The sequence below is a fragment of the Eubacterium sp. An11 genome (assembly GCF_002161065.1).
Taxonomy (GTDB): domain Bacteria; phylum Bacillota; class Clostridia; order Lachnospirales; family Lachnospiraceae; genus Anaerobutyricum; species Anaerobutyricum faecale.
Map to the genome: position 1 here is coordinate 173015 of NZ_NFLV01000003.1, position 54114 is coordinate 227128.

The 54114-nt window shown below is 46.1% G+C and carries 58 protein-coding genes (1 of these 58 running past the window's edge); 4 read left to right on the plus strand and 54 right to left on the minus strand.

What is annotated here, in order from left to right; all coding sequences use genetic code 11:
- Together B5E53_RS04135 and B5E53_RS04140 are read right to left on the minus strand one after the other, a co-directional pair.
- Positions 1-676 carry the 5' portion of an ATP-binding protein gene (locus B5E53_RS04135; RefSeq protein WP_087312782.1) on the minus strand. It extends 515 nt beyond the left edge of the window, so 676 of the gene's 1191 nt are visible here — the first part of the coding sequence; the start codon lies at positions 674-676; the stop codon falls past the left edge of the window.
- Positions 677-860: 184 nt separating this feature from the next.
- The gene (locus B5E53_RS04140) at positions 861-2393 is read right to left on the minus strand and encodes a 4Fe-4S dicluster domain-containing protein (protein ID WP_087312836.1); all 1533 of its coding nucleotides are present in this window, start codon (positions 2391-2393) and stop codon (positions 861-863) included.
- 378 nt (positions 2394-2771) lie between these two features.
- Between B5E53_RS04140 and B5E53_RS04145 the strand changes: the two genes are divergently transcribed.
- The gene (locus B5E53_RS04145) at positions 2772-3272 is read left to right on the plus strand and encodes a phosphatase PAP2 family protein (protein ID WP_087312783.1); all 501 of its coding nucleotides are present in this window, start codon (positions 2772-2774) and stop codon (positions 3270-3272) included.
- Between the two features lie 37 nt (positions 3273-3309).
- Here B5E53_RS04145 and B5E53_RS04150 read toward each other — a convergent pair whose 3' ends face one another.
- The 27 genes from B5E53_RS04150 to B5E53_RS04280 form a co-directional block, all read right to left on the minus strand.
- Positions 3310-5508, minus strand: coding sequence for an EAL domain-containing protein (locus tag B5E53_RS04150; RefSeq protein WP_162611781.1), 2199 nt, complete (start codon positions 5506-5508; stop codon positions 3310-3312).
- 95 nt (positions 5509-5603) lie between these two features.
- Positions 5604-7496: a bifunctional 4-hydroxy-3-methylbut-2-enyl diphosphate reductase/30S ribosomal protein S1 gene (locus B5E53_RS04155; RefSeq protein WP_087312785.1), complete on the minus strand. Its 1893-nt coding sequence runs from the start codon at positions 7494-7496 to the stop codon at positions 5604-5606.
- Positions 7497-7499: 3 nt separating this feature from the next.
- The gene (gene cmk, locus B5E53_RS04160; RefSeq protein WP_087312786.1) at positions 7500-8177 is read right to left on the minus strand and encodes a (d)CMP kinase; all 678 of its coding nucleotides are present in this window, start codon (positions 8175-8177) and stop codon (positions 7500-7502) included.
- A 184-nt stretch (positions 8178-8361) separates the two neighbouring features.
- Positions 8362-9624: an NAD(P)/FAD-dependent oxidoreductase gene (locus tag B5E53_RS04165; protein ID WP_087312787.1), complete on the minus strand. Its 1263-nt coding sequence runs from the start codon at positions 9622-9624 to the stop codon at positions 8362-8364.
- Positions 9625-9626: 2 nt separating this feature from the next.
- Entirely contained in the window at positions 9627-10496 is an 870-nt protein-coding gene (locus B5E53_RS04170; protein WP_242963506.1) for a MurR/RpiR family transcriptional regulator, read from the minus strand.
- 127 nt (positions 10497-10623) lie between these two features.
- On the minus strand, positions 10624-11148 hold the full coding sequence (locus B5E53_RS04175; RefSeq protein ID WP_087312837.1) for an adenine phosphoribosyltransferase: 525 nt from the start codon (positions 11146-11148) through the stop codon (positions 10624-10626).
- Between the two features lie 147 nt (positions 11149-11295).
- Positions 11296-12165, minus strand: coding sequence for a Cof-type HAD-IIB family hydrolase (locus B5E53_RS04180; RefSeq protein WP_087312789.1), 870 nt, complete (start codon positions 12163-12165; stop codon positions 11296-11298).
- Between the two features lie 41 nt (positions 12166-12206).
- A complete protein-coding gene (gene recJ / locus B5E53_RS04185) occupies positions 12207-14243 on the minus strand; it encodes a single-stranded-DNA-specific exonuclease RecJ (protein ID WP_343215584.1) in 2037 nt (678 codons plus the stop codon).
- Between the two features lie 2 nt (positions 14244-14245).
- Positions 14246-16483, minus strand: a complete 2238-nt coding sequence (gene secD / locus B5E53_RS04190) for a protein translocase subunit SecD (protein ID WP_087312790.1) — start codon at positions 16481-16483, stop codon at positions 14246-14248.
- A 4-nt stretch (positions 16484-16487) separates the two neighbouring features.
- A complete protein-coding gene (gene scfB / locus B5E53_RS04195) occupies positions 16488-17843 on the minus strand; it encodes a thioether cross-link-forming SCIFF peptide maturase (RefSeq protein WP_087312791.1) in 1356 nt (451 codons plus the stop codon).
- Between the two features lie 188 nt (positions 17844-18031).
- A complete protein-coding gene (gene scfA, locus B5E53_RS04200; RefSeq protein WP_087279556.1) occupies positions 18032-18178 on the minus strand; it encodes a six-cysteine ranthipeptide SCIFF in 147 nt (48 codons plus the stop codon).
- Between the two features lie 137 nt (positions 18179-18315).
- The gene (locus B5E53_RS04205; RefSeq protein ID WP_087312792.1) at positions 18316-18702 is read right to left on the minus strand and encodes a TIGR04086 family membrane protein; all 387 of its coding nucleotides are present in this window, start codon (positions 18700-18702) and stop codon (positions 18316-18318) included.
- 120 nt (positions 18703-18822) lie between these two features.
- Positions 18823-19137: a preprotein translocase subunit YajC gene (gene yajC / locus B5E53_RS04210; RefSeq protein WP_087312793.1), complete on the minus strand. Its 315-nt coding sequence runs from the start codon at positions 19135-19137 to the stop codon at positions 18823-18825.
- A 58-nt stretch (positions 19138-19195) separates the two neighbouring features.
- Positions 19196-20332, minus strand: a complete 1137-nt coding sequence (gene tgt, locus B5E53_RS04215) for a tRNA guanosine(34) transglycosylase Tgt (RefSeq protein ID WP_087312794.1) — start codon at positions 20330-20332, stop codon at positions 19196-19198.
- A 210-nt stretch (positions 20333-20542) separates the two neighbouring features.
- Entirely contained in the window at positions 20543-21964 is a 1422-nt protein-coding gene (locus B5E53_RS04220) for a 6-phospho-beta-glucosidase (protein ID WP_087312795.1), read from the minus strand.
- A 103-nt stretch (positions 21965-22067) separates the two neighbouring features.
- Positions 22068-24065 (minus strand): beta-glucoside-specific PTS transporter subunit IIABC, encoded by a 1998-nt coding sequence (locus B5E53_RS04225; RefSeq protein WP_087312796.1) that lies wholly within the window; start codon positions 24063-24065, stop codon positions 22068-22070.
- On the minus strand, positions 24029-24358 hold the full coding sequence (locus tag B5E53_RS04230; protein WP_087312797.1) for a hypothetical protein: 330 nt from the start codon (positions 24356-24358) through the stop codon (positions 24029-24031). Before B5E53_RS04230 ends, B5E53_RS04225 begins: the two co-directional genes overlap by 37 nt.
- A complete protein-coding gene (locus B5E53_RS04235; RefSeq protein WP_087312839.1) occupies positions 24321-25298 on the minus strand; it encodes a MurR/RpiR family transcriptional regulator in 978 nt (325 codons plus the stop codon). Before B5E53_RS04235 ends, B5E53_RS04230 begins: the two co-directional genes overlap by 38 nt.
- A 144-nt stretch (positions 25299-25442) precedes the next feature.
- Complete coding sequence (locus tag B5E53_RS04240; RefSeq protein ID WP_087312798.1) at positions 25443-26684, minus strand: hypothetical protein; 1242 nt, start codon at positions 26682-26684, stop codon at positions 25443-25445.
- Positions 26681-27565 (minus strand): ABC transporter ATP-binding protein, encoded by an 885-nt coding sequence (locus tag B5E53_RS04245; protein ID WP_087312799.1) that lies wholly within the window; start codon positions 27563-27565, stop codon positions 26681-26683. Before B5E53_RS04245 ends, B5E53_RS04240 begins: the two co-directional genes overlap by 4 nt.
- 196 nt (positions 27566-27761) lie before the next feature.
- Positions 27762-29045, minus strand: a complete 1284-nt coding sequence (locus B5E53_RS04250) for an MFS transporter (protein ID WP_087312800.1) — start codon at positions 29043-29045, stop codon at positions 27762-27764.
- A 168-nt stretch (positions 29046-29213) separates the two neighbouring features.
- A complete protein-coding gene (locus B5E53_RS04255) occupies positions 29214-29999 on the minus strand; it encodes a hypothetical protein (protein ID WP_087312801.1) in 786 nt (261 codons plus the stop codon).
- Positions 29999-30661, minus strand: coding sequence for an RNA polymerase sigma factor (locus tag B5E53_RS04260; protein WP_087312802.1), 663 nt, complete (start codon positions 30659-30661; stop codon positions 29999-30001). The genes B5E53_RS04255 and B5E53_RS04260 overlap by 1 nt, the downstream gene beginning before the upstream one ends.
- 177 nt (positions 30662-30838) lie before the next feature.
- The gene (locus B5E53_RS04265) at positions 30839-31270 is read right to left on the minus strand and encodes a hypothetical protein (protein ID WP_087312803.1); all 432 of its coding nucleotides are present in this window, start codon (positions 31268-31270) and stop codon (positions 30839-30841) included.
- Positions 31271-31292: 22 nt separating this feature from the next.
- Positions 31293-31670 carry a DUF2007 domain-containing protein gene (locus tag B5E53_RS04270; protein ID WP_087312804.1) on the minus strand — a complete coding sequence of 126 codons (378 nt, stop codon included), beginning with the start codon at positions 31668-31670 and terminating at the stop codon, positions 31293-31295.
- Between the two features lie 34 nt (positions 31671-31704).
- Positions 31705-32079 carry a hypothetical protein gene (locus B5E53_RS04275; RefSeq protein WP_087312805.1) on the minus strand — a complete coding sequence of 125 codons (375 nt, stop codon included), beginning with the start codon at positions 32077-32079 and terminating at the stop codon, positions 31705-31707.
- A 21-nt stretch (positions 32080-32100) separates the two neighbouring features.
- The gene (locus B5E53_RS04280; RefSeq protein WP_087312806.1) at positions 32101-32457 is read right to left on the minus strand and encodes a hypothetical protein; all 357 of its coding nucleotides are present in this window, start codon (positions 32455-32457) and stop codon (positions 32101-32103) included.
- Positions 32458-32820: 363 nt separating this feature from the next.
- On the opposite strand from B5E53_RS04280, the gene B5E53_RS04285 reads away from it, so the two are divergent.
- A complete protein-coding gene (locus B5E53_RS04285) occupies positions 32821-34218 on the plus strand; it encodes a sodium:alanine symporter family protein (RefSeq protein WP_087312807.1) in 1398 nt (465 codons plus the stop codon).
- Between the two features lie 143 nt (positions 34219-34361).
- Here B5E53_RS04285 and B5E53_RS04290 read toward each other — a convergent pair whose 3' ends face one another.
- The 12 genes from B5E53_RS04290 to B5E53_RS04345 form a co-directional block, all read right to left on the minus strand.
- Complete coding sequence (locus B5E53_RS04290) at positions 34362-35204, minus strand: flavodoxin (RefSeq protein ID WP_242963507.1); 843 nt, start codon at positions 35202-35204, stop codon at positions 34362-34364.
- A gap of 397 nt (positions 35205-35601) precedes the next feature.
- On the minus strand, positions 35602-36696 hold the full coding sequence (locus tag B5E53_RS04295; protein ID WP_087312808.1) for an aldo/keto reductase: 1095 nt from the start codon (positions 36694-36696) through the stop codon (positions 35602-35604).
- Positions 36697-36889: 193 nt separating this feature from the next.
- Positions 36890-37462, minus strand: coding sequence for an HDIG domain-containing metalloprotein (locus B5E53_RS04300; RefSeq protein ID WP_087312809.1), 573 nt, complete (start codon positions 37460-37462; stop codon positions 36890-36892).
- Positions 37463-37573: 111 nt separating this feature from the next.
- Entirely contained in the window at positions 37574-38395 is an 822-nt protein-coding gene (locus B5E53_RS04305) for an MBL fold metallo-hydrolase (protein ID WP_087312810.1), read from the minus strand.
- 85 nt (positions 38396-38480) lie between these two features.
- Positions 38481-39581 carry a chorismate synthase gene (aroC, locus tag B5E53_RS04310; RefSeq protein WP_087312811.1) on the minus strand — a complete coding sequence of 367 codons (1101 nt, stop codon included), beginning with the start codon at positions 39579-39581 and terminating at the stop codon, positions 38481-38483.
- 25 nt (positions 39582-39606) lie between these two features.
- Positions 39607-40395 (minus strand): nitroreductase family protein, encoded by a 789-nt coding sequence (locus B5E53_RS04315; RefSeq protein ID WP_087312812.1) that lies wholly within the window; start codon positions 40393-40395, stop codon positions 39607-39609.
- A gap of 118 nt (positions 40396-40513) precedes the next feature.
- Positions 40514-40807 (minus strand): nucleotidyltransferase domain-containing protein, encoded by a 294-nt coding sequence (locus B5E53_RS04320; RefSeq protein ID WP_087312813.1) that lies wholly within the window; start codon positions 40805-40807, stop codon positions 40514-40516.
- A 32-nt stretch (positions 40808-40839) separates the two neighbouring features.
- Positions 40840-41586, minus strand: coding sequence for a 16S rRNA (uracil(1498)-N(3))-methyltransferase (locus B5E53_RS04325; RefSeq protein ID WP_087312814.1), 747 nt, complete (start codon positions 41584-41586; stop codon positions 40840-40842).
- A gap of 158 nt (positions 41587-41744) precedes the next feature.
- Entirely contained in the window at positions 41745-42149 is a 405-nt protein-coding gene (locus tag B5E53_RS04330) for a type II toxin-antitoxin system VapC family toxin (RefSeq protein WP_087312815.1), read from the minus strand.
- Positions 42146-42376, minus strand: coding sequence for a type II toxin-antitoxin system VapB family antitoxin (gene vapB, locus B5E53_RS04335; protein WP_087312816.1), 231 nt, complete (start codon positions 42374-42376; stop codon positions 42146-42148). Before vapB ends, B5E53_RS04330 begins: the two co-directional genes overlap by 4 nt.
- A gap of 331 nt (positions 42377-42707) precedes the next feature.
- Entirely contained in the window at positions 42708-44597 is a 1890-nt protein-coding gene (locus B5E53_RS04340) for a hypothetical protein (protein WP_087312817.1), read from the minus strand.
- A gap of 230 nt (positions 44598-44827) precedes the next feature.
- On the minus strand, positions 44828-45232 hold the full coding sequence (locus B5E53_RS04345) for a type II toxin-antitoxin system HicB family antitoxin (RefSeq protein WP_087312818.1): 405 nt from the start codon (positions 45230-45232) through the stop codon (positions 44828-44830).
- A gap of 172 nt (positions 45233-45404) precedes the next feature.
- Between B5E53_RS04345 and B5E53_RS04350 the strand changes: the two genes are divergently transcribed.
- Positions 45405-45602, plus strand: coding sequence for a type II toxin-antitoxin system HicA family toxin (locus tag B5E53_RS04350; RefSeq protein ID WP_087312819.1), 198 nt, complete (start codon positions 45405-45407; stop codon positions 45600-45602).
- A 112-nt stretch (positions 45603-45714) separates the two neighbouring features.
- Here B5E53_RS04350 and B5E53_RS04355 read toward each other — a convergent pair whose 3' ends face one another.
- The 9 genes from B5E53_RS04355 to B5E53_RS04375 all read right to left on the minus strand — a co-directional run bounded on the left by B5E53_RS04355 (position 45715) and on the right by B5E53_RS04375 (position 48737).
- Positions 45715-45933, minus strand: coding sequence for a hypothetical protein (locus tag B5E53_RS04355; protein WP_087312820.1), 219 nt, complete (start codon positions 45931-45933; stop codon positions 45715-45717).
- A gap of 368 nt (positions 45934-46301) precedes the next feature.
- Positions 46302-46742: a hypothetical protein gene (locus tag B5E53_RS20055; protein WP_343215585.1), complete on the minus strand. Its 441-nt coding sequence runs from the start codon at positions 46740-46742 to the stop codon at positions 46302-46304.
- Positions 46743-46745: 3 nt separating this feature from the next.
- Positions 46746-46880, minus strand: coding sequence for a hypothetical protein (locus tag B5E53_RS20060; RefSeq protein ID WP_343215586.1), 135 nt, complete (start codon positions 46878-46880; stop codon positions 46746-46748).
- A gap of 102 nt (positions 46881-46982) precedes the next feature.
- The gene (locus tag B5E53_RS20065) at positions 46983-47087 is read right to left on the minus strand and encodes a hypothetical protein (protein ID WP_343215587.1); all 105 of its coding nucleotides are present in this window, start codon (positions 47085-47087) and stop codon (positions 46983-46985) included.
- Between the two features lie 40 nt (positions 47088-47127).
- On the minus strand, positions 47128-47406 hold the full coding sequence (locus tag B5E53_RS20070) for a nucleoside recognition domain-containing protein (protein ID WP_343215588.1): 279 nt from the start codon (positions 47404-47406) through the stop codon (positions 47128-47130).
- Entirely contained in the window at positions 47407-48093 is a 687-nt protein-coding gene (locus tag B5E53_RS20075) for a hypothetical protein (RefSeq protein ID WP_343215589.1), read from the minus strand. It lies immediately after the preceding gene.
- Positions 48090-48221 carry a FeoB small GTPase domain-containing protein gene (locus B5E53_RS20080; protein ID WP_343215590.1) on the minus strand — a complete coding sequence of 44 codons (132 nt, stop codon included), beginning with the start codon at positions 48219-48221 and terminating at the stop codon, positions 48090-48092. Before B5E53_RS20080 ends, B5E53_RS20075 begins: the two co-directional genes overlap by 4 nt.
- Entirely contained in the window at positions 48211-48456 is a 246-nt protein-coding gene (locus tag B5E53_RS19085) for a hypothetical protein (RefSeq protein WP_162611782.1), read from the minus strand. The genes B5E53_RS20080 and B5E53_RS19085 overlap by 11 nt, the downstream gene beginning before the upstream one ends.
- Positions 48453-48737 (minus strand): sigma factor, encoded by a 285-nt coding sequence (locus B5E53_RS04375; protein ID WP_162611783.1) that lies wholly within the window; start codon positions 48735-48737, stop codon positions 48453-48455. The genes B5E53_RS19085 and B5E53_RS04375 overlap by 4 nt, the downstream gene beginning before the upstream one ends.
- A 239-nt stretch (positions 48738-48976) precedes the next feature.
- Between B5E53_RS04375 and B5E53_RS04380 the strand changes: the two genes are divergently transcribed.
- Positions 48977-49558 carry a carbonic anhydrase gene (locus B5E53_RS04380; RefSeq protein WP_087312824.1) on the plus strand — a complete coding sequence of 194 codons (582 nt, stop codon included), beginning with the start codon at positions 48977-48979 and terminating at the stop codon, positions 49556-49558.
- A 526-nt stretch (positions 49559-50084) separates the two neighbouring features.
- Here B5E53_RS04380 and B5E53_RS04385 read toward each other — a convergent pair.
- The 4 genes from B5E53_RS04385 to B5E53_RS04400 form a co-directional block, all read right to left on the minus strand.
- The gene (locus B5E53_RS04385; protein ID WP_087312825.1) at positions 50085-50837 is read right to left on the minus strand and encodes a methyltransferase domain-containing protein; all 753 of its coding nucleotides are present in this window, start codon (positions 50835-50837) and stop codon (positions 50085-50087) included.
- A gap of 29 nt (positions 50838-50866) precedes the next feature.
- On the minus strand, positions 50867-51130 hold the full coding sequence (locus B5E53_RS04390; protein WP_087312826.1) for a helix-turn-helix domain-containing protein: 264 nt from the start codon (positions 51128-51130) through the stop codon (positions 50867-50869).
- A gap of 13 nt (positions 51131-51143) precedes the next feature.
- Positions 51144-51812: a GPP34 family phosphoprotein gene (locus B5E53_RS04395; RefSeq protein ID WP_087312827.1), complete on the minus strand. Its 669-nt coding sequence runs from the start codon at positions 51810-51812 to the stop codon at positions 51144-51146.
- Positions 51813-52119: 307 nt separating this feature from the next.
- Positions 52120-53832: a proline--tRNA ligase gene (locus tag B5E53_RS04400; protein WP_087312828.1), complete on the minus strand. Its 1713-nt coding sequence runs from the start codon at positions 53830-53832 to the stop codon at positions 52120-52122.
- Positions 53833-54114: the final 282 nt, after the last annotated feature.

Consider the following 54114-nt stretch of genomic DNA (forward strand, 5'->3'; position numbering starts at 1 on the left):
TGAACAATCTTTCGGAATATGATTTCTCGTCGGATAACATTTTATATATTTTTGGCAGTCCTGCACCAATAATCATAATCGGATATCCTAACTGGTTTGTACGATGCAATGCGGCAATCAAAGAACCTAGTTCTTTTTGTTTCATATACTGCATTTCATCGATAAAAAAGCACAATGGCGTTTTTGCTTTGTATGCTGTCTCGCCAATCGCTGTAAACACTTCTGTCATACTCTGCGTAAGATTATTTGTCTGATACAATTCTCTCTCCTGAACTGATAAAGAAAATGTATTTTCATTCGGATCAAAAGATACAACCAATGACTTCAATGCATCCAGCGGTTTTTGAATAAGATTTTTAAACTTTTCTTTGGCGCTTACTTTTCTTAAAAATAATTGAGAACACGCAGCAATTTTTGAAATAAAATCATTGGAATCTTCTATTTCTATATATTGACAAAACACACCTTTGTCTTCCGCAATACGCTGCAGCTTATTTAATAAAACTGTTTTTCCCACACCGCGCAATCCACTAAACACGATAGATTGTGTCGGAATATTCATATTTAATGCGTCAAAAATCTGACTTACATTCTCAATTTCTTCGTCTCTTCCTGCTAAATATATTGGAGCCAGCCCTGCTCCAGGCCTGTAAGGATTGACTTTAAATTTAAACAATGATATCACCACCTTTGTACCTACTATCCCATGTTTTCACGCATATGTCAACTAATTTAAGCTTATTCACGCATTTTTCCGTAAAAAAATCCCTATAACTTTTTATAAAAAGATAAAGGCAGAAGAAAATTATTTCCTCTGCCTTCAAAATCAAATACATATCCGTTTTTTACCAGGAAATTTCCTACTCCTCTTCTCCCACCAGATGCTTCAGCTCTTTCACGCTCTCGGTCTGGTCGGCGGTCTGGTGGCTGGCTTTGCCGGCATAGTTTTTCACAAAGGCCTGAGCTTTGTTTACCGGCTGTCTGGTACCGGCGCCGGCGACACAGCCGCCCGGGCAGGCCATGCCTTCCAGAAGGTAACCCTGGTAGCGGCCGGCTTTGGCAAGGGCCATGAGTTTTTTACATTCTTTTAAACCTTCGGCGCTGGCCACCTGCATTTTGTGTTCCGGATATTTCTCGGCGATGACATCGGCAACAGCGCGGGCCACACCGCCGGATACGGCAAAACCACGTCCGTCAGCGGAGGAGTCGTTGACGCCTCCCGGGAGGTCTTCAATAGTGTTAAGGTCGATACCGCGGGCAGCGAAGATTCCGGTCATCTCCTCGAAGGTCAGGACAAAGTCCACTTCACTGCGGACAGCAGGGTCCATGGCTTCCAGCTTCTTGGCAGAACATGGTCCGATGAAGACCACCTTGGAACCCGGACGGGTATGTTTGATCAGACGGGCAGTCAGAGTCATCGGGGTGAGGGCCATGGACACGCAGTCGGCGTAGTCCGGGAATTCTTTTTTCGCCATGGCAGACCAGGCCGGACAGCAGGAAGTTGCCATGAACGGCAGACGCTCCGGCACATTTTCCATGAAGTCATCGGCTTCCTGCACGGCGCAGAGGTCGGCGCCGATGGCTACCTCGAAGACATCAGTGAAGCCCAGCTGTTTGATGGCGGCACGGAGTTTTCCGGAGGTGACTTTCGGTCCGAACTGTCCCACGAAGGCCGGGGCGATGGCTGCGTAAATGTGCTCGCCGGCCTGGATACCACGGATGACCTGGAATATCTGGGATTTGTCTGAGATGGCTCCAAACGGGCAGTTCACCAGACACATACCGCAGGAAACGCATTTATCATAGTCGATTTCCGCCTTGCCCTGTGAGTCGGAATGGATGGCGTCCATGCCGCAGGCCGCCGCGCACGGGCGTTCCTGAGTGATGATGGCGTTATAGCTGCAGGCCGTCGCACAGCGGCCGCATTTGATACATTTATCCTGGTCGATGCTGGCTCTGCCGATGGTGCGGTCCAGATGCACCGCGTCTTTCGGGCAGACTTCCATACACGGATGAGCGAGACAGCCCATGCAGCCCTCGGTGACGATGAGACGCTTCTCCGGGCAGGCGTTGCAGGCAAACTTGATAATATTGATCAGCGGAGGTGTGTAGTAAGTCTCCGGGCGGTCCGCTGCTTCCACGTCCTCGGATATCGGCGCCTGATTGCCGGCGTCGCGGCACGGCAGACCCATGGCAAGGCGCACTCTCTCTCCTACGATGGCTCTCTCCAGGAATACATCGTTTCGGAAATTCGCAACGTCTCCCGGGATGATCTCGTAAGGGATTTTCTCAATATGCTTTTCCACAGACGCCTCTTCCTGATAGGCCATTTTGGCTACCTCTGTAAAAACCATATGACGGATATCCTGAATTCTTGTTTCTATTCCTCTCATATTATTCTGTCCTCCTTTTCTTATCAGGCGTTCCTTTTCTTCATTCACATTTCGTTCCTTTGCAGAGAATGTTACCATGATCCGGCGCGCCTTATTTTTCAGCTGCTATAATAATACCCTGTTTCATGCATTTTTGAAAGCTTTTTATTGTTTATTTTTTCACATTTTTCTTCCGCAGCAGGCTTTTTTAATGCCATACCGTTATGACTGAGAAACTATTTTCTCAGAATATATTTTATAAGAAGAAATATAATAATCTCCCGGGGGTCGGATTTTGTGCATTCTGCTAATTGATGATTAATTTTCAGAAGTATATAATAGACAAGACTTTATTATATACGATAAAAACATATCTTACAATGATTATGGAGAACTCACATGCATTCTGAATTTTACGAAAAAATAATGCGCCCCTTCCGGACGCACCCACAATATGTTTCTGTTTTAAATCTTTTCAACCGCTTCCTCACCCTGGCGGGTTTTCTTTTATATCCGGTTCTGCTGGGCTGGACTGCAGTTCTGGAGGATAAACGCTTTTTCGCGTTTTTGTTCGTCCCGGCCTTTTTCTTTCTGGCCATGAGCCGGATCCGGAAAATCCTCAACAGTCCCCGGCCATATGAAGTATATGACATGGAACCGCTGATTGCCAGAGACGGCGGCGGACAGTCTTTTCCCAGCCGCCATGTATTTTCTATCTTTCTGATCGGCACCCTCTGGTGCGGCGTACTTCTGCCTGTCGGTATACTCCTTCTTCTGTGCGGCGTACTGCTGGCCCTGATCCGCGTCGTGGCGGGTGTACATTTTCCAAAAGATGTTCTCTGGGGAGCAGCCCTCGGACTTCTCTGCGGAGCAGCTGCTCTGTTTATCAGCACGCTCTGACCTCTGCCCTTATGGAAACCTTCGCAGAGATTGACGTTCACATTTTTTTCTTTTTATTTTCATACATGCGGGAGTCTGCCCGGCTTATCATGGTATTGAGAAAACTTTTGGTTTTTTCAAAATCTTCAGTATAGGATATTCCAAAATCTGCCGTGATATGTCTGGATCCCTTCTCTCCATAGACAATCTGCGCCAGCAGTGTGCAGATTTCTTCCATCCGGCTGTAGACACGCTTTTCCGGACAGTTCAGGAATATCACCAGAAATTCATCGCCGCCATAGCGGATAACGGAATCACTGTCCCTCACCGAAGTCTTCAGCACAGAGGCCACCTTTACCAGCACTTCGTCCCCTTCCAGATGGCCATAGGTGTCATTGATTTCTTTAAAACTACGGATATCCATGAGAATCATCGCCACACTCCGCAGCTCTTCCCCCGGACGCATCCGGTCCAGGAACATCCATTCATTGAGAAACCGTCGATTATACAGCCCTGTCAGCTCATCGGCATATATTTTTTCATAAATATCCTGCGACATATACACGGCGTTTTGCTGCTGCAATGTCAGATCCTCAATATCCGGATTCTTCTCAATGAGCGGTATGATTTTTTCTTCGTATTCTGAAACAGGCATCGGACGCGAAAAATAATAGCCCTGCACATAATCGCACTGGATTCTCTTTAAAAAATCAAACTGTTCTTCTGTCTCCACGCCCTCGGCGATCACTTTAAGGCGAAGCCATTTTGCCATGGAAACTACTGAAGACAGGATCCTCTTGCTCTTAAAATCATCCGAGTGAGAAAACAGGAACTTCATATCCAGTTTCAGGTAATCCACCTGAATGTCCTTTAAAGTATTCAAGGAAGAAAAACCGCTGCCAAAATCATCCATCATAATCCGGAACCCCCTTTTCCGAAGTTCACAGATCATGTTGTTGACAAAATCCGGATTATCCATATAGGCACTCTCTGTCAGTTCCAGCTGCAGCAGTCCCGGAGAAATATCGTATTTTCTTACCAGACGGGTAAGTTTATCCGGAAGACCGGCATTGGAACAGTCCACTCTGGACATATTCACTGAAATCGGCGCCGGAGTCAATCCCTGATCTTTCCATTTTTTTATGTACTGGCAAACCTTCTCCCAGACATAATAGTCAAGCTTCTCGATAAAACCGTTTTTTTCGAGAACCGGGATAAACTGTGCGGGAGCAATGAGCCCCTTTTTCGGGTGATTCCACCGAATCAGCGCTTCCGCTCCATAGGGAAGCTGCGTGTATCCGTCATATTTTGGCTGAAAGTAGATGACGAACTCTTCCTTCTCCAGAGCCGGCCGCATGTCATTAAACACTTCCTGTTCCTGCATGATCTGCTGTCCCAGCTTTTCATCATAAATGCCAACATAATCCTGATAACGGTTTTTTATCTTGCGGTTGGCCATGGTGGCTAAAATAAACATATTCTCCACCGGCGTACTGTTATCCTCAATGCGGTAAATACCAAAAGACGGCTCCAGAGCGAAGCTGGTACTGTAGCTTAAAATCTTCTGAATCAGAAAATAAACCATGTTTTCACAGTTTCTTCTTTCATATGGAATGCAGATACCGAAAATATCCGACTCAATTCTTCCAAAGGCACAATACGGATACCAGCCGGAAATTTTCCGGAGAAGATCTGCCATGAAACACAGAATGCGATTGCCGCCTTCTTCTCCCCAGTAAGAATTGATCAGACGGAACCGTTTGATATCCATACGGATAAATACAAAAGGCTCTGTTGGATATTTCCTGAGCATTTCTTCCGTCTTTTTAAAAAACTGCACACGGTTATAAAGTCCTGTCACCGAATCATGCTCTGCCATATGTTTCATTTGCTTCAAATATCCCATACGGCTTCTGGCAATGGCATTTTTCAGGCGGGTCATGAGAATCCGCTCTTTATACGGCTTGATAATAAAATCCCATGCTCCCAGTTCCAGGGTGCGCTCTTCCGTGGAGATATCATTATCTCCGGTCATGGCTATAATGGGAATACTATCCCAGGAAGACCCCTTGATTTTTCTCAGAAACTCATAACCATCCATAACAGGCATAACGATATCCAGAAGTATGGCGATAATCTCCTCGTTCTTTTGTTCAAGAATCTTCCATGCCTCCGCACCATTTTCCGCCTCCAGCACGTCATAATCTTTTTGAATCATATAGCGCAGAATGGTTCTGTTGATTTTCTGATCCTCCACTATCAATATAGTATTCCTATCTTCCTTCATTCCCACACCCCATTATAAAAAAAAGGTGCTGTAGTCATACAACACCTTTCTTAATTACAGATTGATTAGTCTTCTTTTGGAGTATCCAGAGCTTTGATACTCAGGCTGATTTTTCTCTCATCTTTCTTGAAATCTACAACCTTAGCAGTGATTTCCTCACCAACCTTTAATACATCGGAAGGCTTCTCGATATGCTCTTTTGCAATCTGAGAAACGTGAAGAAGAGCGTCAACGCCCGGCTCCAGCTCAATAAACGCACCGAAATCTGTCATACGGGCAACCTTGCCGGTTACGACATTGCCGACAGCGTATTTTTCATCTGCAGTAAGCCAAGGATTTGTCTCCGGGAACTTCAGAGATAACGCAATCTTCTCACCCTGGATGTCTTTGATAAGAACCTTAACCTGCTCGCCTACAGTGAAGACCTTCTTTGGATTCTCCACACGACCCCAGCTCATCTCAGAGATGTGCAGAAGTCCGTCAGCGCCGCCCAGATCAATGAACGCACCGAAATCTGTGACATTCTTTACAGTTCCTTCCACTGTCATGCCCGGCTCGATTCTTGCAAATAATGCTTCCTGTTTTGCTTTTTTCTCAGCAACCAGAAGCTGTTTGCGGTCACCGATGATTCTTCTCTTGCGAGGATTGAACTCAGTGATCACAAATTCGATCTCCTGACCGTCATATTTCTTTAAGTTCTTCTCATAAGTATCAGATACGAGGCTTGCCGGGATGAATACTCTTGTATCTTCCACAACAACACTTAAACCACCGTCTAATACTTTGGCAACTTTTGCCTTTAACACTTCTTTGTTATTGAAGGCTTCCTCTAATCTCTTGTTGCCTTTCTCGGCTTTCAGTCTCTTGTAAGTTAAGAGAACCTGTCCCTCGCCGTCATTCACTTTCAGAACCTTAGCCTCCATCTCATCGCCAACCTTGGCAACTGTGGTCAGGTCTAAGTTCTGGTCGTTGGAATATTCGTTTCTTGTAATGATACCGTCAGATTTATATCCAATATTTAAGATGATCTCATCCTCTTTTACATCGATAATAGTACCCTGAACAACCTCTCCATTTCTGATTGTCTTAAAACTTTCTTCCAGCATCTGGTCAAAACTCATTTCCGCCATGCTTTCATGAACCTCCTTGATAATATTGTTTGGGGTCGATGCCCCTGCAGTAATACCGAGTATCCCGATATTATGAAAATCCTCCATATTCAAATCATTTTTTGTTTGTATATAAAAAGTATTACTACATTCTTTTTTACTTATCTCAAAAAGTTTTTGAGTGTTCGAACTGTGTCTGCCGCCGATGACGATCATCGCGTCGGAACGCATAGCCAGTTCTCTGGTCTCCTTCTGCCGCTCCTCCGTGGCATTACAAATCGTATTAAAAACATTTATATCATAACCCTTTTCTGAGATAATTTCAACTAGATATTGAAACTTATTGTAGTTAAATGTCGTCTGTGATACAATAGATAGTTTTGTATCCGCATCAACTGCAATCGCTTCTGCCTGCTCCCGATTCTCAATGACAATCGGCCTGATATGGCACCAGCCCATGATCCCTTCCACTTCCGGATGATGGTTGTTGCCCACAATAATAACTACTCTGCCTTCCCTGCTCTCTCTCTCCACAATCCGGTGAATCTTCCGGACAAAAGGACAGGTTGCATCGACCAGATCGAGACCTGCTTCTGCAATCTCATCGTAAATCGCCTTAGGTACTCCATGGGAACGGATGATGATGGTTCCTTCTCCTAAGGAACGAAACTCCCTGCTGTCGTAGATAACTCCGACTCCCTGCCTCTCAAGGTCAGCCACAACTTCATCGTTGTGAATGATGGGGCCATAAGTATAAACATTCTTCTTTCCAGATTCTTTATAAACTGTATCGACAGCTCTTCGAACCCCAAAACAAAAGCCAGCAGACTTTGCTATATTGATTTCCATTCTTTACTCCGGCAAAATTATTTTATTATATTCGGCAATCACCGTGTCGACCACCTCGTCGATGGACATGTCTGAGGAATCCACCAGCACGGCGTCGTCCGCCTTCTTAAGCGGGGCAATCTCCCGGTTCATATCCTGCTTGTCCCTCTCTATGATATCTTTCTCTATCTGAGACAGATCACAATCTGTCCCCTTCGCCCGCAGCTCATCGTAGCGTCTCTTCGCCCGGACAGCCGGCGAGGCGGTGAGATAAATCTTGAGGGATGCATCCGGAAGCACGTTGGTCCCGATATCTCTGCCATCCATCAAAATGCTGGATGTGAGGGCCATATTCCTCTGCAGATCAAGCAGAGCAGCTCTCACGGCAGGAATCGCCGCTGTAAGGGATGCCATCTTGCCAACCTCTTCTGTGCGGATAAACGGTGTCACATTCTCACCATTCAGAAAAACCTGCTGCTTCCCTTCCTCGTCATACCCGAGACTCACCTGTATCTTCGGACACTCCGCGGAAATCTTCTCCGTGTCATGACCGTCAATCCCTTTTCGAAGAAAATAAAGGGCAATCGCCCGGTACATGGCGCCGGTATCCACATATATAAAATGAATCTTCTTCGCAATCTCTTTCGCAATGGTACTCTTCCCGGCACCTGCCGGACCATCAATCGCAATACTGTAATACATGGATACTGCCTCCTGTCTCTGGTATTCATCTGTTCTATGTCTACTGACACAGCATTGCCTACACTAAACCATTCTAACACAAACGAAACAAAAAAGGAACCCCTTTTTTACGCAAAAAATTCCCTAAAATATTCTGGCTGTCAATCAGTCTCCGGAAAACTGTTCGTCTTTTTCCCGTAAAACATCAGGCGGAGTACCCTGCCGTATACCCGGTAGACCAGGCAATCTGCAGATTGAAGCCGCCCGTCACCGCGTCCACATCCAGAATTTCCCCGGCAAAGAAAACATGGTCCACCAGTTTGGATTCCATGGTCGTCGGTGAGACTTCCTTCACATTGACACCGCCTCTGGTAACAATGGCTTCCTCAAATCCACGCACGCCGGTGATGTGCATTTCCATGCCCTTCATGAGCTCTTCCATACGGCGACGCTCTTTTTTGGTGATATCCCGCACCTTTTTGTCTTCCGGCACGCCGGCTTCCCGAAGGAAAACCGGAACCATCTTCCTCGGAAGCATTCTCTCGATCACATTGGAAATGTTTTTGTTGCGATAAGTGTCAAACTCCCGCAGGTAACGTTTTTCCAGCTGTTCCATGGTAAGAGACGGCTTTAAGTCAAGCAGCAGCGTAAGCTGCCCGGCTTCCAGTGCCTTCTGATACTTTCCAAGGCAGGTGCTGGCTGTCAGCACCAGAGGACCGCTGACACCAAAATGAGTAAACAAAAACTCCCCGAACCCCTCGTAGATGACTTTTTTTCCGTTTTTAACCCGGATGGAGATATTTTTGAGCGTAAGTCCCATGAGATCTCTGCACCACGTTTCTTTCATAATAAAAGGAACCAGGGACGGGTACACCGGCCGGATACTGTGTCCCAGCTCCCTGGCCAGACGGTATCCGTCCCCGTCAGAGCCTGTGGAAGTATAGGAACATCCGCCGGTGGCAATGATGAGGGAATCTCCCTGAATCACCCTGCCGTCCGAAAGCTGTACACCGGAAAAGGAACGGTTCTTCTCACCGGACACCCCTTCATGATCATGCAGCAGAATTTTCTCCACCTTTGCATGATAAAGAATCTCCACGTGATTCCGGTCACAGAGCCTTTTTAACGTTCCGATCACATCCGAAGAATGGTCGGACTGCGGAAATACCCTCTGTCCCCTCTCCACTTTAGTCTTAAGCCCCGCATCATTCAAGAGTCTGACCACATCGTGGTTATTAAAACGGGAAAAGGAGCTGTAAAGAAACCGGGAATTGGTGGCCACATGGTTTAAAAACTCATCGGGATCACAGGCGCTGGTAATATTACAGCGTCCTTTGCCGGTGATAAACAGTTTTTTTCCCAGTTTTTCATTTTTTTCTAAAAGAAGGACTTTTTTTCCTTCTTTTGAGGCAGAAATAGCAGCCATCATACCGGCTGCCCCTCCGCCGATGATAATCACTTTTCTCATATTCAGTCGGCGCTCCTGTTATATACATCGTATTCATTCCATATCTCTTCCAGAGCCATGAGACGCTTCTCCACATCATCTTTCCGCAGAAGAGCGATGGCAGTCACCAGCGCATTGACCACACTCAGCGCACAGACCAGAGAATCCACGATGGTCATCACATCACTCTTGGCAAACAGGCTGCAGTCAGCGAATTCCACGATCGGCGACTGCGCGTTATCCGTGAGAGCGATGGTCTTTGCCCCGTGGTCTTTGGCAAACTGTAAAGCTACCATAGTTCTCTTGGAATACCTTGGAAACGTGATACCGATCATCACATCGTTCGGCTGCATATTATAAATCTGCTCCAGGGTTTCCGAAGTGCTGTTGGCATCCACCACGATCACGTTGTCAAAAAGCATCTTAAAATAGTAGCCCATGAGACCAGCCAGGTGGGCCGCACTTCTTGTTCCCAATATATATAATCTTCGGCCCTCGTTGATAAACTTGACAGCCTTGTTGAATTCTTCTTCATCAATTCCGTTCTGCATGGTATCCCGCAGACGTTCACAGTCCGTAGACAAAATGCTTTTCAGCACGCCCTTTTCCTGATACCGTTTGGAAGAGAGGGACATCCTCTGTATGGAATTGGAGTTGGTTTTTACGATTACCTGGATCGCTTTCTGAAGTTCCGGATAACCGTCATAATCCAGCTGATAGGCAAAGCGGACCACCGTGGATTCGCTGACGCCCGCCTCTTTTCCCAGCTTGGAAGCGGTCAGATATGCCGCTGTATCAAAATTATCGGTAATATACTGTGCCAGACGCTTCTGTCCCTTACTGAAGCTTGCTGACTTATTTTCAATTCGCTGTAATAAATTCAAATGTTCCAAATCTAACAATCCACCTATTCTGTATACTTTATCTCTGTATCACAAAGAAATCCCCGTGCGGAAGTACCGCACAGGGAAACGCCGTTCCCGCCGGCGGTCGTCCGCCGGCAGAAACAGCACGCTTTTATTATTTACCCGGATACACTATGACAGAATCCACATCGTAGCCTTCCAGCTCTTTTCTTCCTTCCAGGCCGGCCAGTTCCATCAAAAACAGCACCTTGACAACCTTTCCTCCCAGCCGCTCGATCATCTTGATGGCAGCAGCGGCCGTTCCTCCTGTTGCCAGCAGATCGTCCACCAGAACTACTCTCTGGCCCGGGAAGATGGCATCCTTGTGCATCTCGATGGTTTCCGTACCGTACTCCAGGTCATATTCTTCACTGATGGTCTCCCGCGGAAGCTTTCCTTTCTTCCGGATCGGAACAAATCCCTTGCTCTTATTATAGGCAAGAGGCATGCCGAACAAAAATCCTCTGGCTTCTGCTCCGGCAACCACATCAAACTCCGTCCCTTCGAGACGTTTCATCAATTCATGGATACTCAGTTTCAATCCTTCCGGATCCTGCAGGACCGAAGTCACATCCCGGAAAATAATTCCCGGTTTCGGAAAATCCGGAATACTTTTGACATAATCTTCAAGCTTTCTCACTCTGCCCACCCTTTCTCTCTAACATAATGTATTTCTCCTTCAGGGACACAGCCCTGCTGCAGGAGTTCTTATGTTAAACTGCGTTTTTATTATAACAGAAATGCCATCGAAAAAACAGAAAAAACGGCAAATCCTTATAGAAATCTTTTATTTAACCGGTTCTTTTAACTTAAGATCACAGAACAATTCAATAGCCCGGGCCACACCTTCCTCATCGTTGGTGGCGGTAATATAATCGGCGGCTTCTTTTACACTCTCTTCTCCATTCTCCATGGCAATGCCCACACCGGCCTCCCGGACCATTTCCAGATCATTATTGCCATCACCGCAGGCCATGATCTCATTCATAGGAATACCCAAAATCCTTCCGAGATTCAAAAGAGCATCTCCCTTATTACAGGTGCAGTGATTAATCTCCAGGTTATTGCTCAGGGAACAGGTGACCGCCAAATCCGGAAGCTGTGAGAGTTCCCGGAACGCTTTCTGTCTGTTTTCCTCATCCTTAAAAAACATGTTGATCTTCTCCACCGGAACTTTATGTTCTCTCACCCAGCCGCGCAGGTCATCAATTCTTGTCCTTGATTTTTTTACCATAGGCTGCAGATAATGCTCAATACCGAAGGCATCCAGATCATCATAGAACCGTCCCTCGCACCAGCCGTTGCCCATGGCATAGGCATCATAAAAGGTGTCGTATTCCTCCAGCAGATCAAAAATCTCCAGCGCTCTCTCCCAGCCTATACCGTTGGTGTAGACTGCCTTTCCTGTGGCCAGTTCCACCACAGCTGCACCGTTTGATGAGATTACATAGCGGACTCCCTCAATATCCGTCAGTTCTTTCGGAATTCCCGACCAGACTCTTCCCGTCGCCGGAAGCACCTCGATTCCCTGACGGATACATGCCTCCAGCACCTCTTTTGTGTGGGGCGTCAGTCTCTTATCTGTCGTCAGAGTAGTCCCGTCCAGATCAAGCCCGATCAGACGGATCTTCTTTTTCTCTATTTTCTTTACTGTCATTGACCATCCCTCATTTACTTTCTTCTTTGTCTTTTATGATTTTATCTTCTATGTTCGGCATACGTACCCGTATTTTTTGTCTGTTTCTGACTGCTTCCGCAGTTGAAACGATAATTCTTCACCACAATCTGCATGGTCTTTTGTCCTCTCCATTCATTGATTTCCGGATAGTACGTGCAGTCCATGCGGATAACGGAAGGCAGACCTTTTTTGAGGCGCTCCGTTTCCTCTTTGCCGCAGCATTCTTCCATATCCTGAAAAAAATGGGCGGTATCGCCAAAATAAATGGCATCCATGCTGTATCCTTCCTCGTCCCGCAGAAACATTTTCAAACACCGTCCCGTATTTCCGAGAATCCGGGTTCCCGTAATGTAAAATCCTTTCTGGGCAAACAGCGGTTTCTGATTCCCATTTCCAAAAGGCTCCAGCAGATCAAGCTCCGATAAAAACTCTTCTGACAGCCACGAAACCGGAAGGGCAATATCAATATGTACCTTTTTGACAAAATCCTCTTCCGTAAGCTTTGCGTTGGCATTGAGCCTCTCTCTGAGTTCCGGAAGCCTGTCCTCTTCCATGGAAAGCCCCGCCGCCATAGGATGACCGCCAAACTTGGTAAAGCAGTCCTTCACTTTCACCATCTCGTTATACATGTGATAGGTCTCTATGGAACGGCCGGATCCTTTCAGTCCTTCCTTCGTCCGGGTAATGACGAAGACCGGTTTATTATAGCACTCTCTGATTCTTCCTGCAATAATTCCTGCAATACTTTCATGACAATCCGGCAAAAAAGCCACCAGAACCTTATCATGGATATACCCGGTGGACTCCAGATACGCATGGGCATCCTCCTCCCCTTTCCGGGTCATCTCTTTTCTTTCGGCATTGAGTTCCAGCAGCTCCTCCGCCATATCTCTGCAGCGGGATATATCGGTGCAAAGCAGTAAATCCAGGGCTTTTTTCGCTGTTGTAAGTCTGCCTGAAGCATTGATGCAGGGTCCCAGAACAAAGCCCAGGTGATAAGCCGTCAGTTTTTTCTCCTCCAGATGATTGGCGGCAATGAGTGCCCGAAGTCCGGGAATCCTTGTATGATTCATCCGTCGCAGGCCCTCTTTTACAAGAATCCTATTCTCATCCTGCAAAATCATCACATCACAGACCGTTGCCATGGCTGTGATCTCCAGGAATTCTTCTGTCTCCCGCCGGTCAACTCCAAAGGCATCATACAAAAGCTGTATAAATTTATAGACGACCACCGCCCCGCAGATATTTTTAAAAGGGTACGGGCAGTCCGCCTGCTTTGGATTGATCACCGCAGATGCCTCCGGAAGAATCTCCCGGCGGACGCCATCCTCTTCTGTAAACGGAACGTCATGGTGATCCGTCACCACAAAGGTCATTCCCAGGCTGTTGCCGTAAGCAATCTGCGGCGCAGCGGCAATCCCGTTATCACAGGTGATCACCGTATCGACACCATCTTCATACGCCTGATCAATGAGATGTTCATTGATGCCGTAACCATCGGCAATCCGGTCAGGAATCCGGTAATCCACCTGAGCGCCGCATCTGGAAAGTCCTTTATACAAAATATAGTTGGAAGATACGCCGTCCACATCGTAGTCAGAGATAATGCGGATTCTTTTCCCCTCTGTAATTTTTTTCTTTATGATCGCAACGCCTTTTTCGGCATCCTTAAGCAGCGAAGGATCATACAGATCCTCCAGAGAACCATAAAGATACCGCTGCATCTCTTCCTCTGTGGTCAGATCCCGGTTCCGCATGAGTCTCGCCAGCACCGGACTGATGTGAAACCTTCTGGCGATTCCGTTAAAATCCGCCCTCTTGGCGGAAATAAACCACTGCTCCACCTGATTCCTCCCTTCTGTCATCCTTTGAAAAACTGTATCAGAAGACGATCTCCGCTGTAAGTCCTCTGTTGTAAAAACTTCGTCGAAATCTCTTCCAACACAAAAAGAAGGAGGCGCCAAACCCACGGCGTTCTTTCCTCCCGGCTGCAGGTTCTCCATTTCCTGCCGCCCGGAAGAAGCCCGCCGCCCCCGGCAGCCCCCTGAATGATACATTTCTATTTTTTCTTCTTTTTGGATGTCTTTTTCGGTTCATCCTTCTTTATCTCGTCCTGCTGTGCCGCCTTCTTCTTGCCAGCCTTTCTTCTGTCAGAAAACATCTTCATGCGGTACCACAGCGGTCCCGTAATACATACGGAAGAATATGCTCCGAAAACAACACCGCACATCAATGTCAGTGAGAACTCTTTAATAGCCGCAACACCTACAATATACAAAATGGTGATGGTGATAAAGGTTGTCAGCGATGTATTGATGGAACGGGTCAGTGTCTGGCTGATACTGGTGTTGACCACCACATCCAGACCCTGTTTGGTCAGCTGAGTATCTTTCAGATTCTCACGGATACGGTCAAAAATAACGATCGTCGCATTGATCGAGTATCCGAGAATGGTCAGCATACATGCGATAAATGTACTGCCCACCGACAGTCTGGCAACGGAATATACCGTAAAGACACAGAGCACATCATGAAGCAGAGCAAGCACCGCACTGACGCCAAACTTAACATCTTTAAACCGGAACGCCACATAAATGAGCATGCAGATCGACGCGATTGCCACCGCAATGACGGCATCCTGACGCATTTCACTGGAAACACTTCCTGTAATCTGCTGTACCTGATAATCCGAAATCGAATAGCTGTCTTTCAGAGCAGTTTCCAGAGCCTCTCTCTTATCCAGAGAAAGCTCGCCGGTCTTCACCACCAGCTCATTGGCTCCCTGCACTTTCTGACTCTGTACCGTTCCTCCTCCGACAGTCTCTCTCACCGTATCACAGATCTGCTGGTCAAGAGTATCGGTAATCTCATCATCCAGAGTCATGGTGATGGCGGTACCTCCCGAGAAATCCAGGTCGAAATTAAGCACTTCACCGATGGACTTCTTATTGATCGGCAGGAACACAAAGCCCAAAATGATCACAATGGCAGACGCCACCATACAGAACTTGCTGAACTTAATATAGTTAAATACTTTGAATACCTTTGCACGTCCGTAGAACTTCTCATCTTTAAGCCCCAGGTTATAAACGCTGAGCATCAGCCGTTTTGTCACAAACAGAGCGGTAAACATAGATAAAATGATACCGATGGCCAGAGTCTGCGCAAAACCTTTGACCGTACCGGAGCCTCTGAACCAGAGCACCGCCGCCGCGATCAGAGTGGTAATGTTACCGTCCAGAATGGCAGACAGCGCCTTGTGATAACCGGCTTCAATGGCGTTGATCACCGACTTGCCGGCATTGATTTCCTCCTTGATACGGGTGAAGATAATAACGTTGGCGTCCACCGCCATACCAATGGCCAGTATGACACCGGCGATACCGGGCAGGGTCAATGTGGCGTTAAATCCGTTGATCGCCAGCAGATTCAGGATCACATAGATCAGTAACGCGAAACCGGACATCAGACCAGGAATCCGGTAAAGAATGGTCATAAACAAGAAGATAACCACAATACCGATGGCGCCGGCCAGAAGGCTCGTGTCAATGGCATCCTGCCCCAGTCTTGCTCCCACCACATTGGACTGTACTTCCGTAAGAGTCAGCGGCAGGGCGCCGATTCGGATGGTGGACGCCAGATCTTCTGCCTCCTCATAGCTTTCCATATTCTCGATGACACATTCTCCATCGGTGATGGAAGACTGCACCGTCGGAGCGCTGACTACCTGTCCGTCATAATAAATGTAAATCGGTTTGCCGATATTCGCTGCCGTGGCATCGGCAAAAGCCTTTGCCCCCTCATCATCCATGGACAGGGAAACCACATAATTGGCAATACCGTTCTCATCATAGGTGCCGGCTTCCGCACTCTTGATGTTGGAGCCGGTGAGCACTACCGTTCCGTCCTCTGTCTGGAAGGAAAGGTCACCAGGTTTTCCCAGTTCCTCCAAAATCTCATTGGCATCTGTTGCTCCCGGAATCTCCACAGTGATCCGGTTGGAGCCTTCCTGATATACCTCTGACTCTGTGCTGTAATTCTGCACACGAAGCTGCAGCTTATATCTGGTATCATCCATATCCGTCTGGGAAGGATTCTTTTCATTTACTTCGTAGGTGACACTGACGCCGCCGGCTAAGTCAAGACCCAGCTCGATATTTTTGGCGGAACCAAGGTGATTCTTTCCAAGGCCGACCAAAACTGTGTAAAGACACACAGCAGCGACAACGATCGTCACCAGAATGGTCAGAACCGCATTCCGCTTTGGATTGCTGTTCTTTTTACGTTTACTAGCCATCTCATTACTCCCTTTCCTGTGCCAGCGCGGCCTGAATCATAATGGCACATTCTACACGTTTTCTTTCCATCTCACAGCTAAGCTCGTAAGCGTCGTCGATGACACCGTGGAACTTGTAGGAATTCGCAGCACAGCCGCCGCTGCAGTAAAATCTCGCGAAACATTCCCGGCACTTGTCCTTCGTGTAAACATTGCACTGCCGGAATTCATCGCAGATATCTGTTCTCTTGATACCGTCAAAGACATTGCCCAGCAGGAACTTCTCCTCACCCACGAACTGATGGCACGGATAGAGGTCTCCCCACGGCGTCACCGCCAGATATTCTGTTCCGCTGCCGCAGCCGGAAAGCCGCTTGGCCACACATGGACCGCCGGTCAGATCGATCATAAAATGGAAGAAATTAAAGCCTCTTCCTTCCTGATTTCTCCTGATGATCTCTTTGGCGAGGCGGTCGTATTCCTCAAAAATCTGCGGCAGGTCTTCCTCACGGATAGCGTAAGGTTCCTCCGGCAGACCCACCACCGGCTCCATGGAAATCTGCTCAAAGCCCAGATCTGCCAGATGAATGACATCCTTGGAGAAATCCAGATTTCTTCTGGTAAATGTACCTCTCACATAATACTTCTGCTGATGTCTGGACTCCGCAAAGCGGATAAACTTCGGCATGATGATGTCATAGCTGGACTTACCGTTGCGGGTCGGACGCATATAGTCGTTGACTTCCTTCCGGCCGTCCACGCTCAGGACCACGTTGTCCATCTCCTTGTTGGCAAACTCCATGATCTCATCATTTAATAAAATTCCGTTGGTGGTCAGAGTGAACCGGAAGTGCTTGTCATATTTTTCTTCCAGAGAGCGGCCGTATTCCACCACTTCTTTGACTACGCCAAAGTTCATGGTCGGCTCGCCGCCGAAGAAATCCACTTCCAGATTATGACGGTTTCCGGAGCTTCGCACCAGAAAATCAAGGGCAGCCTTTCCCACCTCGGCACTCATCAGCGCCCGGTCTCCTTTATATTCACCTTCCTCCGCAAAACAGTAGCGGCAGGCCAGGTTGCAGTCATGGGCAATGTGAAGACATAAAGCCTTGACAACGGTTTTCCGTTCCTTTACCTCTTTAATATAGTCTTCATATATATCGTCCGTAAACAGAAGGCCCTGTTCTTTCAGCTCCTGAACCTCCTGATAAGCTTCTTCCACCTCAGATTCTCCGTAAGAAAGCTTCTGCTTGATCTCATCCAGAGTATTGTCTTCAAAAAGAGCAACCACATCATATACCACATCGTCTACCACGTGAATGGCTCCGCTGCAGATATCCATTACGATGTTGTATCCGTTATTTTTATACTGGTGAACCACAATCTGTCTCCTTTCTGTCTTTTTAATTTTGTATCATAATTGTTATGATTTCATCTCATATCATGACAGTTATGGACTGCCCCATCCGGACGCAGTTCCCTCTGACGGCGCATCCTGTCCATAAATCCCATGACACAACAGACAGGGTGAACAGATTCCTCTGCTCACCCCATTATTCTGCGGTTCAATTATTTGTTGTTCTCGCAAGTCTGGTTACCAACCGTACAGGATGTCTTGCACGCGGACTGACAGGATGTCTGACATTCTCCGCATCCGCCTTTGCACATGCTTACAGCATATGTCTTGTTGCCAGTAAGTGTTTTAACACGCTTCATACCAAATGCCTCCTTGCTCATAATCTTCTATGTAGTCTGAAACGACGCCTGAACCGGCCGTCTCAAATTACCGTGCCATAAAACGACACTCCTTTGTGTAGTATATCACAAACGATTTTATAAAGGAAGAGTTTTTTTCAGCTTAACATTCCGCCCAGCATCCCGCTGCCGGCGCAGTACAAAAATGTGGTAAAAAGAGAAAACGCCTTTGTGGACAATTCCTGCCCGCTGCCAGCCCTGAGCAGCAGTAAAAACAGAAAATACAGACATCCCACAGCAAGTCCCCACAAAAATCCCCTTGTATCATTGCGTCTCCCACAGAAAAATCCTCCCGCAAAACAGGAGACCACGCTGATACAGATAATGCCGATTCCCTCCACGCCGGGAGACATTTCTGTTTTGAGCATGATAAATGCGAAGATTCCGATGAGAAGGAGCGTCATCAGGGCCGCTGCCACCGCGCCAATGAGAAGTGAAAACACCTTTTTTCCGGCGGAACTTACAAAGATTCCTTCTGTTTTCATGGTGACACCTCAGAACTTTTTTACAATTTATGAGAAGGAAAGCTATTTTAGACCTGTGAAAATGAAAACTGCCGCGGCAGCTCATCTTTTTGATGTACGCTCCCGCGGCAGTCTGTCTTCTTATTCTTCTTCTGTTTTGGAAAGATTTGGTTTCTCCACTGCCGCGATGGCATCCTTCTGCATCGGGATACGGCAGTTACGATTGTTACCAAACTCAACGATCACCGTGTTATCCATGATATCGATGATCACACCGTAGAATCCGCTGGTGGTGAGAACGCTGTCTCCCGCCTGCATGCTGGCGTGCATGGCTGCAGATTCTTTCTGCTGCTTTCTCTGCGGACGAACCATCATGAAATAGATGATCGCTCCAAAAACAACAACATACAAAACAATTGTTATAATGTTAGCACTTGCTGCCTGATTTAATAACATGTGATACCTCCATTTTCTTTTCTTTCTATATTATTATAACAGAATTATAATAACGAAATCATGTCTCTTCCGGTGTCAGAAATCCTTCCAGAGTCTCTTTCTTGAACTCCTTATACCGATGTTCCTCGATGGCTGTCCGTATGCGCTCCATCAGATGATTATAAAAATACAGGTTATGGAGAACACAAAGACGCATGCCGAGCATTTCCTTTGCCTTCAGAAGATGTCTGATATAGGCGCGGCTGTAAGTCCTGCACGCCGGACATCCGCAGCCCTCCTCAATAGGTCTTGGGTCCAGTTCATATTTTTTATTAAAAAGATTCAGCTTCCCGTGGGCTGTGTAGACATGTCCGTGCCGTCCGTTTCTCGACGGATAGACGCAGTCAAAGAAATCAACACCCCGGTCCACGGCCTCTATGATGTTGGCCGGTGTTCCCACTCCCATCAGATACGTCGGCTTATTCTCCGGAAGACAAGGCACTGTCTCATCGAGGATGTGATACATCTCCTCGTGGGTCTCGCCTACTGCCAGACCGCCGATGGCATACCCATCCAGATTCATCTCGCTGATGATCCGTGCGTGTTCCTTCCGCACATCCGCCAGAACTCCACCCTGATTGATGCCAAATAAAAGCTGATGCGGATTCACCGTATCCGGCAGGCTGTTCAGCTCCGCCATCTTCGTCTTACACCGTGCCAGCCAGCGGGTTGTCCGCGCCACAGAATTGCGGATATAGGATTCATCCGCCTTACTCGGGGGACATTCGTCAAAGGCCATGGCAATGGTCGAGCCAAGATTCGACTGAATCTGCATGCTCTCCTCCGGTCCCATGAAAATGTGATGGCCATCAATGTGAGACTGGAAATATACGCCCTCTTCCTTAATGCGCCGGAGCCCTGAGAGGGAAAACACCTGAAAGCCGCCGGAATCCGTGAGAATCGGCCTGTCCCACGCCATAAATTTATGGAGTCCGCCAAACTTCTTGATCAGCTCATCTCCCGTCCGCACATGCAGATGGTAGGTATTGGACAGCTCTACCTGGGTTCCTATTGTTTTTAAATCGTCCGTGCTGACCGCTCCCTTGATGGCGCCCACCGTTCCCACATTCATGAAAACCGGCGTCTCAATGGTGCCGTGCACTGTCTCGAGCCTGCCTCTTTTTGCCAGGCCGTCTTTCGTCAATAAAGTATACATATTCTCTCCTATTTTATACATACAAATTTGATTCTAGCACAAAGGAAAAAAATGTACAACTCCTTTTTGTAAAAAAACCTCTCTGCCGGACGCATTTTCCCAATGATCAGAGTTTCTGTCTGACTTTTGGGTGCCTTATGATCCGGCAAAGAGGAAATCATTGTTTTTTAAATTCTCTATTCTTTTGATTATTCTGTCGTTTTAAATTCTCTATTCTTTTAAGTTCTCTCCATTTGCGGCTATCACTGCCTTATACCAGTGAAACGATTTTTTTCTTGTGCGGTTCAGGGTTCCGTTTCCCGCGTTATCCTTGTCCACGTAGATGAGCCCGTATCGTTTGGACATCTCTCCGGTGGTGGCGCTGATCAGATCCACACAGCCCCACGGAGTGTACCCCAAAAGTTCTACGCCATCCTCATCCACCGCCTGCATCATGGCCAAAATGTGGGAACGCAGATAATCAATGCGGTAATCATCCTGAATGCTTCCGTCCTCCTCCACCTGATCCATGGCGCCCAGACCGTTTTCCACAATGAACAACGGCTTCTGATAGCGGTCATAAAGGGCGTTTAAGGTAATGCGCAGCCCTGTCGGATCGATGGGCCATCCCCACTGACTGCAGGTAAGATACGGATTTTTGGCGGAGGCAAATACATTTCCTCCCGAAGCCTCTCCCTGTCCGTCTGCCCGGACACATCGGCTGTTATAATAGGAAAGAGAGACAAAATCCACCGTGTTCTCCTTTAAAATCCTGGCATCATCCACACCAGTCTCCAGGCGGATGCCCTCTTTTTCCAGAAATTTTTTCGCATAAGACGGATATTCTCCTCTCACCTGCACATCGATGAAGAAATAATTCTCCCGGTCTTTTTTCATGCTCTCCCACACATCGTCCGGATTGCAGCTATAAGGATATACGCTGCCTGCCGCCAGCATACAGCCAATCTGAAAATCCGGGTTGATCTCATGGGCCAGTTTTGTGGCCAGTGCCGAAGCCACCAGCTCATTATGCGCTGCCTGATATTTTACCTGAAGCTGATTTTCCCCTTCCTCAAAACAGATACCGGCTCCCATGAACGGCAGATGCATGAGCATGTTGATCTCGTTGAAGGTAATCCAGTAGCGGACTTTTTTCTCATAGCGCCTGAAGAGCGTTTCACAGTAACGCACATAACAGTCGATGACCCGGCGGCTTCTCCAGGAGCCGTACTTGTCCACAAGTGCCAGCGGTATATCAAAGTGGCAGATGGTCACAATGGGTTCAATGTGATATTTGAGCAGCTCGTCAATAAACGCATCATAAAAACGTAGACCTGCTTCATTGGGCTCTTTTTCCTCTCCCGTGGGAAAAATACGGGACCAGGAGATGGAAAATCGATAACATTTCAATCCCAGTTCCGCGAACAACGCAATGTCCTCTTTATAATGCCCGTATACATCCACGGCCTCCCTGCCCGGATAAAAGGAATCTTCCGGAAGTTCTTTATAATTCATAACGCCTTCCATCACCGGCATCCGGTACTTCCCGTGGGGAAGTACATCCACCAGCGCCGGTCCCCGTCCGTCTTTATCATAACCGCCCTCGGACTGATTGGCCGCCGTGGCGCCGCCCCATAAAAAATCTTTCTGCATGTTCTTATCCTCTCATCTGTGTAAGACCGGCCATTGTAATCCCCATTTCCGCCGGTCTTACATTTATACAAAAATTATCTGATACCCTTTTCTTATATTTTCATTATCTTTGAACGCAAATCAGCGCATCTCCTGCGGAAACATTTTCTTTGTTGACAGGAATCACAGCGGCGTACTCTGCGGTGTTAGCCACCAGCACCGGTGTCACCATAGAAAATCCGGCTTTTGTGATCAAATCCATATCGAACTCCAGCAGTTTCTGCCCTTTTTTCACCACATCACCAGCCTTTGCCAGAGGGGTAAACCCTTTTCCTTCCAGCTGCACCGTGTCCATACCCACATGGATCAGAAGTTCCACACCATCCGTGGTGGTCATGCCGATGGCGTGACCTGTCGGGAAGAAGGCGGAAATGGTTCCGTCCGCCGGTGCATAGATGACTCCCTCCGCCGGCATCACCGCTGCGCCCTTTCCAAGGGCTCCGGAAGAAAACGCCTCATCCTGCACATCAGATAAATTTACCACTGTTCCTTTCAGAGGACTTGCGATGACCATTTCTTTTTTATCTGTAGCATGATTAGTTTTTGCGGATACGCCGCTTTCCTCTGCTGCAGACGCATTTGCCTCCGATACATTTGCTGTGGATGCACCAGCCTCAGCTGCCGATACATTTGCTGCGTCGTCGGCCACTGCAGCCGGCTCTTTATCTTTATAGAAGATCATGGTCAAAGCAAAGGCGATGACCATGGTAATGCCGATTCCCGCAAAAGCCACGATGATATTTCCCATGGTTCCGTCCGGATTCATCATGTTTGGCAGCTCGAAAATACCCATGCCGCCCAGGATGAATTTACGGAAATTAAAGTGTCCGTAGAAGGCGCCGCCGATACCGCCGGCAATACAGCTTAAAATAAATGGTTTCTTGAGCGGCAGCAGAATACCGTAAATGGCCGGTTCTGTGACGCCGAATATACCGGAAATGAAGTTCGGAATCGCCATTTCCTTTAACTGTTTGTCCTTCGTCTTAAAGAAGATGGCAAGAACAACAGCGGATGTTGCAAAGGTACATGCAAAGAACGGCATCATCACATTATCATAGCCAAGCGTCATGACGTTATTGATATAAACCGGGATGAAGCCCCAGTGCATGCCGAAAATAACGAGAATCTGCCAGGTAGCTCCCACCACGGCGCCTGCCAGCAGCGGACTGAAGCTGCGGATGGCCAGCGTAAATTCTGAAATCAATGTGGAGCCGAAGGTCGCGATCGGTCCGAGGAACAAAATGGCAACCGGCAGGGTGATGAGCAGTGTCAGCATCGGCACAAAGAAGAATTTCACCAGATCCGGAATAAATTTGTTAAAGAGTTTCTCGCATTTGGATGCGAACCACACAGCCAGGATGACCGGGATCACTGTTCCCGTATAATCCACGGAAATGATCGGGATGCCGAAAAAGTCGATGTACACCGGTGAGGAAAACATCGTTCCCGACAAGATGTTGTAAAGAGGTTCTCCTGCTGCGGAAAGAGCGCTCTGCTGAATGGCCGGATAACACATGGCAGCGCCGATGGCCAGACCGAGCATTGGTTTTAATTTGAATTTCTTTGCCGCTGTATACCCGAGGAACAGCGGCAGGAAAGTAAACAGCGCATCGCCCGCCGCATTGATGATCATGTATCCGCCGCAGGTATCGCTGTAAAGCCCCAGCGTTACCAAGAGAGTGTTCAGTCCCTTTAACATACCGCAGGCGGCCATGATCCCTAAAATCGGCTGGAAGATACCGGACACCACGTCGATGGCCCGGTCCAGCAGTTTGCCGGACTTCTTCTCTTCCTCCGGTGCATTTCCTTCTGATAAAGATAAAAGCGGCATCACATCTTCAAACACTTCCGGCACATGATTTCCGATGACCACCTGATACTGTCCGCCGCTTTTCATAACGGTGACCACTCCGTCCATATTTTTCAGGACTTCATCATTGGCAAGACTCTCATCTTTCAGGGTAAAACGAAGTCTTGTGATACAATGAACCAGCCCCAGTACATTTTCTTTGCCGCCGACATTCTTTACGATATCTTCGGCAAGCGCATGATATTTTCCCATGACTTTTCTCTCCTCCTGTATCTCTTTTGTTTTGATGGACTCACTATAGCATGTCCCTCTATCCTGAACAACCAATACAGAAGCGATAGATTCATTGTTTCAAAATGCACAAAAAAAGAACCCCCGTCTCTGAAACGAAGGTTCATTTTTACTATTTTATATGTATCCGGCGATCCATTTTTAACATTTTTATTCTCTGCCGCTCTCCACTTCCCGTCATGTTTACTCTTGTCCGTCCTCCACTTTCCGGCATGTTTAGCGCTGTCCGTCTTCCACTTCCCGATATTCTTCATCCCGGTACTTTCTGTCCTCCCGGGCAGCGGCCCGTTCCTTTTCCTCCCGGAGACCGCCACCCTCCACCGTCTCCTCGTCGTACATCCAGTAAGGCCGGTTCAGCAGCAAATGCATGTGGTCCAGCATCTCAATGGAGGACGCCGTATGTTCCTCATACCGTCTGGACAGGCAGAGCGCAAAAAAGACATCAAACACATAGTTGGCAGCCGCAAAAGAACTGATGACATCAAGGCTCAGCAAAGAATCCCTGTTGGGAATCTCCACCGTCTCATGGCACCACTTCTTAAGAGTATCCCCGTGAGGGCCCGCAATCCCCACCACATAATTGCCGGTGGCTTCCCGCAGATACCGGGCAATGCGGACCACCGTCCGGTTGGCTCCCGTGAAGCTCAGCAGAAAGGCCACAGTCTTCTTATTCTTTCTCGCTGCCAGATAATGTCCGTTGATACTCTCGTAGGCGGAACACTCGATACCCAGGGTGGCAAATTTAAAGGCCGCTTCCTTAGCCAGATGATAGCTGATGCCCGTTCCGTAAATATCAATACACTCCGCTCCCTGCAGATAATTATTAATGCGGATCATCACATTTTTGTCAAAAGAAAGCCGGGTGTTGGTGATGGCCTTGTCATAGAGCACCGGCAGCGTATTGATGATATCCGTGTAAGTGCTCTGCCCGTTGACAGGCTCGTTGGCCAGCATCCGGTCAATGCGGTTCTTCTGATTTATCTCCTCCACCAATTTAAGCTTAAATTCCTGATACCCCGCCAACCCCAGTTTCTGGCACAGACGCACCACCGTCGCCTTGCTGGTATATGCCGCCCGCGCCAGTTCTCCTGCAGACATGGACGGAACCTGCTCCTGATGGTTCAGGATGTAATGCACCACATCTCTCTCATGATTGGTAAAATGTACATCTTCTTTTAATTTCTCCAGTAACATCCCCGCTTGTTCTCCCCTCTCCTGTTTTTCCTGCCCGGCCTTTATTCCAGTGATGCACGGGCAGGAACTTCTGCATATTTTATTTATGATAACATATGTCGAAAGAGTTTTCAGCAAAGAGCTGCGGAAAATATCCGGAGAATTTCACATACTCCTCCGGCAATAAGACCATACCGTTCCGATGAGCAGCACCGGAATCCAGATGGCCGCGACAATGAACATCAGATGTACGTTCCAGACGGAAAGGCCGCCCAGGTGCATGAAGTCAAGTTCTGTCATGGCGTACATGAGACTGTTGTTCAGCCCGATGGCCCCGCCAGGCAGAAGGCACTGGAGCCAGTTTCCGATGATTTCCGGCGCACCCACATAGGAAAGGATCGGCAGGATACAGAAAAACATGGCGGCGGCCAGGGCCACAGCGGCGTTTCTGATTCTGGAAGAAAGGAACAGGATCAGGCTCATCAAAGAGAGAAACAACAGGAAACTTCCCAGCAGATTGACCCATTCCAGCTCCCCGACGGTAAGCGCCGGAAGGCTGCTGACAGAAAAGATCATCTGCATGGATGTTTTGGTACTCTCCCATCCAAACAGGGTGTTTGTCATGAGAATCCAGACTACACCGCACAAAAGGAAGGTGACACCGGTGATCAAAAGTGCCGCCAGTATTTTTATCACTGCCAGACGGAGACGTCCGTATTTTGTACACCGGAGGATGTCATCCGCGCCGGTCTGATAATCCATGGAAAAAACGGGTGATACGATGACGGCACAGAAAACTGTCAGCAGAAAAATATATAATACCTGATAGTCCATGGAATTGCCGGACACGCCTTCATAATACTGAAATGGCTTTTTCACTTTCTCATACATGACCTGTGCTTTGTCTATGTCTTTCTGACTGCTGCCTTCCATCCGCATGAGATTGGCAAGCCGCACCGGCGCCTTCTCATAAAATGTACCGACTTCGTCCAGGCTCAGGTCCAAAAATCCCGGCGCCATGCCGGTTTTTTCATCAGAAAACACCTCCCGCACACCATGTACAAATGGCTGGTAAATCATCAGCCTGTCATAGTAAACGTCCTCCGGCAGCTCAAAACTATCCGTGACCCCATATTCTTTCAGAGCACTTTGATATTCCTGCACCGCCTGTGTTATCTTTTCGGTTGTCACTTCTCCGGAGATCTCTGCTCCCTCTTCTTTCATATAGCGGACAGCCGCGAGACCGCTGAGCTCTATCCTCTCTCCGCTGTCGCCGCGGCAGCTGACACCCTCGAAAGTTACCGGAAGATACGCCATCAAAGCAGAGAACAGCAGCGCCACGAGCAGCAGAATCCAGGTAATCCTTGTCCGTAAGATTTTTCTCATTTCCAGTATAAAAATTCTCATGATATCCCTCCATTCTTCTCCTGTGGGAACAGCCACAGGTACAAATCTTCCATCCTCGGCGCCGCAGGGACACTCCCCTCGATCTGTGGCGTATCCGCCAGATAACGAAGAGAAATACGACCGTCCTCCTCATTTCTCAGATTGACGATCCGAAGCCGGTGTTCGTATTCCAGCAGCTTCTTCTCCGGTATTTTTCCATTCCATACTTTTCCGTCCACCATCCGGGTCAGCTCCTCCGTGGAACCTTCCGCGATGATTTTCCCGTCTTTCATAATAGCGTTCTGCATGGCGATGTACTCCACATCTGAAACAATGTGCGTGGAGATCAGCACGATTTTATCGTGGGCAAACTCCGAGAGCAGATTACGGAAACGGACCCTCTCTCCCGGGTCCAGTCCGCTGGTGGGCTCGTCCAGCACCAACACCTCCGGCTCGTTAAGAAGGGCCTGGGCAATGCCCACCCGGCGCTTCATCCCTCCGGAAAGCTTGATGATTTTCTTGTTGCGGACCTCCGTCAGCATCATCTGTTCCAGCAGCTCTCCCACTTTCCGTTTCGCGTCCCGTTTCGTAAGACCCTTTAACGCTGCCACATAATAGAGATAGTCTTTCACCGTAAACTCCGGATAAAAACCAAAATCCTGGGGCAGATAACCAAAACGATCCCGATATTTTTCTTTCAGCATGGTAATCGGCAGGCCATCATACTCCACCTGTCCTGCGGTGGGCCGCATGATTCCAGCGATCATCCGCATCACCGTCGTCTTTCCCGCGCCGTTGGCTCCCAGCAGACCCCAGACTCCCGGCGTCAGACGCAGGGTAACGTCATCAACAGCAGTTTTATCTTTATATTTCTTAGAAATGTGATTCAAATATAATTCCATGGCATTCCCTCCTGTTAAATAGAACATCAATGACAGCTGTGATCTGTTCTTATTTACTATAACGATCGACAGAGAAAAAATGATTTATAAAAATGCAAAAAATCAGACTCCCTTATTCAGGAAGCCTGATACGTTCATCAAGAAAAACCATTTTATTGATAGTCCCTATGGCAAAGCAGGGGGTACGGCACATTGATTAATTGGATACCGCTCTTTTCCCGGCAAGGCCTGCGCTTTTTTTGAGAAGCATTTTCTCGTGCATCAGTACCATGACCACAAGGCCCAGCAGCAGATACAGCGGAAACAGCGATACGCTGACGCCGTTGGCGATAAGACCGAACACCGGAGGCATCAGACAGGTTCCCACATAGGCGAAAGCCATCTGCACTCCCATCACAGCCTGAGAATTGCTTCGGCCGAAATTCTCCGGTGTGGAGTGGATGATGGACGGATAAATCGGCGCACAGCCAAGTCCCAGCAGCAAAAGTCCTGACAATGCGGCCAGATTGCCGACAGGAAGCAGCAATGCAACGACCCCCAGAAGAATGATCGCCTGCCCCAGGCGAATCATCTGCGAATCACTGAACTTCATGGTAAGGAATCCACTGAAAAAACGGCCCACGGTGATCCCGATAAAAAACAGACCGGCAAATCCTGCGGCACTTTCCGCCGACATTCCTTTATGAAGGACCAGATAGCTTCCCGCCCAGAGGCTGGTGGTCTGCTCCACCATACTGTAACAGAAGAAGGAAACCATCATCTCCTTTGCTCCCGGAATACGCACGATGTCCCGCAGAGAAAGCGGTCTGCCCGACTCCGCCGGCAGGGAATCCTGGGAATCATCAGCGGCGCTGCCCGTTTTTGCACCACTGTCTCCCGCAGCGATATTCTTCGTCTCTTTCCCCTGTTCCGCTTCCAACTCCGCCCCGGCAGCCTTTTTTCTCCAAAGCGGCAGACTTACGAACAGAAGTACCGTCAGGCCAATCTGCAGAAAAGAAATGGCACGGTAGCCCATATTCCAGCTCTGTCCGCCGGTCAGCACCTGACCCATGATACATGGGCCGACGGAGGCGCCGATTCCCCACATACAGTGAAGCCAGCTCATATGACGGCTTTTATAATGAAGGGCGACATAATTGTTGAGAGCCGCATCCACGCTCCCCGCCCCAAGGCCATAAGGAATCGCCCAGAGACAGAGAGCCACAAAGGAGCCGCTGACAGAGAATCCAAACAGAGCGATGGCAGTCATCAGCACACTGACCGCAGTTACCTTCCCCGTTCCCAGTTTCCTGGTCAGACGATCACTCTGCAAACTGGAGACAATGGTTCCTGCCGCTATGATCATAAAAATCATTCCGGAAAAAGAAACCGGCACAGAAAACTCTTTGTACATGGATGGCCACGCGGAACCCAGCAGCGCATCCGGCAGTCCCAGGCTGATAAACGCCAGATAAATGATAATCAGCAATAAATGAATCATCAGATTACTCCCCTTTTTCTTTCTTAATTATAAATCCGATTCATAGTATCACTAACCCGGGAAATGTACAAGCCTCTTTTTGCTAAAAATGAAATTGTCATAACAGTTCGGCCATATGCCCGGGAAATTGCATGAGCCGCGTGTTTCCGGGGCATCATTGCTGCACTGTCACACCCCGTCCGCCAACTGCAGCTCTTCATAATCCGACCGGCACATCAGATACCAGAGCTGATACACACACAGGAAAACCAGCAAAATCAGTACAACCGCGAACATCAACGGCATTGCCGGAAAACTGTCTTCTGAATAGAGATAGGGCTGCCAATGGCTCCATCTCATTATCAACAAAAAAACAACCGCGAAAAGTCCGGCAGACGCCCATGGCAGATGGTTGGAACGCAGATGAGATAAAAAGAACAGACAGCCGGCCGCCATACACAGGAAAGGAAACAGCAGACACAGCCCTGTCCGCAGTGTATCCAGAACAGAGTGTCTCGTCATGACAAGGAAAACCCCTGTCAGTACACTGATGTTCCCTGCTCCCGTCCAGATTAATTTTGCCGCCAGCAATGTCTTTGAAGACATATAGGATGCTGCCTCCAGTTCACTCATCTTCCACCGGCCGGGACGACAGAAAAATGGCACTGCACTGAGCATGATCAGACCGGAAAAGGCACTGAGATACCGGATGGCATAGACCGGAATCTGCATGAAACCAGTTCCAAACGTTGATACAGTCAGCGCCGTGATCAACAGAAGCATACATAGCTGCGCTGCCCATATTTTCCATCCCACATATTTCCCCTGAAGCCAGAAAAACCTGGCAAAAGAAATCCTTTCGCTCCTCTTTTGTCTCCCCGCCTCAATCTTTGCCAGGGCAATGGTCCGGGAAAGCCCGCTCTCCGCATCCGGCACAGGCATCTGATGCATCATCTCCCGCAATTTCTCTTCCATTAAAAACCTTCCTCCTTTTCCAGTTCATTTTTCAGATATTTCAGGGCAGCCCGCAGCCGGGACTGCACCGTCCGCAGGGGCAGCCCCACAATCTCCGCGATCTCCCGCATGGTCAGATCCTGCGAGCAGCGCAAAATCACGATCTCCTTTTGTCCTTCCGGCAGCTTCTCCACCAGCCGCAGTACTTCCATATCAGAATCTACTCTCTCATAGCCGGTTTCCGCCCGCCCTGCGGGTTCTCTTTCGGCATCTTTCCACAGTTCTTTCGATCTTCCTTCCCGGTCATCGTATTCTGCCAGACTCTCAAGCGACAGCTCCTGACTGCTCTTTTTTCGTCTCATATCAATGCATGTATTGGCGGCGATCCGGTATAAAAGCGGGCGGATAGAACGGAAATCTTCCTTCCCTGCCCGATTTTTCCCTTCTTCGCCTTTTCCCTTTCTTCCCCTGGCATATTTCTTCCCGGTCAGCTTCTCATTGAAGTACCTCACCAGTTTGAGAAAAGTTTCCTGAGCGGCATCCTCCGCCATGGACGGCCCGGGCGCATGCCAGAGACAATATTTAAAAATCTCCGGATAATACCGGGTAATCACTTCTTCCAGCACATCCGGCTGTTCCCGCGTATTCTGTTTATTATCTTCCTTTGCTTTATCCGGGCGCATCAGAACCTTCCTTTCCGGGTATCCCCTTATTTACTATAACGAATCAAAGAGAAAAAATGATTACGCCCGGACAAATTTTTTCACAGATTCCTCCATGACCGCCGCAAAACTTTCGCCAATATATGCGCAAAAAAATCCGGCATCCACATCGGACACCGGATCGTCTTGTACACACTCTCATTCAAAAAGCTTGCTGACAAAACTTTTGGTCTGCCGCATCTCCCCTGTTTTTATATAATGATCATCCACGCATAAAACCGTCTTCTCAGATTCTTCTGACAGATAAAACACAGAAAAATATTCGTTGCCGGTAATCACCACTGAAAAAATCCCTTCTCCCTGCACAATTGGAGAAATCGCATTTTGACTGCTGTATCCCTTAAACTGTGCTTCTTTCTTTATCAAATCAAATAAGGTGTTTTTTTCTTCCTCATCTAATTCCAAAGAACTGCCGTTGTCATCATAACTTTTCACTGTCACCACCGTATCTTTACTGTCAGGAAAATACAGGGCATTCTTCCACAAAAGCTTTCCATACGAGTAGTTCAGGAAATACAGGGCAAAAAGAATAATGAGTATTATAAAGAATATTTTTTTCTTATATTTCAATAAAAATACCTCTTTCCAAGTCTCAAAACAAAATCTGGAAAATGCATAGCAGAAGAGTCATAACTGCCAGCCATCCGAGAACTGCCCGCGCGGCAATCATCCGGTTTCTGTACCACGGTACCGTTACAGCTCCGGCCATATCCGCATCATACCCCGGTTCGCCGGCATGCCGGCTGTCTGCCATTGTCCGGGCGGTATGCTGTTTTATAATCTCCGCCGCGCTCTTTTCATCCTCCTCCTGCACATAGATTCCGTTTCCTTTCATGGACATTCCCCAGACAATTTTCACATAGTCTCCGCTGCCTTCGGAAAAGGTACAGGCCTCAATTCCCTGTGCTTTCAATGCGTCTGAAAGCGCCATAGCTTCCATCTCATCAGCGGCCGTATATATTTTGATCATTGCCGTCCCTCCTGTCTCAGGATATCTCCTGCTGTCATTTTTTATGCAGAATCAATTCTTCTGTCTCTTCGTCGCATTGAATCTGGATATTGATCTCGTCGAATTTCAGTTTCGTGTCATTGAGACTGACGGTTATCTCTTTCCCCTGGTGGAGATATTCCCCTTCGTCATATTCTTCATGTTTCCGCGAGGTCTCCAGCCCTGCCTGCACCGTGATATCCATGGAGCGGATCTGACGGTCCTCTCCACGATACCGGATACGCAGCTTCCGTCCGGACTCCCGGTATTCTGCCTCCCAGTTTTCCGTCTCACTCCTCCAATCAGAAGAAGTGCGAAAAACAAAGAACAGAATCAGCGCGATCGCCAGCAGGCATAAAATAGCAATGATTGGTTTTTTCCATGTTTTCATAACCATCCCTCCCGGTAATCTTTATCTATCCGTCTTCAGACGCCATACGCACCAGTCAAAAAGCAACAAAGCCGCGGCGAGTATCTGATACACCGGCAAAATTCCTAAAACGTACGAACTATACCAGAAAAGATAATGACCAAGAGCCAGATTTACGATAAAAAACAACAGATGAACCAGCAGGCTCTTTTCTTCACCTCTGACCAGCAGTACCACAAAAAACGCCATGATAATCGGAAACACTGTCGGCACCAACAGATTCGGCCAGACATTAAATGTCCTGTCGGCGTAATCATTGGCTGCCCGCTGGCAAAACGGATATGCCAGTGCCAAAACTGTAATTATCACAGAAATCAACACATCATAACTTTTCTTCATATCTTGCACCTCCCGCAATACTTTTTGCCAGATTCTAAATCTGGCTTCTGTTGCCTTCTTGTTTCTCTATTTTTTATAATACTACAAATCTATAGTATAAGCAACGACACTTTGTTACATATGTATTGCATTTGAAACAACATTTCATTAACAAAATAATCTAAAGCTTTTCAGTCCGTAAAAATAAAATTCTGTCGTTTTTTCTACATTTTTTGTCTTTTTATCTTGAAATTATCGCTTCGTTACGGTAAACTAGTGAAGGATGAGACAAAGAGGTATTGCATCGTATGCGATACCTCTTTGTGCTTTTTGCGTTTTTCGGTCTTCTGACCGGATAAAGAAAAGATTTAAGGAGGAGAGAAAATGTTAGATGCAATAAGTAACGCAATCTATCAGATTGACGACGTCATATGGGGCTGGTGGTTAATCATCTTACTATTCGGCACCCATATTTTTATGACATTCCGGACCCGCTTCATTCAGTGGAAGTCCATCACAAAAGGGATCAAGCTTTCTGTTACAAAAGATCCGGATGCGGAAGGTGAAGTGTCGAACTTCGGCGCCCTGACCACCGCTCTGGCTGCGACCATCGGTACCGGAAATATTGTCGGCGTGGGAACAGCCATCGCTTTAGGCGGACCGGGAGCCGTATTATGGTGCTGGCTGTCCGGTATATTTGGAATCGCCACAAAATATTCTGAGTCTTTAATTGCTGTAAAGTACAGAGTGAAGAAAAAAGACGGAAGAATGCAGGGAGGCGCCATGTACGCTCTTTCCCGCGGATTGAAATGGCAGCCTCTCGGAAAGATTCTTGGTTTAATTTTTGCTGTATTCGCAGGATTTGCTTCCTTTGGAATCGGTTGTGCCACCCAGGTCAACGCCATCGCCAATGTGGTGCAGGCAAACGTCGGATTTCCAAAGCAGATCATTGGGATCATCATCGCGGTACTGACCGCTCTCGTTATCTTCGGCGGAATAAAATCCATCTCAAGGGTATGCGAAAAACTGGTGCCTTTTATGGCCATTTTTTATGTACTGGGATGTCTGATCATCCTTTGCATCAATTACGACTACATCATTCCGGCCATCACAACCATCTGCCGCCTCGCTTTCCAGCCTGGAGCCGCTGCCGGCGGTCTTGTGGGAAGCGGTATCATGATGGCCATGCGATACGGAATCGCCAGAGGATTGTTCTCCAATGAATCCGGTATGGGTTCTGCCCCAATCGCAGCTGCAGCTGCACAGACAAGAAACCCTGTGCGTCAGGCTCTTGTTTCATCCACCGGCACTTTCTGGGATACCGTTGTTGTCTGCCTGATGACCGGTCTTACACTGGTCTCCACTATTATGAAAAATCCGGCCATCAACGCCGATGAAATCACCGACGGCGGCGTACTGACCACTCTTGCCTTCGGACAGATTCCATACCTCGGACCGATCATCCTGACCCTGGGTATTATCTGTTTTGCTTACTCCACCATTCTTGGCTGGGCGTATTACGGCGAACGTGCCGTTGAGTATTTTGCCGGCAAAAAGGGACTGATTCCTTATCGTGTGCTTTATATAATAGTGGCAGCCATTGCTCCGATCGTCACTCTGGATGTGGTATGGGCGCTGGCCGATGTTTTAAATGCTCTGATGGCCATTCCTAACCTGATCGCGGTGCTTCTCCTGTCGAATGTCATCGCCAGAGAGACAAAAGTTTATATCAATGATCTGGATAAATGGGATGAGACCCCGGTTCCGGTGGTAGACGACTGAGATAAATACATTTTTAAATCACATTATAATTGACACTCATAAGGCAGGAGCTGCTTTCCAGCTCCTGCCTTAAATCATTAGGGAGATACAGAGAAGACGGCTTCCTGAGCCGGATCTCTTCCGTGTTTTTTCAGATGAATCTGTTATCCCAAATATCCAAGCTCTCCCAGCCATTCTTCAACATCTCTCTGTGCATCTGTGGCCTCGGAATCACTCAGTGACAGCCCTTCCAGTACTTCGGCGTCCGGTTCCGCATCTTCAATTTCCTCTACACTTCTGGAAAATCCACTGCCACCGGAAGTCACAAACGGAACGATGGTCTTTCCTGACAGATCATATTCATCAAGGAAACTGTAGATGGCCATCGGCATATCGCCCCACCAGTTCGGATATCCCAGAAAGATGGTGTCATAGCTGTCCAGATTTTCAATCTGCCCGGAAAGCTCCGGACGAACGTCTTCCTGTTGTTCTTCCTGCCCCTGATCAATGGTATCATTATAATTATCCGGATATGATTCCACTGTCCGGATAGAAAAGGTATCGGCACCCGTCAAATCCGCAATGACCGAGGCGACAACGCCGGTATTGCCGGTCACCTGACCATCCAGCATCTGAATACTAGCTGAGGAAGAAGCATCCACATTGTCGCCCAGATCAGCATTTTCCCCATAAGTAAAGTACGCGACAAGGATATTGGAACCGGCTGTCCCGGAGGCGTCTGCGCCATTTTCTTCTGTATTCTGCTCCGCCTGCGCCTCCTCTGTGGTTTCCGACATATCCTCAGACGCTTCCGGCGCTTCTGCTGTTGTCGCAGTTTCCGTCTCGTCCGCGGATGTGGTTGCCGGCACTTCTGTGCTTTCTGTAACCCGCGCAGCGTCACCGGCTTCCTGATTTTCCTGATTTCCGGCTCCAGCACTTCCGCCGCAGGCCGCCGCTGAAAGAGCCATCATTCCTGCCAGTAAGATTCCCAATGTTCGTTTTCTCATGATCGATACCTCCGTTTTGAAATACTTATTTTATGGTTCTCCATCTTCCACTTTTTTATATTTTTCTTTCGCGAGGCGCAAAGGAATAGTTCAGGATTTTGCGCTTCCTGCCTGTTCTTTCATCTGATGGATCATATAATCCAATGTATCCAGGTATTCCCTCCACAACGATTTCCAGATGGCATCTATATTATAAGAGAAATTATCATATATGACTAATACTTAAGTTACATGATGTTTTATTGATAAAAGGCATAGGTTCCCGCTCTGTCTTGTCCAAATGTTGCGAAGAGGCACAATAGAAGCAAATCTATATAAATAAGCACTTTTAGATACTAAAAAAGCTGTATGGACAGGTACATAACATCAGTTACCCGCCACATACAGCAACTCTTTTTTATTCTCCAAAATACTCTCTGATCTCCTGCATCCGCTCCCCCTGCTTTACATGGAACGGGCAGCGGGCATCACAGTGACCGCAGCCCACACAGTCGCCTGCCTTTTTGCCAAGATGATGATAATGGTCTTTGGCCAGAGCGTCGCCTGCCAGAGACAGGTCATAATATTTATTGATCAGTCCCACGTCCAGCCCCGCCGGACACGGCTGGCAGTGATTGCAGTACACGCAGACCCCTTCTGCCTCCGCCGGGGTAAAGGTCCCAATAACGGAATAATCCCGTTCTTCCGGGGCAGCGTCAAAAAATCCCAGCAGCCGTCTTACATCTTCCTGACCACGCACACCCGGAAGCACGGTCAGCACACCCGGTTTATCCAGGGCATACTGTATGCACTGGTACTCTGTCAGAGCTTTCTTAAACGGAGAGGTCTTCTCCGAGAGAAGCTTACCGCCGCCAAAAGCTTTCATGACGGAGATTCCCACTTTTTCTGTCTGACACCGGCGGTAAAGGGCTGTCCTCTCGTCCACTTCCCCGATACCATAATCTCCCTGCTGATAATCATAGGCCGGATTGATGCTGAACATCATCATATCCAGCAGGCCGGTGTCGAGCATCCGATCCGCCGTGGACGGCGTATGGGTGGAGAATCCGATGTGATGCAGTACATTTTCTTTTTTAAGCTTCTCAATATAATCGAGCACGCCATTGAACATCACCCGTTCCAGGTCTTCTTCCTCGTCAATACAGTGCAGAAATCCGAAATCTATGTAATCGGTTTTCAATTCTTTAAGCTGCCAGTCCACAGAACGCTTGATAGTCTCCAGATCTGTGGTCCAGCCGTATTTTCCCGTCCGGTACTCCGCACCGAAATGCACCTGGAAATATACCTTGTCCCGGTTTCCTGCCACAGTCCGTCCGAAAGCCGCAAAAGGCGCCGCATCCGCAGAAGCCAGGTCAAAATAGTTGATGCCGTTCTCCAGTGCCAGATGGATCGTCGCATCAATTTCTTTTTCTTCCGCCATGCCGATGGAACTGGTGCCAAGACCCAGCACGCTGATCTGCTCTTCTCCTTTTGGTAGTTTACGATATTCCATAGTTCGTCACCTCATAATCATCTTTCTTTTCTTATATTCATTATATTTTATATGAGATGCCGTGACAAATACCCATATTGTATCTGAAGAAATGCCCTGAAAGCATAAAGAAAGAGATCTAAAGTGAATCTACATATTGCTTCGCTTCTACCAATCCCATAGCGGTAATCTCATTAAAGCCCGGTTAATCTCTTTAAAGATTTCCCCGCAGTCCTGTGATATCGGCGCTCTCTTTCAGCCCCTCAATGCTCTCCCGCATCACATCGTCCAGTTCCATGCCGAGCATCTCGCTGCCCTGGCGGATCACGTCGCGGTTCACGCCGGCGGCGAAAGATTTGGACTTAAATTTCTTTTTGAGAGATTTCAGCTCCAGATCCAGCACGCTCTTTGACGGACGCATAAGACAGGCCGCATGGATGAGTCCTGTCAGTTCGTCGACGGTATAAAGGGTCTTTTCCATGGCGCTTTCCGGCTTCGTATCAGTGCAGATGCCATAGCCGTGACAATTCATAGCGCGAATGTAAACCGGATCAATACCTCTTTCTTCCATAATTTCCGTGGCTTTCTTACAATGTTCCTCCGGATATTTCTCATAATCCAGATCATGGAGCAGTCCTGCCACGCCCCAGACTTCCTCATCTTCTCCGGCAAGCCTTGCAAAATGCCGCATGACCGCCTCCACCATCAGCGCATGCTGCTGAAGAGCCGGGGTTTCCGTGTACTCCGTCAGTAAATTCCAGGCGTCTTCTCTCGCCAATTTTTCCATGTATATTACCTTCTTTCTTGCTTTTGTCTCACATTTTCTGTCATCTGCCAACTACTGCAGACCATCACGCAACATCCGTTATTTTCAGACGGTCTTTCATCAACAAAAACACTATTCTGCAATATCATCAACCGTAAATCCGGAATAGATGGCTTCTACTGTGTCTCCCAGCTCCTCTTTCAAAATCTCCAGAGCGCGGTCTCCGGTACAATGTCCGGTGTAGATTTTCCGGATTCCTGTCTGGCGAACCCGCTCCGCCAACGCACGGACGTCTTCATCGGCAGACTCATGGAGATGCAGTCCGCCAAACAGCGCATAGATCGTTTTTTCAGGAAATGTTTCGCCCACCTCCCGGATAATGTTGTCCGCACCGCCATGGGAGCAGCTGTTGAAAATCACAAGCCCACGGCTGGTGTCAAATACAAGACTCTGTTCGTGGGTGAAAGCATCCGGCGACCAGACGCCTTCCGCCTCCCGGTACATATGGGCTTTTTCTCCCAGTTTTGCAAGTCCCGCTGTCTTATGAGGCAGAAGATACACGCCCGGCGCCAGCTCCACATCGCCTTCCACGTATTTGAGTCGATCTGCGTATTCCTCCAGAAATCCTTCCCGTATGCCGATGTATTTGTAACCTGTCCCCTCTTTCTTGAAACAATTCTCTTCTGAACCGGTCCGCAGGTACACCGGCGCATGGTCATTTTCCTCAAAAAACGCACTGAGACCGTCGGCATGATCATAATGGGCGTGAGACAGCACGCCAAAATCAACAGCATTCAAATCAATGCCCATCCTTTTGGCATTTCTGGCAAAAGCACCGGATGTGCCGCCGTCCAGCAAAATCTTTTTATCTCTGTACTCAATATAGACCGACAGTCCCCACTCGCAGAGTAGTTCATCTTTGGAAATATTGTCAATCAACACTTTTACTAACATCCCATATCCCCCTTCTATAGCTGCCCACAGGCAGCGTTATCTTTTTCTTCCCGGAAAACTCCATACACCCGCTGCCGACAAAAATTTACCTCTGATAAAACTCCTTGATCTTATCCAGACGGCTGCTCATGTTCATGAGAAGCTCGTCGAGAAGAGTGATGGCCGTCATGGACTCTACCACCACCACGGCGCGCGGCACAATGACTGGGTCATGGCGCCCGTGAATACTGATTTCTCTTTCTTCTCCGTGGATATCCACCGTCTTCTGGGTAGATGCGATGGACGCCGTAGGCTTAAAAGCTGCCCGCAGGAAGATTTCCGTACCATCACTCATACCGCCCAGGATTCCTCCGGCATGGTTGGTCTCCTTGTCCACCTTTCCATCCCGCATACAGAAAGCGTCATTATTCTTAGAACCGGTGGAACGTGTGGCAGCGAATCCGTCACCGATCTCCACGCCTTTTACTGCGCCGATGGAAAGAATCGCCTGTCCCAGTTTTGCATCCAGCTTGTCAAACACCGGCTCGCCCACACCTGCAGGCATGCCATTTACCCGGCAGGCGACGATGCCGCCGCAGGAATCTTTTTCTCTCATCCGCTGTTCCACAAATTCCGCAGCTTTCTCCGCCGCCTCAGCATCAGGCATATAAAATGGATTCTCATCCCGCACCGACGGATTCCAATGTTCTTTATCAATACTGTGCGGACCGATCGCCTCCGTGTAAGCAAAAACTTCTATTCCCATTTCCTTTAAAATCTTTGCCGCGATGGCTCCACCCGCCACTCTGGCGATGGTCTCTCTTCCCGAAGAACGGCCGCCGCCGCGGTAATCCCGGAAACCATATTTGCTGTCAAAAGTATAGTCCGCATGTCCCGGACGGTAAATATCCATAATATTGGAATAATCTTTTGAACGCTGATCTTTGTTAAACACCACCATGGAAATTGGAGTTCCCGTGGTCTTTCCCTCAAAAATTCCGGAAAGAATCTCCACCTCGTCTCCTTCATTTCTCTTGGTAGTATACCGGGACTGTCCCGGTTTTCTTCTGTTCAGATATTTCTGAATATCTTCCTCACAGAGGGGCAGCCCCGCCGGACAGCCGTCCACTACCACGCCGACGCCCTTTCCGTGAGTCTCTCCCCATGTTGTAATACGAAATAATGTTCCAAATGTTGAACCTGCCATTGTATGTCTCCTCTCGTTTTCTTTTTTATTTCCAGATAACATCCGGCGCTTTTCTCGGCGCGGTCCGGACATAATGTCTTGCCGGATAACCCAAAAGCATACAGGTACAGATAGTCCGGTCCCCAATTCCCAGCCATTGTTTCAGTTCCTCATTGGCGTCACTGATTCTGGCAAGATATCCGTTATACAAAACGCCCAGTCCCAGCGAAACCGCCATGGTTTCCATATTCTGCGCTGCCAGCCCCGCATCCAGCAGAGAATCTGACACAATATAGAGCACCGCCGGCGCATTTCTAAAAAGATAATCGTCTGCGGCGTCCTTTTTCCTCCTCTGATTAAACAGAATATACGGCAAAAGAGCCTTATCAATCTGCCGGATATCCTTCTTTGAAATGTCGTCAATAAACTGCCAGACCTTGTCCTTAAGGGTCGTCAGCTCCTTCTGCACAAACACAAAACCGTTGTTCTGGCTGTTTTTCGCCGTGGCGGTATACCGGCCCGCCTGCACCAGCTGGCGCAGTACACTCTCTTCCACCTGCTTCGGCTTATAATCCCGGATACTCCGGCGGAACTTTATACTGTGAAGCACCTGTTCCGGCTGAAGAGTAAAACTGTCCGCATCATATTCTTCCACATCAGCCATGTCATACTCCGGAATACTGACTGCCCCCTGCGGACAGACCGCCACGCAGTGTCCGCACTGCATACATTCCTTTTTAATCCTGGCCTTTTCCTCTACCTCAATATTTAAGGCAATACAATCGGCCGCGCACAGACCGCAGCCGATACATTTCTTTTCGTCGATGACTACCATGTCGTTCCTCCTCTTTCTCACACCTCCGGAATATTTTCTCTATAATATTCCAATAAATTCGTTGCTCAAATCTTCTTCACCAGCCTTACAGAGTACTGCAAGATTCGAAACATAATTATCAAACTTCTTCATATAATACAATTCCTTCCCTGTCAATGGATTCCCGCAATTCTTCCTGTACTCCCTTATCCATGCCAATCACGTCGTATTTCAGGAGCGTTGATGTTTCCTCATCCACATCAAAGGCAAAAGTCTGGATATCTCCGCCCCAGACCGCCAGATCGATATCACTGGCTCTCCAGTAATCTCCTCTGGCCCGGGAACCGAAAAGTACAACCTTTTTTATTCCATTCTTCCGGGCAAAATTCCGGATTTCTTCTATTACAATGGGCCTGATTCCTGTTTCTTTCATCGGATCCCTCCTCTGCCGACAAAAGGGCGTTTTCAATCCTCTTCCAACATGAACATCAAAATCGAGAGCACTGCCATTCCTGCCGTCTCTGTGCGGAGAATCCGATGTCCCAGGGTGATGGTCTGTGCACCGGCTTCAGCCGCCTGTTCCACCTCTTCTTTTTGAAAACCACCTTCCGGCCCGATGTAAATGCCAAGGCTTTTCCTTCCCTTCACCGAGGCCAGCACCTCTCTGGAATGACCGATGCCTTCGGCATCTTCGTAAGGAAGCAGAAGCATATCAAGACTTTTACCATATTCCACGGCTTCCCGCCAGGAAAGCACCGGCTTTACCTCCGGAATCATCGTTCGTTTTGACTGCTTCGCCGCACTTTTGGCGATTTCATTCCAGCGCTGCACCTTTTTTGCTGCCTTCCTGGCGTCCAGCTTCACCACCGACCGCCTGGTGGCTACGGGCACAATCTCCGCCGCCCCCAGCTCCACAGCCTTCTGGATGATCAGCTCCATCTTGTCGCCCTTCGGCAATCCCTGAAACAATGTAATCTTTACCGGCAGCTCCCGGGACTGCCCGTTAATATCCTCGATGACGGCACGGATGCCGTTCTCCTCAAACTCCGCCACGGAGCAGAGATACTCTCTTCCTGTTTCCTCACAGCAGAGAGCAAGTTTCTCTCCCTTTTTCATTCGCAGCACATTTTTTATATGATTGACATCCTGCGCATCCGTGATCAGAATGTCATCTTCCTTTATATTGTCCGGTTGAATAAAAAACTGATACATACTGTCCTTTCCATTCTCTTTCTTTCGGTTACTGAAACGCATTTATTATAGCACACCACACAAAATATTGATACTTTACGCAGAAATCATTTAATCCCTATAAGTAAGCACACACCCCGTCTACAATCTTTGATTTAGAAGGGGTTACTGAACACAACTTACTCTTTTGTCCAATCTTCGACCTTTAAATTTTCGACTCGAAAAAACTCTCTGGTATTATTTGTTACAAGGGTTAACTTTTCCGATCTTGCATGCCCCGCGATCAACATATCCATCGGTCCAATTGGGGTTCCCTTGCGTTCAAGTTCTGCACGGACTTTCCCGTATTCCTCTGACGCATAACTGTCAAACGGGAGGATAGAGATAGTTGATAAGAATAATGTAATTGCTGCACGGTTACGTTCCACTGCCCGGCTCTTCTCCACGCCATACATCAGTTCGCCATAAGTAATTGACGAAACACATATGTCGTCCGGATTGTGCTTTAAAAAAGTTCTTATTACTTCTGGTGGCTTTTGCTTGATTGCATAGATACAAATGTTTGTGTCTAACATATACTTCATAAAGCTTCACGCTCCTGCGCCGGAGGCTGTTCCCTGCCATCACTCATAAAGTCATCTGAGAACATTTCCAAACTGTTTAGAAAGCCATTCCATTTATTTTCCTTTGGTGTCAAAATAACAATGTCGCCAATTTTGTTAACCGCGACTTCATCACCATTAAAGCGGCATTCTTTCGGAAGACGAACCGCCTGGCTTCGGCCATTTTCAAATAGTTTTGCAGTCATCATGATAATGCACCTCCTTATATTTTCAATATATACCACGATATATACTATGTCAAGATTGTTTTCAGTTAAGCAGTTTTTTTCGTTTCCGCAAAAAATGATTTCTTTTTGCACTGTCATTATTTATTCTATTATAGAAGAAATGGGATCTGCTTTGCCCATCTTTGGATGTAAAATTTGGGGCCCAATCGAGTAAGATGAGGATTGGCTAAATCCTCCCCTTTATATTTTCTCAATGCTATTGATAAATCTTCACAAAAAAGTTCCAGTTATAGAAAGACGAAAACGGATAAAAATGATATTTAAACTATTGCCATACTTACAATTAATATATTTACTCATATTTCAATAAGACAGATTTTTTTTGATAATCAAACGTATATTCTAACAGCTCTTTTATATTTAAATCGTCTATCTCCTTTACTTTATTATTAAATTTTTGAACATTTTTACTTCCAAAATGTAATGTTAACCAAAAAGTTAAAAAAATCTCATTTTCTGACATCTGATTTTTTATTCTGCTTCTTGTAAAACCAGCAGTACTTAATACATGATGTGGATCTTTAATTTCTTGCTTACACGGAAAATCTCTTGCCCACATTGGTGAAATATCTTCACGCTCAAAAGCATTTTTTAATACAAAATTATACATTTGTACATATTCCTGATTTAAAATATTTTCGATATCAGGAACCTCTTTATAACTAATTTTTTTCGATGTAAAAAATTTAAATAATTTTGACTCCATTAACATATAATCTCTGTTTTCTACTATATCTAACTCATCTATTACCAATAAATTTCTTATTGATATTAAAAACAGAAACACTATAAAAGATATAGAGTATTCTTTTATCAATTTATGTGCATTCCAATTTCTAGATAATTTTAAAACTGAAAAATATGCATATTCTACATAGCTTTTATAGTTACCATCTTCAACAACTATATTTTTCAATCGCGTATTGTCCCACTCTTTTACAATCACAGTTCCTATTTTTTCCAAATAATCTTTTTTATTTTCTTCATTGTTTTTTCTAGGAATATTGTTAACTGCATTAATTATAGACTTCAAATATCTTTCAGCTTTTTCTTTGACTTTCTCTTTATTTTCCGTTTCTTTTTTTCTTAATATAATATTATGTTTCACCATTAACCATTTTAAGATTGTAATACATATATTAACAACATTATTTTGGAAATAAATTAAATCCCATTCTAAATAGTCTTTATTTTCATTTTTTTCTTCCAACAACTCCACTACCATCTGTATTTCTTTTTTCATATCATATCTATTTTCAACGTTCATAGGTACTAATGGCTTTTTTTGAAGAATTTCTTTTTTTATTAATGGTAAATAAAATTTGTGTTTTTCTTCATTCCATTCACCTTGTGTTTGATAAATATGATAATAGTCTACTTTTTCACAAATTTCTATAGTTGGTAACAAATCTTCATAACTAACAACATTATGAGAAATTCTTATTGATGGATTTGAAGTATTCTTGTTTTTATTTTCAACAAATTGCATTCCATCTAATAAAATTTCTAATGTATTTTTACTTATGCTGTTTAAATAACAACTTACATTTTTTTGCAAATTTCCCAAATAAGAATTTTTGCTTAGTGAAATATCTTTACCATAGTACTGTAATAAATGAGGCAAATCCCATGCTAAAGTGTACATATACGGAAGCTCAATATTATGTTCAATAGTAAATTGATAATATTTTTCACCCTTAGATATCAATTTTTTCATCTTATCACGTATTCTCTCTTCTCTTCTATATAAAGTATTCCATTCATTAGTTTCATCAGCATGAGTCCACTTACTAAAGTCTTTTTTTTCTTGATATTGTATGCCGCTTAATAACACTTTAACCATATTATCTAAATAATCATTGAATATCACATAGTCTTCCATTTTCCTATCTTTAATTTTTGACACAACATATTCATTATTTTTAATATATTTATTAAATATATTTTTATATATTTCTTTCAATAAATTAGGATAATCCTCTACAGAAACTTCTTCCTGTTTCAATAAAATAGTTAATTCTTTATTTATACACATTCCTAATGTGAAAACAATAGTGTTATATATTTCTTTTTCAAAAGATTGACTTATTGAAACATAATAATCACCAATCTTTTCAACATCTTTTATATCATTTAACGTTTGTGCTATTTTTATCAAATTAATAGACTTTTTTTTCAACATTTCTTTTCCTCCTGTATTTCAATAGGACTCTTCAATGTATCTCATCAACCCTCAATTTACCTGATAGTTGATGAGATCGGTTGTTTAAAATAATTACTTCTCCATCATTTTTCAATCACGAATTTCATCAACGATTACTTCCATTACTCTTGCAATTATTTTAATCACTGTTAAAATTTTTCCTTCCATATTCTCTCTCCTTAATTATTATAAAAAGTTATATAGAATAACTAATCATCTATAATTCCTAATTCCTTTTTGAGCCCTTTTACTAATATTGCAGAAAAATTTAATTTTTTCTTTTTTGCCATTTCATCAAGCCACTTAGGAATAGTTAATGTTTTCTTTACATATATAACCTTCTGTACATGTCTAAAATATGGCATCCATAAATGCACATAGATTAGTTTTTCATCCTCTCCCAAAATAATTTCTTCTGGTTTTTTAGGTTTTGGAGGTTCCTTTCCCATATCTTCATTATTGTTAATACAAAGCGCTAATACTTCTTGTGCTGCTTTAATTGCTTGTTCTTCTGTCTCTGCATCTGTCATTTGATCTGGAAAATCAGGAAATGATATTGAATATCCCTTTCTTTCTCTATGCAATACTATAGGATAAATATAATTTTCTTTCACGGGTTTTTCCTTTCCACTACAAGATATTTTATAAAACAAACCACTGAGGTCCTTTTTCATTGACTTAAATAAAAATTTTATATATAATAAAACAAATTAGATTTTGTATCTTCTAAAGTTAGTAATAGACTTTTTTGAACCCTATTAACTTACTTTAAAAAGGAGAATACATATGTCTAATTTTAGAAAAATCGAGAAAATAATTGTTGCTAATGGCTGGGTTCTTATTCGGATTAATGGTTCCCATTACCAATATAAGCATCCTGAAAATCTTAACACCATTACGATTCCGAATCACAATGGAAAAGATTTATCTATTGGTGTCATTAAAAATCTCGAGAAAGTTACAGGGTTATCTCTTCGGAGATAACCCTGTCTTATTTCTAGAATAAAAATCTCCTAAATTCATTTCTTTCTGGCAATCTCTATTAACACATCAACTGTAACTCGTCCTAAAATCAATAACACTTTTGGTAACATTTTTATCCCCTTCCTGCTTTTGACTTTCTTTTAAATGATAAACCCTTTGCTTTTTTGGCTTTTTCTTCATTTATCTTTGCCTCATTATAACATTTTTTTGCTTTTCCATAATGATAATCTCCATCGCCGTTTTTTGCCTTTGCCCAGTGTATATCACCATCTTTTTTAAATCTGCTCGCTCTAGCTTTATACATTTCCTCTGGAGAGTTATAAAATGCCATTAAATTCTCCTCTCTTCCATATTGGATTACTATAATTCATATACTTATTTGTACGTCTTATTAAGTTTGAGTTCATTATAATACGTGTTCTAATACGTGTCAAGTGTTTTTTTATTATTTTTTGAAAATAATAAAATGGGGATACTTTTTAAGCATCCCTATAATCTATTATTTCCTTTTACATCCACAATTGCTACCAATCTCTATCTGGAAATAACTGGAACATTTGCCGCATCCGGCACATCCCGTCGGTTTGCTGTTCTTTTTGTTCTTGTGTCTGCGGCAAACGAGAAACATACAGTACCCGATTACCAATGTAAGTATAAGAATATCTGCTATCATATTACATACCTGCTTTCTCTTCAGACTTAGGCGGCCTGTACTAACCGTTTGAAATATACTTTCTGATTCTTATACGGGTCTGGCCGGAACAGCAGCACCAGAAGTACAAACAGAAGCAGAAATTCTGCAGCAGTTCCCACTGTAAATTTTCCACCCGTTGCAAATGTACCTATCTGATACACGATCAATGAAACTACATAAGCGAATATGTTCCGGAACGCGATTGCAAACCAGAACCATTTTCTGGACTGCATCTGCTGTGCCATGGTGGAAATCGCCGCCAGACATGGAGAATCAAGGAGATTAAACAACAGGAACGAAAATGCCGCTGTGGCAGACGGGAACCATGCCGCCACATCACTGGCTACATTGGCTGCATTTTCTGTATCTCCCGCCACATTTGCAAGGACTCCCATGGTGGACACGATAGCTTCTTTGGCAGTGAATCCGGTAATAGATGCCGCCACAGGCTACCATTCTCCAAAACCAAGAGGAATAAAAATCGGCGCGATAATCCCGCCAATGGCTGCCAGAAGACTGTCTGTGCTGTCTTCTACGATTCCAAAGCTGCCGTCGATAAATCCGAATCCTTCCAGAAACCACATGATCACACAAGCGAGGAACAGGATGGTTCCGGCCTTAATAATAAAGCCTTTCAGTCTCCCCCATACGTGAAGTAAAACCGTCTCCGCCTGCGGAATATGATACTAGAGAAGTTCCATGACAAAAGGTGCCGGTTTTCCCGCAAAAGGTCTGGTCTTTTTAAGAATAATCGCTGACACCAGTACTGCCGCAATTCCCACGAAATACATTAGCGGAACAATAAACGAACTCTCTGTATATCCGGCGGACTCACCTGCGATGACACCCCCCAATCAGGACAATAACGGGAAGTTTTGCTCCGCAGGGAATAAAGGTAGCCGTCACAATCGTCAGACGTCTGTCATTATCCTGCTCGATGGTTTTGGAAGCCATGATTTCCGGCACGCCGCATCCTGAAGAAATCAGAATCGGAATAAAACTGTTTCCCGACAGTCCGAAATAACGGAATATTCGATTCATAACAAAGGTGATACGCACCATATAGACGCAGTCTTCAAGAACGGACAGAAACAGGAATAAAACGGCCATCTACGGAACAAATCCCAGTACGGCTCTCAGTCCGCCGATAATGCGTCCCGTTACCATATCCCCGGCTCCCAGCATTCCCAGGAAACCGCTGGCGCCATCCTGAATCGCCACAACAAACACATCGTTTGTCCAGTCTGTCACCCAGGTACCTATCACTGTCACAGATATGTAATATACCAGCCACATGACCGCAATAAAAATCGGAATACCCAGGATACGGTTTGTCACAATCCGGTCAATTCGGTCAGATGTGGTGAGCCGCTCTTTTCCTTTCTGCACTGTCATCTCCACGACTTTCTGAATGTATTGATAACGCTCATCGGTCACAATACTTTCCATGTCATCCTCATAGCTTTCCTCCATCTTTTTTCTCAAATCGGCAATGGATGAAACGAATGATACAGGAAGTTTTACATTTTCCACTACCTTGCTATCACTTTCAAAGAATATAACGGCATACCATCTCATCTTATTCTCCGGTATGGTAGCAGGTAGAAACTTCTTCACTTCCAAAACCGCACTCTCCATTTCCTTTGAAAAAATCTCTTTCGGCAGTTTTGCCTCTTTCTCTTTTGCCACTTTCACAGCCTCGTCCACCAGCTCATCGAGACCGGTCTGTTTCAGCGCAGACATATCAATGACCGGACAGCCCAGCAGTCGAGAGAGATGCTCTGTATCAATCTTCATGCCTTTTTTGGCAAAATCAGATCCGCCACATTAAGGGCAATGACCACCGGCACCCCTGTCTCTATCAGCTGGGTTGTCAGATAAAGGTTGCGCTCGATATTTGTAGCATCTACCAGATCAATAATCACATCCGGATTCTCTGACAGCGCTTTCAGAAAAATTGTGCCGTTTTGCCAGTTCTGCCCTGGCATCCATGTGCCAGTATCTTCGTAAAAAAATATCTCTGTCCCGCTCTTTCAGCGTCTCTAAAAATCTGTTCAAAAGCATGACAAGCTCTTCTTCTGATTCTGTAAGTTCCAGAGAATGGGCGGTCTGCTGGTTCAGAACCTCTACCTCCCTGAGAATATTATCCAAATTAGTCATATGCATATCCGGCCTTTTGTCCGTGTATTTTTTCTGAGATTGCTTATGGCAAATTTTCTCGTGATGCGTCCCAAAAAATTCGAAAGAATAGACGGCCGTTTTGGCGGAATCGTGCTCCACGCCGCCAGCCAGGTATTATTGACACATTCTTCGGAATCTTCCCTGTTCATAAGTATTTTCCATACGATTGCAAAGCAGTAATTGGCGTATTTGTTTTCAACTTCCGTCAATGCAGTCTCGTCCCGCTGCCAGAATAGCTCAATGATTTGTACATCTTTCATTGTTTTTCTCCCCATTTGCAATATAGTTATAAACCCTTTCATATATAAAGACATATTTTTTCGTGGAAAATTACCATTTTTTTGACAAGATAATCCATTCCAACAGACGGAATGGCTATGTTAGTTTATTGCACATCTGGCCCGAGAATTGGAAAAGGTTTTATGAAGTAAATAGATCCTGCCTTTTTGTCGTTTTCTGTGATAAAATGTAACAAACGGACGGAAAGGAACAAAAGAATATGGAACATATTAATGTAACAGACTGCAAAACTGCGTTAAACCGCCTTATGGCAGGAAATAAAGAATATCTCATCGCAAAAGAGGGAAAGGGAGATATCTCCGAGGAAATCCGAATCCTCACCCATGAGTATGGACAGAAACCTTACGCTATCGTTATTGCCTGCTCAGATTCCCGGGTCATCCCGGAGAAGATCTTCATGGTAGGCATCGGCGAAATCTTCACCATCCGGGTGGCAGGCAACGTTATCGGTGATTTCGAGCTGGGCAGCATCGAATACGCCGCGGGACATCTTGGAGTAAAACTGATCATGGTGATGGGACACAGCCGCTGCGGCGCCGTAGATGCGGCTATTCATGATGCCGGCCATGACTCCATCATACATATCACCGACGAGATCAAAAAGGCCATCGGTGCGGAAACCGACCCTGTCTGCTGCGAGAAAAAGAACATTCTCTACAGCATGGAGCGCATCAAAAAAAGCCCCCTGCTTCAACCTTCCATCAAAAACGGAAGCCTGAAAATCGTGGGAGCTTACTATCATACCCGTTCCGGGGAAGTGGAATTATTGGAGGAAGAGTAAAAAAATTTGTAAATCTCTTTATGATACACGGTAATCTATTTTGAAAGAAGACAAGGCATTGATAAAAGTTCTCCTCCTCCACTTCGGCAGGCTGGTATTTGACTGTATTTCATCGATATAATTTGGACGCCTGCGCTCACAGTCGTCGTCCAACCATATCAATGGCTTGTCTTCTCCAAATGCATTCTACGTGCATAGAAATTTACAAGAATCCTGTATTATTTTGGCAGAGAGATGGCTATGGCACCATACAGACCGATGATACTGTCAGTACAGCCTATAATCTACTATTTTATCAACATGCAGAAGATTCTTGTAAAGATGGAACAAAAGATTCTCAATAGACAAATGACGTTTTGGGCACATACAGCTTTCGACCGCGAGCTGTGAAGGAGGACAGACAGAGCCATCTCATAATGATACCCTTGGCCAGTCCGACTGAGGGTCGAGACGGACGAATCTGTATGAGGCCTTACGTCATTGTCTGTCTGAGCAGGCAGCTGTTACCATCTTTACAAATTTCTCCTTACTTCTCACACAAAGTACCCGTTATCCCTATCAGATTCATATATCTTCCGTTATCTGTGCGAATCATCTCCCGATCTCCAATGGCATATGGATTGTCCGTATTCAGCCAGTCATCCCATGCCTGTTGAAAACATCGCATTTCCCACATGTCCAAATGATTCAGTTCATTCTCAAATTTCGGTTTCCACCACTCTATGGAATGCCACATTTCCAGGGCTTCTTCTTCCCAGAACGGCTTCATCTCAGGTGGGACATTTTCTTTTATCTCGTATTTCATACCTGGAAAGGCAAAGGCTGCTATCCCGTTTTTCTTTAAGATGGGACGTACTTTTTCACGAAAAAACGTATCATTATTTCCCACATAATGATAGGCGTCCACGCTGATCACAGCATCAAAGAATTCATTGGCAAAAGGCATATCCAGGGCGTTCCCATGAATGGGAATAACCATATCATCAACCCCTGCCTCCTGAAATCTTCTATAATTATCTGTAGCAGATACCCATAAATCCAGTGCAAAAACCTGTACTCCGTATTCTTTCGCAAGAAAAATAGATGTCAGTCCGTTTCCACATCCCAAATCCAGCACTCTCATCCGGAGGTTCAAAGGAATATCCGCCAGTAATTCTTCCAGCAGCATCATTGAATTCGGGCCCATCATGTTTGCTTTCAAAAAATCTTTATCATATTTTTTCGTTCTGATAAACTCATTTCCGCAGTCTGATCTACAAAATGTATTCGTATTGTTCATGAGTATGCACCTCCCTGACAACTCTCCATTTATCCGATCGTTTTCAATATTTCCTTAATCTCCGCAATGGATTTTCCTTCCTGCCGCAGTTCTTTGATCTTCTGAATCTGCGCTACGCTCTCCTCTCTTTTGTAGCGCCGGGTCAGATTCTCTTCTGCCTGTTCAAAGGGCAGAAGACCCTCTTCTGTGTAATATTTTAACGTGCTGTATCTCACATCCGTCAGCCTCACTAATTCCCCGATGGTTACATATTCTGAAGCGGCGATGACTTCCATACTTCTCTGTCTTGACATTTTATCACCTTCTCTACATGGTAGAAGAAATCATCGTTGAAATCATAATGGACGCATCCAGTGAATCAATGTACCAGAGCAGATCTTTTACCGTGGTACCTGTTTTGGATTTTCTGATGGCGTTCAATTTACCTTTCAGTTCTTTTTGCTCAAACTTGGAAAAGTATTCTTTTAACTGTCCGGACTTATCCAGCAGAATCGTCAATGCCAGAATATCCTCGGACAATTCGCCATCTTCCAGTAATTCTGCACGGATTTTTTCGATTATGCCTGTTATCACTTCCTTTTTTGGTGCATATCCCTCTTTATTGCCAAAAAGTCCCGCTTTCACCGGTTCCACCACATCGGCCGCCTTCAGACTTTCCATCAGGGCATCCAGAAGCATGTTCAATTTTTTGCTTGTAAAAGAAGAAACGTAAGTCTCAACGATTTTCTGGGCTTTCATCGGTTTTCCCTGGTGAATCACATCATAAAGAGGTTTAAGATAAAACATGCGCTCCGGCAGCTCCGCGCACACGGTTACCACCTTCTTGTCGTCCATGGAAATGCATTGTTCCAATTGCAGCTCCAGTAGTCCGCCTACGACCAGACAAACACCGGCTTTCGGATTGGCGGCCGGAAGAGCCCCTTTATTGTTTACTGTACAAATCATATACTCCTGCGTGATAGATAAATCTCTCATTCTATTGTCCTCCTAATTATATATAATATTATTATTGCTGCTATCGCTTATTTCTTACTACTTATTACTTACTACTTACGATATAAGAATATCAGATTTTCTGGATTTGTCAACAGTTTTTCCGGAATGTTCGAAAAATTTTCGTAACAGTTCAGCCATGCGCCTGGAAACGCGGAAAAAGCGTCAAAAGTTTAGTTTCGTAAGCTCTTTTTGCTGTTCCAGGCATATGGCTGAACGGTTACAAATTTACTAAAAATGCAGAAAAAAAGACAGCGGAACATGAATAGTCCGCTGTCGCTGAATATAATCAACGGTTTGCTTCAGAGAGAATTCTCATTATTTCATCTGCCGCTGATTCCATGGAAATATTAGCAGAAAAACTTTTATCCCTCGAAACGATTTCCACTTTATGCTGTTTCAAATTCCGGGGACTTACAATTGCCCTGAACGGTACCCCAAGCAGATCGGCGTCCGAGAACATGACTCCGGCACTGACATTCCGGTCATCATAAATGACCTCTGCTCCTCTTCTCTGCAGTTCCTCATATAATCGGTCGGCATACTCTCTGACCACTGTATTATCAGCGCGAACAGCACAGATATGAATCTGCCATGGAGCCACTGACAAAGGCCATATCGGACCGTAATCATCATGATGTGCTTCGCAGATGGAAGCGGCCAGTCTGCCGATGCCAATACCATAGCATCCCATGATTGGATATTGCTTTTCCCCATTACTGTCAATGTAGGTCATGTTCATGGATTTGGTATATTTTGTTCCCAGCTGAAAAATGTTCCCCACCTCAATGCCGCGGGACACTGTAACAGCAGATTTTCCACAGTGCGGGCAGATACCGCCTTCCTGTATCTTTGCAAAATCATGATATTCTGCTTTCTTGACATCCCGCTGCATATCCAGTCCGGTATAATGATATTCACAAACATTCGCACCACAGGAAAGGTTATTCATGCCTTCCAGAGAACAATCATACAAAACGGTAAAATCGCCGTTAAGGCCGACAGGTCCAATGTAACCTGCTTTCAGTCCGCTTTCTTCGGTAATTTCCGCTGGGTGAATATCACATTTCACATAATTTCTCAGCTTGGTCTCATTGACTTCCAGGTCACCACGGATAAACAATACGATATAGCTGTCGTCATGATTGCGCTGGTAAACGACCGCTTTGCAGGAAGCCTTTTTATCACAGTGAAGAAAATCACACACTTCCTCAATGGTATGGATATCCGGGGTGTGTACCAAAGACAACTCACAAGAAATCTCATCCCTTTCATTATGGTAAACACATTCCGCGGCTTCCATATTGGCGCGGTAACCACATTCTTTGCAAATGACAATGGAATCTTCTCCCACAGGAGTCAGCAGCATAAACTCATGGGAGACGCTGCCGCCCATCATACCGGAATCAGAGGCCACCGAAACTACTTCCGGCAGGCCTACTCTCTCATAAATGCGCTCGTAGGCCTTATGGCATCTGGCGTAATATTCCTTCAAATCTTCCTCGCTGGTATGGAAGGAATACGCATCCTTCATGGTAAACTCGCGGACACGAATCAACCCGGCCCTCGGTCTTGCCTCGTCACGGAACTTGGTCTGAATCTGATACACCATGAACGGATATTTTGTGTGACTCTGTCCGTAGTCCCGCACCAGCTGAACAGCGGCTTCTTCATGGGTCATCCCCAGCACAAGAGGACTTCCGCTGCGGTCATTAAAGCGTACCATTTCTTTTCCTATACTCTCATACCTGCCTGATTCCTGCCAGAGAGAAGCAGGCATAACCACCGGAAACTGTACCTCCTGCCCGTCAATGGCATCCATCTCCTCCCGGATGATCTGTTCAATCTTTCGTGTCACTCTTCTGAGCGGCATATAGGACGAAAAAATACCATTTGCCACATACTTCATATAGCCACCTCGCACCATCAATGCATGGCTGTCGACGATACAGTCCGACGGCCTTTCCCGAAAACGATTTCCGACAAGTTTTTCAAGCTTCATAAAGATACCTCCATTTCTTATTTTGAACACTGGAACAGAGTTCCTCTGTGCGGAACTCTCACGCCGGGTGCGGTCGCTTTTGGGACAAATTTCTACCTCGCGCGAATGTACATCCTGCCCGAAGGGATTTTATTCGACAAGAAGTCCAAAAGAATTTCCTGTTAAAATCGAGTAGGGGAGATTTTCTCTCCCCTCTCACACCACCGTACATGCCGTTCGGCATACGGCGGTTCAACATAACTTCAAAGCATGACGCTCATTGTAATAGTCAAGGCAGCTTAT

Excerpts from the sequence above, each read along its gene's own strand:
- B5E53_RS20075 (WP_343215589.1), bottom strand. The coding sequence starts at position 48,093 with ATGAAGATTGATACAGAGCATCTCTCTCGACTGCTGGGCTGTCCGGTC.
- B5E53_RS04280 (WP_087312806.1), bottom strand. The coding sequence starts at position 32,457 with ATGAAGAAAAGTTATGATGTGTTGATTTCTGTGATAATTACAGTTTTG.
- B5E53_RS04290 (WP_242963507.1), bottom strand. The coding sequence starts at position 35,204 with ATGAGAAAACGAACATTGGGAATCTTACTGGCAGGAATGATGGCTCTT.
- B5E53_RS04340 (WP_087312817.1), bottom strand. The coding sequence starts at position 44,597 with ATGTTGAAAAAAAAGTCTATTAATTTGATAAAAATAGCACAAACGTTA.
- B5E53_RS04240 (WP_087312798.1), bottom strand. The coding sequence starts at position 26,684 with ATGAGAATTTTTATACTGGAAATGAGAAAAATCTTACGGACAAGGATT.
- B5E53_RS19085 (WP_162611782.1), bottom strand. The coding sequence starts at position 48,456 with ATGACTAATTTGGATAATATTCTCAGGGAGGTAGAGGTTCTGAACCAG.
- B5E53_RS04400 (WP_087312828.1), bottom strand. The coding sequence starts at position 53,832 with ATGAAGCTTGAAAAACTTGTCGGAAATCGTTTTCGGGAAAGGCCGTCG.
- B5E53_RS04325 (WP_087312814.1), bottom strand. The coding sequence starts at position 41,586 with ATGTATCAGTTTTTTATTCAACCGGACAATATAAAGGAAGATGACATT.
- B5E53_RS04275 (WP_087312805.1), bottom strand. The coding sequence starts at position 32,079 with ATGAAAACATGGAAAAAACCAATCATTGCTATTTTATGCCTGCTGGCG.
- B5E53_RS04315 (WP_087312812.1), bottom strand. The coding sequence starts at position 40,395 with ATGGTAGTCATCGACGAAAAGAAATGTATCGGCTGCGGTCTGTGCGCG.
- B5E53_RS04350 (WP_087312819.1), top strand. The coding sequence starts at position 45,405 with ATGTCTAATTTTAGAAAAATCGAGAAAATAATTGTTGCTAATGGCTGG.
- B5E53_RS04220 (WP_087312795.1), bottom strand. The coding sequence starts at position 21,964 with ATGCAGAAAGATTTTTTATGGGGCGGCGCCACGGCGGCCAATCAGTCC.
- B5E53_RS04225 (WP_087312796.1), bottom strand. The coding sequence starts at position 24,065 with ATGGGAAAATATCATGCGCTTGCCGAAGATATCGTAAAGAATGTCGGC.
- B5E53_RS04395 (WP_087312827.1), bottom strand. The coding sequence starts at position 51,812 with ATGAGAGATTTATCTATCACGCAGGAGTATATGATTTGTACAGTAAAC.
- B5E53_RS04140 (WP_087312836.1), bottom strand. The coding sequence starts at position 2,393 with ATGAGAGGAATAGAAACAAGAATTCAGGATATCCGTCATATGGTTTTT.
- B5E53_RS04375 (WP_162611783.1), bottom strand. The coding sequence starts at position 48,737 with ATGAAAGATGTACAAATCATTGAGCTATTCTGGCAGCGGGACGAGACT.
- aroC (WP_087312811.1), bottom strand. The coding sequence starts at position 39,581 with ATGGCAGGTTCAACATTTGGAACATTATTTCGTATTACAACATGGGGA.
- B5E53_RS04245 (WP_087312799.1), bottom strand. The coding sequence starts at position 27,565 with ATGGAATTATATTTGAATCACATTTCTAAGAAATATAAAGATAAAACT.
- B5E53_RS04255 (WP_087312801.1), bottom strand. The coding sequence starts at position 29,999 with ATGGAAGAGAAATTGCGGGAGATGATGCATCAGATGCCTGTGCCGGAT.
- yajC (WP_087312793.1), bottom strand. The coding sequence starts at position 19,137 with ATGTTATTAAATCAGGCAGCAAGTGCTAACATTATAACAATTGTTTTG.
- B5E53_RS04145 (WP_087312783.1), top strand. The coding sequence starts at position 2,772 with ATGCATTCTGAATTTTACGAAAAAATAATGCGCCCCTTCCGGACGCAC.
- B5E53_RS04165 (WP_087312787.1), bottom strand. The coding sequence starts at position 9,624 with ATGAGAAAAGTGATTATCATCGGCGGAGGGGCAGCCGGTATGATGGCT.
- B5E53_RS04300 (WP_087312809.1), bottom strand. The coding sequence starts at position 37,462 with ATGGAAAAATTGGCGAGAGAAGACGCCTGGAATTTACTGACGGAGTAC.
- B5E53_RS04180 (WP_087312789.1), bottom strand. The coding sequence starts at position 12,165 with ATGACAGTAAAGAAAATAGAGAAAAAGAAGATCCGTCTGATCGGGCTT.
- B5E53_RS20065 (WP_343215587.1), bottom strand. The coding sequence starts at position 47,087 with ATGTATTTCGTGGGAATTGCGGCAGTACTGGTGTCAGCGATTATTCTT.
- recJ (WP_343215584.1), bottom strand. The coding sequence starts at position 14,243 with ATGTATCATTCAGGGGGCTGCCGGGGGCGGCGGGCTTCTTCCGGGCGG.
- B5E53_RS04330 (WP_087312815.1), bottom strand. The coding sequence starts at position 42,149 with ATGAAGTATATGTTAGACACAAACATTTGTATCTATGCAATCAAGCAA.
- scfA (WP_087279556.1), bottom strand. The coding sequence starts at position 18,178 with ATGAAGCGTGTTAAAACACTTACTGGCAACAAGACATATGCTGTAAGC.
- B5E53_RS04295 (WP_087312808.1), bottom strand. The coding sequence starts at position 36,696 with ATGGAATATCGTAAACTACCAAAAGGAGAAGAGCAGATCAGCGTGCTG.
- B5E53_RS04250 (WP_087312800.1), bottom strand. The coding sequence starts at position 29,045 with ATGATTCATTTATTGCTGATTATCATTTATCTGGCGTTTATCAGCCTG.
- B5E53_RS20060 (WP_343215586.1), bottom strand. The coding sequence starts at position 46,880 with ATGTGGTTTCTGGAAGGATTCGGATTTATCGACGGCAGCTTTGGAATC.
- B5E53_RS04235 (WP_087312839.1), bottom strand. The coding sequence starts at position 25,298 with ATGTTACTGGAGAAATTAAAAGAAGATGTACATTTTACCAATCATGAG.
- B5E53_RS20070 (WP_343215588.1), bottom strand. The coding sequence starts at position 47,406 with ATGGCCGTTTTATTCCTGTTTCTGTCCGTTCTTGAAGACTGCGTCTAT.
- B5E53_RS04270 (WP_087312804.1), bottom strand. The coding sequence starts at position 31,670 with ATGATCAAAATATATACGGCCGCTGATGAGATGGAAGCTATGGCGCTT.
- B5E53_RS04285 (WP_087312807.1), top strand. The coding sequence starts at position 32,821 with ATGTTAGATGCAATAAGTAACGCAATCTATCAGATTGACGACGTCATA.
- B5E53_RS04380 (WP_087312824.1), top strand. The coding sequence starts at position 48,977 with ATGGAACATATTAATGTAACAGACTGCAAAACTGCGTTAAACCGCCTT.
- tgt (WP_087312794.1), bottom strand. The coding sequence starts at position 20,332 with ATGTATACTTTATTGACGAAAGACGGCCTGGCAAAAAGAGGCAGGCTC.
- B5E53_RS04260 (WP_087312802.1), bottom strand. The coding sequence starts at position 30,661 with ATGCGCCCGGATAAAGCAAAGGAAGATAATAAACAGAATACGCGGGAA.
- B5E53_RS04155 (WP_087312785.1), bottom strand. The coding sequence starts at position 7,496 with ATGGAAATCAATATAGCAAAGTCTGCTGGCTTTTGTTTTGGGGTTCGA.
- B5E53_RS04230 (WP_087312797.1), bottom strand. The coding sequence starts at position 24,358 with ATGAAGAATATCGGGAAGTGGAAGACGGACAGCGCTAAACATGCCGGA.
- B5E53_RS04205 (WP_087312792.1), bottom strand. The coding sequence starts at position 18,702 with ATGAAAACAGAAGGAATCTTTGTAAGTTCCGCCGGAAAAAAGGTGTTT.
- B5E53_RS04320 (WP_087312813.1), bottom strand. The coding sequence starts at position 40,807 with ATGAAAGAAACAGGAATCAGGCCCATTGTAATAGAAGAAATCCGGAAT.
- B5E53_RS04385 (WP_087312825.1), bottom strand. The coding sequence starts at position 50,837 with ATGAACAATACGAATACATTTTGTAGATCAGACTGCGGAAATGAGTTT.
- B5E53_RS04390 (WP_087312826.1), bottom strand. The coding sequence starts at position 51,130 with ATGTCAAGACAGAGAAGTATGGAAGTCATCGCCGCTTCAGAATATGTA.
- B5E53_RS04355 (WP_087312820.1), bottom strand. The coding sequence starts at position 45,933 with ATGGCATTTTATAACTCTCCAGAGGAAATGTATAAAGCTAGAGCGAGC.
- cmk (WP_087312786.1), bottom strand. The coding sequence starts at position 8,177 with ATGTATTACAGTATTGCGATTGATGGTCCGGCAGGTGCCGGGAAGAGT.
- vapB (WP_087312816.1), bottom strand. The coding sequence starts at position 42,376 with ATGATGACTGCAAAACTATTTGAAAATGGCCGAAGCCAGGCGGTTCGT.
- secD (WP_087312790.1), bottom strand. The coding sequence starts at position 16,483 with ATGGCTAGTAAACGTAAAAAGAACAGCAATCCAAAGCGGAATGCGGTT.
- B5E53_RS04305 (WP_087312810.1), bottom strand. The coding sequence starts at position 38,395 with ATGTTAGTAAAAGTGTTGATTGACAATATTTCCAAAGATGAACTACTC.